This is a genomic window from Tenebrionibacter intestinalis (assembly GCF_016632365.1).
Taxonomy (GTDB): Bacteria; Pseudomonadota; Gammaproteobacteria; order Enterobacterales; family Enterobacteriaceae; genus Tenebrionibacter; species Tenebrionibacter intestinalis.
Map to the genome: position 1 here is coordinate 1 of NZ_JAEPBH010000001.1, position 57671 is coordinate 57671.

Here is a 57671-nt window from a genome sequence, read left to right on the forward strand (position 1 = left end):
TCCCTCAAAGTGATCTACTATTCCGCGCAGCTATTTAGAGATAAGACATACTGAGGTTCGTATAGCGTGGCTGCTAAATCGGTGCTTTTGCTGCTTTTTCTTCTGCGCGAATGGCGGCTATTTTTCCCAAAATATAATCTTCAATATCAGCAGCAATCCAAAAACAGGCGGCAGGGCGCTTAACGCTGTAATATCGGTTGCGTCTTTAATCAGCATTGCGTCGGATGCAAACAATAGCAGGAAAGCGATTATGTGAAATACCTTTACTGGAATACAGTAATAATAAACGCGCCCAGGCCAATCTTCATCATATGGTCGGGCATGTAAGCCTGGGCGTATAAACCAACGGGGATACCGGCAAAAGAAAACAGAATCATACCACCGCCGATTTCCAGTTCTTTTCTTTGCGTGACAGCCATGTAGCATAAATCGCCGTGGCCGTACCGACCATTACCGACATCGGCGCCGCTATTTTTAACGCCAGCTTAGCCCAGACAGGGAATAATCAACAGCAAATTGGCTATTCGGCGGCGCGCTATCTGATTGATACCGGCTGCGCTGAGGTGGCTTATTACCACAAAGAAGGAAAAACTCCGTTTTTTCCTTCTTTGTCAACAAACTGAACACCGCATTATTTTGGGGGTCATCCAGAGTGTGGCTGAAACGTTGCGCGTCTGCCTTTTTGCTGGCGTGAGCATGGTTTACAGGGCTGCTGGCAGACCGATATTCTCTGTTTTTTATATCGTATCAGGTGTGCGGTGTTCAGCACTTTTTACCAGACGGCCAGGGGACTTTCCTTATGGCAACGATATTTATTCTTCGCTTTACACGCCTTTTAATAACGCGCGGTGTGGTTTTACAAGGGGAGTTATCAGGAATGGCTATTTTTTGCACATTTAAGGTGTGTTAATATTGTACACTCTTTCATCCGATCCCTGAGGAATTATGGACACTGATTTAACCGCCACCCGCCTTGCTTTTGAATTTTTACGCCGTGAAAAAGAGTCGCTTACCCCTGCCCAGTTTCTCACCCGGGTGCGCCAGTTGCGTCTGGAATTTGAAGACCTGATGGAGCTGACTTCTTCTGAGTTGATAGAAGAGATCTCTTTCGCTTATCGCCTGGGTATTCATTAATTTCTGTTTTCGCTCTGCATGCCAGGCTTTTTGTTCGTTACCGCATCTCAGAAGATGTTTCATCAGACAGGGCGAAGACATTAGGCTTAGCAAAGCAGGCGCGCCCGGTTTTTTCGATTTATTTTTAATCGTTAAAGATGCGGCGTTTCGTGTATTTTTCATCGTGTCCGTTGGCACTTACACCATTTGATAAAAATCACAAAATGCCGCATAGTGCCGCCTTCGTTAACCTTACCGCCGTTTTCCATGACGCTTTATCAACATATGCTGGTTTTTTATGCGGCGATGGCCGCTATTTCTGCCGTCATCACCTTTTTTCTTGCCCGGGATCGGCTGAGCATAAAATTGTTAAGCGCGGCGTTGATTGGGGCAACCTGGCCTGTGAGTTTTCCCGTTGCTTTGTTGTTCGCTCTGTTTTAATGGGGCTGAACTCGTATGTGGCGTGGCTTTTTCATCGCTTCGGCTGCCGCGGCTATTTCATTTTGACCATTTAACATGCATCAACCTTCCCCCGCAGCGAATGCGGACTAAAGGCGTGCCGGCCTGCGCCGCTGCCTGCTTTGGCAGGGCAGATTACGCTTAACTGAAGCGAATAAAGCGCGCGGCAGGCGTTCGTTGCAAACGCCATACATCAAGAAATTGCCTCGGGTTTGATAGCCACAAAGCGCGTAAGTCTCCATGTTGCTCGGTATGGATACTTTCGCCGCGCCGCCTTGCGGTTGGTATCAGGGAAGCCTGGGCGCATGCGGAACGCTGTAAGTTTAACAATGTAAAAACATAAGAGGCTTAAATCCTGCTCCCAGGCGTGTTTATGCGCTACAGACTACAGGGCGGCGCGTTCTCTCACCGGTAAAACGATGGTAGAGTTTGGGCAAATTATTCCAGGGGAAGCGATAATGGAACAACCCGATTTCACATACGGGAGGCGGATACCTGCAGCACACCAGGCAGAAGAAGCGGTTGCGCAGGATAAAGAACGCGCGCTGGCTGAGCAGGTATTACAGATTTATGATGTAAAGACCGTCGTTGAAAAACTCAACGCCGCAGGCGGCGACTGGAGCCGTGAATCTTTTCGGCGCTGGTATGAAGGTAAATCGGCGCGCCGCAGTCTTATTGAGCGTGAGAAGGTTATTCTGCAGGCGCTCTTGCCGCCACCGCCTGCGCATCACGGCCGTTACGCCTTTCGTTTTATCGATCTTTTCGCTGGTATCGGCGGTATTCGCCACGGTTTTGAGGCTATCGGCGGGCAGTGCGTTTTTACCAGCGAATGGAATAAGCATGCGGTACGCACTTATAAAGCGAACTGGTACTGCGACCCCCGGGCGCACCGCTTTAATGAAGATATTCGCGACGTCACGCTCAGCCATCGCCCGGAAATTAACGACGAGCAGGCAAGTGAGCATATCCGGGCGCAGATACCGCAGCATGATGTGCTGCTGGCGGGCTTTCCATGCCAGCCTTTTTCTCTGGCGGGCGTTTCCAAAAAAAACGCGCTGGGCCGCGCTCACGGGTTCGCCTGTGAAACGCAGGGAACGCTCTTTTTCGATGTAGCGCGCATTATCTCCGCCCGGCGCCCGGCTATTTTTGTACTGGAGAATGTTAAGAACCTCAAAAGCCATGATAAGGGAAATACGTTTCGCATTATCATGCAGACGCTGGATGCGCTGGGTTATGACGTGGCCGATGCCGATATTAACGGGCCGGACGACCCAAAAATTATCGATGGACGTTATTTTCTGCCGCAGCATCGCGAGCGTATTGTGCTGGTAGGCTTTCGTCGTGATACGGGGCTTAGCCGAGGGTTTACGCTGCGTGAACTGCCCGCATATTATCCGGCGCGTCGCCCGACCTTCGGTGAACTGCTGGAAGACAGGGCGCCGGAAAAGTACATTCTGTCCCCGATGCTGTGGCGTTATCTTTATCAGTACGCCAAAAAGCATCAGCAGAAGGGCAACGGTTTTGGTTTTGGCATGGTCGATCCGACTAACCCGGGCAGCGTGGCGCGCACGCTTTCTGCTCGCTATTACAAAGATGGCGCGGAAATTTTGGTCGATCGCGGTTGGGATAAAGCGCTGGGCGAGCGCGATTTTGACAACGCAGCTAATCAACAGCATCGCCCGCGGCGTCTGACGCCGCGCGAGTGTGCCAGGCTTATGGGGTTTGAAGCGCCGGGAAGCGCTGATTTTCGTATCCCGGTATCAGATACCCAGGCCTACCGCCAGTTTGGCAACTCGGTAGTGGTGCCAGCGTTCGCGGCCGTGGCGCAACTGCTGCAAAGCCGGATTTTACAGGCCGTGGAGCAGCGTGGAGAAACCTGATGGCAGACGTTCACAGCAGGGCCGTGCGAAGTAAAAATATGCGAGCTATCGCCACGCGTGATACCGCCATTGAGCAGCGGCTGGCTGCGCTGCTGGCGGAACGGGAAATACCGTTTCGCACGCAGGATGCCTCGCTTGCCGGAAAGCCCGATTTTGTGCTGGATGACTGGCGCTGCATTATCTTCACGCACGGCTGTTTCTGGCATCATCATAACTGCTACCTTTTCAAAGCGCCCGCCACCCGCACGGCGTTCTGGATGGAAAAAATTGACGGCAATGTGGCGCGCGATCGCCGGGATATTACGCGTTTGCTGGCGGAAGGATGGCGTGTGATGGTGGTGTGGGAATGCGCCCTGCGCGGGCGCGAAAAGTTGAGTGACGACCGCCTTTTTGAGCGCCTGGAAGAGTGGATTTGCAGCGGTGGCGCGTGGGCGGAAATCGACGCGCGTGGTATTCACGTTTCCCGGGCGACGGAGCCGTAATTATTTCCTGTCTTTGCTGCGTTTACTTACCAAAGAGATGGCAAACCGAACTGCAAAAATAGCGATAGCGGCGCCAGCTATTTATTTGTGCCCGAACGCGCTGCGCGCGCTCGCCGCTCAGCCGTAAAATCATCCCGGCGCTCATCGTCTCAATCGCCTCCGCTTACCGTGCCGTCGCGATGTCGAAAAGACATACGTATGTTCTGCAACGGCGGCGAGCTTTCCCGGCCGGGATGGCGCAAACCAGGCAGAGCGTTGGATGCTATGCAGCGTAAACAGCGCGCCTGCGCCCGAAACGCATATACCTTACCGGGTAACAGGACACTGTAAACGCGTGTGGCGTATGAAGTCTGCGCCAGTAAAGCCGTTTATTTTCCATGCGCGCGTTGTTGGTTTCCGCTACCTTACTTTTGCTTCATACTTAGCGGGAATTTAACAAAATAGAAAGGAAGGTTATTTTGGCCGGAAGTAGTTTATTAACGCTGCTTGATGATATCGCCACGCTGCTGGACGATATCTCTGTTATGGGAAAACTGGCGGCGAAAAAGACGGCGGGCGTATTGGGAGACGACCTCTCGCTTAACGCGCAGCAGGTTAGCGGCGTACGTGCTAACCGTGAGCTGCCGGTTGTGTGGGGGGTGGCGAAAGGATCGTTTGTCAATAAACTGATCCTGGTGCCGCTGGCGCTTATTATCAGCGCGTTTGCGCCCTGGGCTATTACGCCGCTGTTGATGATTGGCGGCGCGTTTTTGTGCTTTGAAGGTGCAGAAAAAGTGTTGCACAGCTTTCAGGCGCGCGGCAAAAAACACGATCCCGAGGCGCGCCAACAGCGGCTGGAAGCGATTGCCACGCACGATCCGAAGACGTTTGAGCGAGATAAAATTAAAGGCGCTGTGCGTACCGACTTTATTTTGTCGGCGGAAATTGTGGCCATTACGCTGGGGATTGTGGCTGATGCGCCGCTGCTCAACCAGGTGCTTATTCTTTCCGGTATCGCCATTCTGGTTACGATAGGCGTCTATGGCCTGGTGGGGGTGATAGTCCGGCTGGATGATATGGGCTATTGGCTTGTCGAGCGTACCTCGTCGCTGTCGCGAGCGTTGGGTAAAGCGCTGCTGGCGACGGCGCCGTGGCTGATGAAAGCGCTGTCCGTGCTCGGTACCATTGCGATGTTTTTAGTCGGGGGCGGTATTGTGGTACACGGTATCGCGCCGCTTGGCCACGCCGTTGAAAACCTGGCAGCCCAGAGTGGCGCGTTGATGGCGCCGGTGTTGCTCGTGCTCATAAATCTTGCGTTGGGGTTAATTATAGGCGGTATAGTCGTATTGATTGTGAACGGCATTAACAGCCTGCGCGGTAAAGCGGCGCATTAAACGTTAGCGAAATACCTGCAATGGTCCGGGCAAACGCCGTTTTTCCTGGCTACTCTTAGAGGTTATTAACCTCTGAATAACAGGAGACGGCAAAATGCGTTTTACTATTGGTGATGAGGTCAGGCACACAAACGGCGCTCAGCGCATGATTGTTACCGGCGTTGCCAGCGGCATGGTTGAGTGCCGCTGGTACGACGGCTATACCGTGCAGCGCGAGGCGTTTCGTGAAGATGAATTATACCCTGCGGGTTGCGCAGCAGAGGTTCAGGCGTAACGCCTGGGGTTTTTTATCAAGTCGGCATGGATTTACATGCTGGTTTTTTGCATAAAGGTGGTGTTAATGATGGGTTGATGGTGGTTTTATGGTTTGTTACTCCTGATTTTATTAATAATAAAGCATTTTATTGGGGATGAAGCGTAAAAATCTGGCAGAATAGCAGCGTTACATAAGCGTTTCCTGCCACAGTAATAGCGTCTTCGCCAGAGTGTTCTTAAATATCAGGGAGGGGGGTCGTGTCTACGGACCGAAACCAGCAACAAACAGGTATTATCAAAAAACCGCGTAGAGTCGTTAATATTTGCTTTATTGTGGTATTTCTCTGCTCCACGCTTTTAACATGGCGCGAAATGGTCGTGCTGGAAAATGCGTACATAGCCTCACAGCGCAATGTGCTGGGGAATCTTGCCACATCGCTGGATCGTCACCTCCAGCACAGCATTGATAACCTTTTTTTTTACCGCAATACCATGCGTTATGCATTGCAGTATCCTATTTCAACCGATAAATCACGCCAGGCCATTACGGAATTTAACAATAAACGCGGGCTGACGCACTGGCAAATTCGCCTTGATACGGACCGCAGTATGCCGATAAACGGCGTATCTGACACAATGGTCGAGAGTGATTCGCTGCTAATACGCGACGAGGCTACTCTCTATAATGAGTTGAGCGCGGCGCTGGAGCTCAGCTACATTCTACAGTTGTCGGACACCCGCAAAACGCTTCAGTTTCGTACTTATTATGTATCGCGTGCGGGTTACTTCATTTCCAGTATGCTCTCCCCCAACAGTGACGCCCTGATTAGTCGATACTATCGCCATATTTCACGATCTTACTTTACGCACCATGACAAAAGGCAAAATCACGGGCGCGGCGTGCGCTGGGAACACAGTAGCGATCCGAGTCGAGGTGGTGAAGAGGTGATAACCGCCAGCGTGCCGCTGGATTATAATAACCGCTGGTATGGCGTGCTGGCGATGGACTTTACCATCGCGGCTATGAATAAATTCCTCGTGAGTGTGCTGCCGGAGGAGGAGGAAGGGGCCATTATTCTTTATGACAAAAAATTTAATGTCATTACCGCTACCCGGCCCGATGAGGATAAGCCCCTGTTCACGCCGGGCCAACTGGCGCAAATTGCGCAGGGAATGGAGAAAGGCAACACTGGCGAAATCAGATTTAACAGTAATTTCGTAACATGGAGCAAGCTTAACGCCTTTGACGGCGTATTGATAAAAACGCACACGCTGGATGAAACGGTTCGCGGTGAATTTGGGCGTATCAGTATTGTGCTGGCGCTGTTATGGCTGCTGTTTACCCTGATGCTGCTTGGTTCATGGATAGTTATTCACCGCCTGGTGAATAATATGATGTCGCTTCAGTCCCGCCTGGCCTGGCGTGCGAATTACGATACCCTGACCCGCCTGTATAATCGCGGCGCATTCTTTGAGCAGGCGCAGGCGCTGGCGGCGCGGTGTAAACTGCACGATCAGCCAATTTCCGTTATTCAGTTCGATCTGGATTATTTCAAAAGCATCAACGATCGCTTTGGTCATGACGCCGGCGACAGAGTACTAAGCCATGTGGCAGGCATTATCAGCCATGCCCTGCGCGGAGAAGATATAGCAGGCCGCGTTGGCGGTGAAGAGTTCTGCGTGGTGCTGCCTGGCGCCACGCTCGCTCAGGCTGGAGACGTTGCCGAGCGCGTGCGTGAGCGCTTTAATCATAAAGAGTTGCTTATCCGTAACGGCACCACGCTGCATATCAGCGCGTCATTCGGCGTTAGCGCATCCCGGGAAGACAACGGCTACGATTTTGAGTGTTTGCAAACTATTGCCGACAGACGTTTGTATAAAGCGAAGCAGAGCGGCCGTAACCGCGTCTGTACCCGCGGTTAATGCTTTCGCGTCTGCGTAGCGGCCTAATCCTTAGCGGAAATCGGGTAAGCTGCGTTATACCAACGCAGACCGAACTGAAGCTCTGACGCCAGGCTCGGGCAGTGGGAAGACTACGTAAAATCAACATGTCAGCAATACTTATTATATTCATAGTATGTATATATATAACTAAATGTATTTTTTTTATAAATATAAAGCTTGTTTTGTAAAACCTTTGCGGATATGTTTAACGTTCATCAGATTTCCCTGATGTAGCGAATCATTAAGTGCTTCTTGCTTCAGGCAAGCTTACATCCCGGCCTTGCGCCGGGATGCTTTTTGTGGCTGATACCTGAAAAAATCTATCGGTTGATCTCTGATACGCTGAAGTCGTGAATGTCCAGTTCAAATGCCTCTGCCAGCGCGTCCCAACTGCCAAACGTTCTTCCGTTCACCCTGACCTGATCGGGATTATCCACGTTATCCGGAAAGTACACTTCGTGTTCCGCGATTTCACTGATGGCCGCCAGCAGCGCATCCACATCTACGCCAACTTCGTGATGTACTGTTTCGCTGTGCGCTTTTCCTGTTGTCATCGTTGCCTCCACCCAGATTTGAGCCCGATAATAAGTATAGACGCTGCCGCCTGGCGCAATATGCGACGCTTGCGCGCTGGCAGGGATGAACAACTTAAGCCATACCTTTACAATGCAATGCTGTTGCTCCGGTCAGCGGGGCGGAGAAACAAAAGAGGTTGACGTATGAAGGTGAGCGATAAAGTAACGGTAAAAACGGATGGTGGCCCGCGTCGTTCTGGCGTGGTGCTGGCCGTGGAGCCATTCAGCGAGGGTACCATGTACCTGGTTTCCCTTGAGGATTATCCTCTGGGGATCTGGTTTTTTAATGAAACGGGCCATGCGGACGGGATATTCGTTGAGAAGGCGCAGTAGGGGCGTGACGCGCGTCTCAGGCCGGGGACGCGCCGGGTCGTTTTACTTATCGCTGGCGCGGCGCCCGCAGAGCAACCCCGCCCACGACACGTCGCAGAAGCGGGTAAACGCCTGTACCCGAGTCCCGGCCGGCCCCCGGGGTTAGCGACTGCAGGCAAAGCCCGGCGTTACCCGCGCATATTGACATAAATTCCGGCGGTGACGTTATCCTTAAGCCGTGCAACGTGGTAAATTACCTGTCTGTTATGCGTTTTTATTTTCTTTTTACTATTACCTTTATGGGATGATCCTGTTTAGGCTTTAATTTCCATCTGGGTATAAATTTGTACGGTATCCTGCCCCGACATCCTCAGTCTTAACTTTATCGATTCCGTTCGGCTTAACGATAGCGTGGATGAATTAGTGCATGAGCGCCGTTGCCCGGCCTGCGATAAAAAGTTTACGGAATATTATCAAGGTCTGCTGGTTTTAAATTTTTTGAACTGAACAACAGTTTTTTAATGACAAGTAAGGAATGTTGGTATTAGGCGTGGAAACAATGAATAAAGTTTTTTTGGGGGGGGGGAATTGCCTGTTTAATGTGCTGGCTTTGTTGAGCGACATAAATACATTAAACCGCATTAATAAACACCCCGTGTGGCGGCTCAATAACATAAGTATGTGGCAGTTAATTCTTTAATTTTATAGGATAATATGCCGCTTACGTACACCGCGCTAAGCAAGTAGACCGTTAACACGGGCCGGGTATAGCTGGCTACATAAGGCCATAATTATTATTAATATAGCTTGCCCTCACTAAAACTATAATCCGCTAAAAAATATGGAGAAAATATTTTAATGCGGCACCGGGGGTTATGCTTTCTCTGTTAATTTCAGAAGAAATATAATGATCCTGTGCTAAAAATTGTATTCAGGCGCTAAACGCTATCCCGTATTTCGCAGTATATTTTATCGGGAGTTTCTTAAGATGCCGTAAATATGTTATGGGTTTGCATGGATGATAAATTCTGCTGCTTATCAGATATAAATTGTCAGTGATAACTTTCTGTAATTAGAAAAAGCTTTGTCAGGGTAATAAAGAGAAGGAGGGGCAAAATAACCGGATAGTTATTCACGTTTAATAATTTGCAGGAGTATGTGTCAATAAAACAATTTAAAGCTTATCTGATTTTCTGTACGACTTGCTCTGAGAATGGGGGATAAGAAACGCGCCGGGTTACTGTTTGCCGTCCGGGGACGTACGGCAAACAGGCGTTATGGCTATGCTATCGCCTTTAACGTTGGATTAGGTAGCGAATCGTCGGGCCGTCCTGCTGGATATCCAGCACGGTATAGCCGTGGCTGCGGGCATCCAGTGGTATTGCATTGATTGACTGCGGACAGTCGCTAATTACTTCCAGTATTTCGCCTTTTTTCAGTTGCGGCATTGCCTCCAGCGTGGCGACGGCGGGGTAGGGACAAGGCTCGCCCGTCATGTTCAGGCGATAATCAGGAACAACGTCTTTCATGTGTTCTCCTCGGACGTTTGAGCGGCGGGGGCGGGGGCGCGGCGAAAAAAGCGTTTCTCCTGGACAATTATGAGCGCCAGGGCGAACAACAGCAGCAGGTACGTGACCAACAGACCGCCGAACGGGCCGAACGTATTCAGTAGGTTGATTTTATCCCAGCGGGTGGCAAGCGTCGGTGAGAGCGCATCCCAGTAATAGGCCAGAATGGTTGCCCCGATGATGTTACCCAGCCCGACCCACCAGTAATGTACCTGACCTTCCACGGCGCGGTACATCCAGCCGGTTTCACAGCCGCCCGCCAGCACAATGCCGAAGCCAAACAGCAGGCCGCCGATAACCGCATTCGGGCCTGCCCACATAATTTTAGGCTCTGCGCCAAGCTGTACGTAGCTGAAGATGCCGATAGCGCTTACCGCCATGCCAAAGAGGATGGCTTTAGCCATATGGGTGCGACCGGTTATCCACATATCGCGAAATGCCGAAGTAAAGCAGATCTGCGCGCGCTCAATCAGCAGACCAAAACCTATGCCGAAAAGCATCGCCAGGCCGAGTTTGGGCTGCTTCATTGCCGTGAGTACGCTCCAGCCGAGCATCCCCCAAAAAACCAGCATGCCAAGACGAAAACGGCGGCGGGCGCGATTAGGCTGCGCGCGAAGCGCAGTAGCTGTAAAGGTTTTTTGCAGTTTCACCGGAACGCGAAACAGAGGCAGCAGCGTAAATCGTGCGCCGGCCCAGGAGCCGATAGCGGTTGCGATGGCGAAAAACCAGGCGTGTAGTGAAAACTGCGGAATGCCGGTAAAAAACGCGGCCAGGTTACAGCCCATTGCCAGACGCGCGCCGAAACCGGCAATAATGCCGCCCAGTACGGCCTGAAAGATACGAATACGGTGCTGAGGCAGACGAATTTTAACGTTATTGGCCCACAGTGCGGCGGCGAAGCAGCCGCCGAACATACCGATGATCATCATGCCGTCAACGCGCGTCAGCGGCGAACCGTCGAGATGGATCAGCCTGAAATAGCCCCAGGTTTCGGTATGTACGCCGAAAAGTTGCAGCAACTGTCCGCCCCAGCGGGTAAATTCACCGGTAACGGCCCAGAATGTGCCGGTAATACCAAAGTAATAAGTAGAAAGGATCCCGGCGGCGATAACCGCGGGCAGCGGGGCCCAGAATTTAATCAGGAACTGCTGTTTAAAAGTTTGCCAGGTCATGGGGTAGCCTCTGAACTCAGAAGAACTATAAGTAGGGCGTGGATCATACGCTGACGCAGCGGGAAAAAAAGTGAAAATTAATTAAAAGCAGGTTGCGATCAATTTTTCCGCTCGGCGATGCGGGTTGGCAGGGGTTATGTTTTAGTGTCACAATTCTTTTTTCTTTGCGTCAGGACGAATCATGAAAAAAGTGCTTATGGTACTCGTGCTGCTTGGGCTGAGCGGCTGTGTGCAGGTTGATAAATATAGCGAAGTGGTGAAAATGCCTGCGCCGCCCGGGCTGGCGGGTTACTGGCAGACGCAGGGGCCGCAGAATAAACTGGTTAGCCCGCAGGCGATCGCCAGCTTGATCGTTACGCCGCAAGGCGACACGCTAGACTGTCGGCAGTGGCAGCGGGTGATTGCGCTGCCTGGTAAACTGATGGCGCGCGGCGCGCGCGAATACAACGTAACGGTAAAACGAGAAGTGTATGCGCTTGAGCGCGACGCAGACACATTAAAATACGCCGGCATGACGCTTGAGCGCGTGGCGCGCCCGACGGCAGAGTGCGCGGCATGGCTTGAGAAGCACCCGCTTCAGGCGGCGGCAACGAACAGTAGCGCAGCCGGCGGCGCGGCAGTGGTGGGAACGGATGGGCCGCCTGCGCAAAATAGCCCTGAGCGCAAACCAGTCGCCACTCAGGGGCCTTAACGACTATTGTTTACAGCGTTTCTTCAATCACCCACACGCTAACGCTACCTCCGTTACAGGTAAAGACGCCGCTGCCCCGATCGTCGGTTATCACGATATCTTCACGATGGCCGAGAAAATCCCGCCAGCGTTTGCTGGCGTAATTCTCCCCCAGTTCGAGCGTTTTTTCGCCGTCGTCGCCGTTTGAAAGCACGACCACACAGCCAGGCTCTTCTTCGGTGCCGCTGCGACTAAAAGCGATACAGTTGGAATGATCAAAGAATAATGTCTGTATACCGTGCGCATAGCGCTGGCGCGCCTGAAGCAGCAGCGGCAGCTCTTTAATTGGCGCTATTTCAACAGGCCAGACGTTGCCGTCGTCGCCGGTATCTTCATAGCGCGCGCCGTATAAATCCGGATAGAATATGGACGGTACGCCGTTTTCCCGCAGCAGGATGAGCGCATAGGCTAGCGGCTTAAACCACGCTTCGACCGGCGCCTCCAGCGCCTGCAGCGGCTGAGTGTCGTGGTTGGCGACCAGCGTTACCGCGTGGAATGGGTCGGCTTCGACCAGCGTGCCGTCAAAGATTTGGCGTAGATCGTAGTCGCGCCCCTGCTTTGATGCGTGATGGAAGTTATCCTGAAGCGGAGCATCAAACAGCATGGTTTTTCCTTCCACCTGTTCAATGTAATTCTGTAGCGCGTCCACCTCCGGGGACCAGTACTCAGCCACGATAAAAAGCGGCTTTGGCGCAACTTCCTGCACGTGATCAATCCACAGGCGGTAAAACCATGCCGGGATATGCTTGACTGCATCGAGTCGAAAGCCATCACAGTGGGTTTCATTGAGGATCCAGCGCGCCCAGTATTTCAATTCTTCGGTTACCGCCTGGTTGCGAAAATCAATATTACTGCCCATCAGGTAATCGAAATTGCCTTTCTCTTCGTCAACCTCGTCGTTCCAGCCTTCGCCGCTGTAATCGTTAATAATTTTGAATATACCGTTTTCTTCAGGATTTTCTATATGGTCAATCCCGCTAAAGCAGCGAAAATCCCAGATGAATTTTGAGTATTTTCCCTGACGCGCCGGGAAGGTATAGCGGGTCCATGCTTCGCATTCGAAGGCTGCTTCGTCTAGTTCGTTACGGTTTTCAGGATTGACGCGCATAACCTGCATGCTTTCTTTTTCATCTGCGCCCATTTTGTGGTTCATTACTACGTCCATCAAAACGGCGATGTCCTGCTGATGCAGCGCCTCTATCGCCGCCAGCAGTTGCGTTTTGTCGCCATATTTCGTTGCGACGGCGCCTTTCTGGTCAAATTCTCCCAAATCGAAGAGATCGTAGGTGTCATAGCCTACCGAAAAGCCGCCTGCGCTGCCTTTATAGGCTGGCGGCAACCAGACCATATTGATGCCCATTTCCCGTAGCGAAGGCGCGCGTTCAGCCACTTCCGGCCACAGCTTGCCATCGCCGGGATAATACCAGTGAAAATATTGCACTATAGTGGGATTCTTCATACTCCGTTTTCCTTATCTGCCCGTCGAATGACTTCAGGAGTATGGAAGAAAAATGGCGAAACGCCGTAGTTAACATAATCAGCATCATCTGTTATAGATTAAAAAGAATGAAGTTATGGTATGAGGTTGCGTCTTTTTTGTTCGTAACCGTCGCTAATATAAAATAAATAACGTATCTGAGGATAAATAATGAATTTAGCAAAATTTGGCCGCCGGTCGCTGCTGGCGGCGATGGCGGTAGCGGTGATGGCAGGCGCAAGCGTGAAGGCAATTGCCGCAGACTCACTGCTTAGCCAGATAAAAGATCGCGGTACGTTACGCGTTGGTGTGGAAGGCACCTATCCGCCATTTAGTTTCCAGGGGGATGACGGTAAGCTGACGGGGTTTGAGGTGGCGTTTGCAAACGACCTGGCAAAGCGTCTTGGCGTGAAAGCCGATTTCAAAACCACCAAGTGGGACGGTATTCTCGCTTCCCTGGATGCGAAACGTGTGGATGTCGTAATAAACCAGGTCACGATTTCTGACGAGCGCAAAAAGAAATATGATTTTTCTGCGCCTTATACTGTCTCTGGCATACAGGCCCTGGTAAAAAAAGGCAATGAGGCCAGCATTACGTCGCCTGATTCTCTGAAAGGTAAGAAAGTCGGCGTTGGTCTGGGGACTAACTATGAGCAGTGGCTGCGTGAAAATGTGCAGGGCGTTGATGTGCGCACCTATGATGATGATGCGACCAAATATCAGGATTTACGCGTTGGGCGTATTAACGCGATCCTGGTCGATCGTCTGGCGGCGCTCGATTTGATGAAAAAGACCCACAATACGCTGGTGACAGCGGGGGAGCCCTTCTCGCGTCTGGAGTCAGGCGTAGCGATGCGTAAAGGCAACCCGGAACTGCTGGCGGCGGTGAATAATGCCATCGACGAGATGAAGCGCGACGGCAGCCTTGAAAAGATTTCGCAAACATGGTTTGGTACAGACGTTACAAAATAACCCTGATGTGAGAAAAAAGGCGCAGGGAAACGCGCCTTTTTCAATTGTTTATGCAGCAGTCTGTTACCTCTTAACTGACCGTGGCGCACTGACATATGGCCAGCGCTGCTGCTTTACATGGAGAATTTATGTCTTTATCTCATCTTGCCCGCTTTCCCCGGCTGGAATTTATTGGCGCGCCAACGCCGTTAAGCTATTTGCCACGCCTGTCGGATTATCTTAAACGTGAAATTTATATTAAACGTGACGACGTCACTCCGTTGGCTATGGGCGGCAATAAGCTACGCAAACTGGAGTTTTTAGCGGCCGACGCGCTGCGCGAAGGCGCGGATACGCTGGTCACTGCAGGCGCGATACAGTCTAACCACGTACGTCAGACGGCAGCGGTCGCAGCAAAACTGGGGCTACACTGCGTGGCGCTGCTGGAAAACCCTATAGGGACACAGGCAGAGAATTACCTTACTAACGGTAATCGTCTGCTGCTGGATCTCTTCAATGTGCAGGTGGAAATGCTTGATGCGCTGGACGCGCCGGACGCTCAGTTGGCTGAAGCGGCAACGCGGCTGGAAGCGCAGGGCTTCAGGCCTTATGTGGTGCCGACAGGCGGATCGAACGCATTGGGCGCGCTGGGCTATGTGGAATGCGCGCAGGAAATTGCGCGGCAGTGCGAAGGCGCGCTGGCCCCGGCTGCGGTGTTGGTTGCATCCGGTAGCGCTGGTACGCACGCGGGTCTGGCTGTTGGGCTGGAACACCTGATGCCAGATGTGGAGCTGGTGGGGGTGACGGTTTCACGCAGCGTGGCGCAGCAGCAGCCGAAAGTGGCGGCGCTGCAACAGCAGGTTGCCGCTGCTCTTACGATAAAAGCGCAGGCGCCGGTTGTGTTGTGGGATGACTATTTTGCGCCAGGCTATGGTATGCCGAATGAGGCTGGTACGCAGGCTGTGAAGCTGCTGGCGGAGCTGGAAGGTATTTTGCTCGACCCAGTATACACTGGCAAAGCGATGGCTGGACTTATCGACGGCGCGATTAGCGGGCGGTTTCGCAGCGACGGGCCGCTTATCTTTGTACACACGGGTGGGGCGCCAGCCCTGTTTGCCTATCATCCATACGTTTAAAACTAAACGCTCTAACGGGAATATACATAACAATGCAAGAAAGCCTTCAACTGGTTATCGATTCGATGCCATTTTTGCTGCGGGGGGCGGTTTTTACCTTACAGCTTAGCCTGGGGGGAATGTTTTTTGGTCTGATACTGGGATTTGTGCTGGCGCTGATGCGCCTCTCATCCTTCTGGCCGCTATCCCTGCTGGCGCGCTTTTATATTTCAATTTTTCGCGGTACGCCGCTGATTGCACAGCTCTTTATGATCTACTACGGCCTGCCTCAGTTCGGTATTGAGCTTGATCCGGTGCCCGCTGCGATGATAGGTCTGTCACTTAACACGGCGGCCTACACTTCTGAAACGCTGCGTGCCGCTATCGCCTCTATTGATAAAGGACAGTGGGAAGCGGCGGCCAGCCTGGGCATGGGGCGGTGGCAGGCCCTGCGTCGCGCCATTTTGCCGCAGGCTGGACGCGTGGCGCTGCCGCCGCTGAGCAACAGTTTTATTGGCCTGGTGAAGGATACTTCGCTTGCAGCAACGATCCAGGTGCCGGAGCTGTTTCGACAGGCGCAGTTGATAACGTCACGCACGCTTGAGGTCTTTACCATGTACCTTGCCGCCTCGCTGATTTACTGGATCATGGCAACGGTACTTTCTGCGCTGCAAAACCACTTTGAAAACCAGCTCAACCGCCAGGAGCGTGAACCTAAATGAGTGCGATAGATGTCAGAAAACTGGTGAAAACATTTAACGGTCAGCGCGTGTTGCACGGTATTGATCTGTCGGTGGCGCCAGGAGAGGTCGTTGCTATTATCGGCCCAAGCGGTTCAGGAAAAACAACGTTGCTACGCAGCATTAATCTGCTGGAGCAGCCGGACAGCGGCACAATCCAGGTCGGCGACATCCTGATTGATGCCGGACAATCGCTGGGGCGGCAGAAGGCGCAGGTACGCGCGCTACGCCAGCACGTCGGATTTGTCTTTCAGAACTTTAATTTGTTTCCACACCGTACTGTACTGGAGAACATTATTGAAGGGCCGGTAGTGGTGAAGGGGGAGCCAAAAGCTGAAGCCATTGTCCGCGCCCGTGGGCTGCTGGAAAAAGTAGGGTTGCAGAACAGGGAAGAAAGTTATCCGCGCCGACTTTCCGGCGGCCAGCAGCAGCGTGTGGCCATTGCGCGCGCGCTGGCGATGCGCCCGGATGTTATTTTGTTCGATGAGCCGACATCTGCGCTGGACCCGGAGCTGGTCGGCGAGGTGCTGAGCACGATACGTCAGCTAGCGCAGGAAAAACGCACAATGGTGATTGTGACGCATGAGATGAGTTTTGCTCGCGATGTGGCCGATCGCGCTATTTTTATGGATCAGGGGCGTATCGTTGAACAGGGGCCAGCCAGGCAGCTTTTTTCTGAGCCTCAGCAGTTGCGTACACAACAATTTCTGGAAAAATTTCTTATGCAATAAAGCCGCGACGCCGTTCTGGCGGCATGAGACGGCTGTCAAAACCGGGCCAAACCGCCCCGGTCTGAAAGGCATGGGGTATAAACAGAGTAAAATCAATAGATTGATTTGCGTATAATCGCTAAAAGCCAGGCAATGCCGCGTTTTTTTTCTTTTATCAACAAGCTGATGCCGCCGTTCTGGCGGCTTTTTTCTGAACAATTTGCTGTACTTTTTAGAACATTATTCAGGGAATATGTAAAAGTACCCATGCGCAGAAAAGTAATTTTGTCGCACATTTACAAAGTGAAAAGTACTGATTTAATGTTGGCGACTGGAGGAGGATGTTAATGGGACTTATCGAAATTTTGTTGAATCATCCTATATAGATGTAATTGTAATTGCATCACCCTGCGTTATAAAAGTTGAATATAGAATTATCACTACCATAATTACTATGAATGAATTCAATTAATGAATAGTTATGCGAAATAATAATATTGAATGACAATACCCCGCCCGACGGAGGCGATGGACGAAAAGCCAGCTTAAATTACCGGATGGCGTTAGTAAAAATTGCTATTTGCGATTCGTTTTTTCTGTGAGCGAGTCCTTTTCCTGCCATCCATGACGACCTTACCGGCATCTGCCTGGCTCAACCGCTTAAGGCGCTGAAGCATCATTATTTTCACAGCGCTGACAATAACCCGCTGCCAGGCGCTGTTAACGCTGTAAAATCAGGCGGTTCACTGGGTTAGTGCTGGTCAGGGCATTCTGTGCATGTGTTGACGATCCAAACTTATGCGAAGTATAACAAACTACGAAGCGAGGCTATTTGCGTTCATTTTTACTGCAATTAGCGGTTAGCGTTACTGTGAATCATTAAGCACTAAGTTTAGTTTACAGCCAATATTTCGACTAATTTGTTGTTTCAATTTGGTTGAAAGTGCGTTACTTATTAGTGAGGGATGAAGGGTGAACGCGATAAAGAGTGTTAAATGTTGCCAGGGAAGACGGATAACTTAGTGATAGTCTTTGACAAAGAACTTTATTTTTGTTTCCGTAAGGGCGTATCCGGATGGCGTGCGGCTGTAAATTTTATTTGCCGTTAAAAACTGACATGGTATCAGCGGATGTTTTTACGTTTTAATTATGATTTGAAAAACGTTAATATATGGCAGACGAACTAGCAGTAGCGCTATCCCTTTTCTGGAGAAATATTCTTGATCAACGTTTTTCTTGTTGATGACCATGAACTGGTGCGCGCAGGGATACGCCGCATTCTTGAAGACATCAAAGGCATAAAAGTCATTGGCGAAGCCAGTTGTGGCGAAGACGCAGTGAAGTTTTGTCGCAGCACGCCTGTTGATGTCGTCCTGATGGATATGAACATGCCGGGCATCGGCGGGCTTGAAGCCACGCGTAAGATTGCTCGTGCATGCAGTGACACCAGGGTCATTATGCTTACGGTTCATACTGAAAACCCGCTGCCGGCTAAGGTGATGCAGGCTGGCGCGGCAGGCTATCTGAGTAAAGGCGCCGCCCCTCAGGAAGTTGTGAATGCGATTCGCTCTGTTCATGCCGGGCAGCGGTATATTGCTTCCGATATTGCCCAACAGATGGCGCTCAGCCAGATAGAACCCGCCAAAACCGCGTCACCGTTTGCCAGTTTGTCTGAACGTGAATTGCAGATTATGCTGATGATAACCAAAGGGCAGAAGGTGAATGAGATTTCCGAGCAGCTCAACCTTAGCCCGAAAACGGTGAACAGTTATCGTTATCGCATGTTCAGTAAACTGAATATCAGCGGCGACGTTGAGTTGACCCATCTGGCGATACGTCATGGGTTGTGCAGCGCGGAGACTCTGGCAAATCAGTGAGTGAAGTTTTTGAATCGAAGCTATTTCTGAAGACTGTGACCAGTAAACCCGGTGTCTACCGAATGTATGACGCTCAGGGGACAGTTATCTACGTAGGCAAAGCCAAAGATTTAAAAAAACGCCTGGCAAGCTATTTCCGCAGTAATCTCGCCAGCCGTAAAACGGAAGCGCTGGTGGCGCAAATCCAGCATATTGATGTTACGGTCACCCATACCGAAACGGAAGCGCTACTGCTTGAACATAACTATATCAAGCTCTATCAGCCGCGATACAACGTACTACTGCGTGATGACAAATCTTATCCTTATATCTTCCTGAGTGCCGATACACATCCGCGCCTGGCGATGCATCGCGGCGCGAAACATGCGAAAGGCGAATATTTCGGCCCCTTTCCGAACGGTTATGCCGTGCGTGAAACGCTTGCGCTGTTGCAAAAAATCTTTCCTGTGCGCCAGTGTGAAAATAGCGTTTATCGCAATCGTACGCGCCCCTGTCTGCAATATCAGATCGGTCGTTGCCTTGGGCCATGTGTGGCTGGGCTGGTTACGGAAGAGGAGTATGCGCAACAGGTTGAATACGTGCGTCTGTTTTTGTCAGGCAAAGACGATCAGGTGCTCAACCGTCTGGTAGAGCGTATGGAAATTGCCAGCCGCGAGCTGGCGTTTGAGGACGCAGCGCGTATACGCGATCAGATTCAGGCCGTGCGTCGCGTCACTGAAAAACAATTTGTTTCTAATAGCGGCGATGACCTTGATGTTATCGGCGTCGCCTTCGATGCGGGCCTGGCCTGCGTACACGTGCTGTTTATTCGCCAGGGTAAAGTCCTTGGCAGCCGCAGTTACTTTCCGAAAGTACCGGGCGGTACGGCGCTGCCGGAAGTAGTGGAAACCTTTGTCGGCCAGTTTTATTTGCAGGGCAGTCAGTTGCGTACGCTGCCGGGCGAAATCCTGCTCGACTTTGCGCTACAGGATAAGAGCGCGCTGGAGGAATCGCTCAGCGAACTGGCAGGGCGGCACGTTAACATTCAGACGCGTCCACGCGGCGATCGCGCCCGTTACCTGAAACTGGCGCGCACCAACGCTGCGACAGCGTTGGTGACAAAACTTTCGCAACACACCACTATCACACAGCGCTTGCAGGCGCTGGCTCAGGCGCTAAATCTCCCTGAGGTAAAGCGCATGGAATGCTTTGATATCAGCCACACTATGGGTGAACAGACGGTGGCGTCCTGCGTTGTGTTTGACCGCGATGGCCCGCTGCGCGCGGAGTACCGTCGCTATAATATTACCGGTATTACTCCCGGGGATGATTATGCCGCTATGCGTCAGGTGCTTAATCGCCGCTACGCAAAGGCGATGGATGCGAACAAGATCCCGGATGTAATACTTATCGATGGTGGCAAAGGGCAGCTTGCGCAGGCGAAAAAAGTTTTCAGCGAACTGGATGTATCATGGGATAAACAGCACCCGCTGTTATTGGGCGTAGCAAAAGGTTCGGATCGCAAAGCGGGGCTTGAAACACTGTTTCTGGAGCCGGAAGGCGAAGGGTTTGCTCTGCCGCCGGATTCTCCCGCGCTGCATGTTATACAGCACATTCGCGATGAGTCACACGATCATGCCATCACCGGGCACCGTAAAAAACGTGCTAAAGTCAAAAATACCAGTACGCTGGAAGAGATTGAAGGGATTGGGCCAAAGCGGCGGCAGATGTTGCTTAAATACATGGGGGGACTGCAGCCGCTAAAGAATGCCGGTATAGAAGAGATTGAAAAAGTGCCTGGTATTTCAAGGGCGCTGGCAGAAAAAATCTACTACTCGTTGAAACATTGAAGCCTATGTAGCAACATAGGGATAATTTCTACTGAGGACAGCTAGTTACCCGGCCATATGCAACTAAATATTCCGACATTGCTCACGCTTTTCCGCGTCGTCTTGATTCCCTTTTTTGTTGTGGCGTTTTATTTGCCATTTCCCTGGGCGCCGTTTCTTTGCGCGTTTATTTTTTGCTTCGCGGCCGTAACCGACTGGTTTGACGGATTTCTGGCGCGTCGCTGGAATCAGAGCACGCGATTTGGCGCGTTTCTCGATCCGGTTGCAGATAAAGTGATGGTCGCTATCGCACTGGTATTAGTGGCAGAGCACTACCATAGCTGGTGGGTAACGCTGCCGGCCGCTACGATGATCGCACGGGAAATTATTATCTCTGCATTGCGTGAATGGATGGCTGAAATCGGCAAACGTAGCAGCGTGGCGGTATCCTGGATCGGGAAGGTCAAAACAACCGCTCAGATGTTGGCGCTAATTGGTATGCTGTGGCGGCCCAATCTCTGGGTTGAGTATGCCGGCATTTCGCTATTTTTTATCGCTGCGCTGTTGACCTTCTGGTCAATGTTTCAATATTTAAGCGCTGCGCGCGGCGATTTGCTCGAACCCTGATTGAAGCGACGCAAAATTCAGCAAATGAGTTAAGGAGTGCGAAAATTTCGTTGACTCGGTGCGTCAGGTAAGTAGAATGCATCGCATCGAACGGCAGCATGGTTTGCCAGATGATAAAGAAATCAAGCAATTAAGCATTGCTGATAGCGCGGGAATAGCTCAGTTGGTAGAGCACAACCTTGCCAAGGTTGGGGTCGCGAGTTCGAGTCTCGTTTCCCGCTCCAGTTTATAGCATCAGCCGGCAACAGGCTGGCGCAGCCTGAAAAGGCCACCAATTTGGCGCGTTAACAAAGCGGTTATGTAGCGGATTGCAAATCCGCCTAGTCCGGTTCGACTCCGGAACGCGCCTCCACTTTATTCCCGAGCCCGGATGGTGAAATCGGTAGACACAAGGGATTTAAAATCCCTCGGCCTTTGGCTGTGTGGGTTCAAGTCCCACTCCGGGCACCATCAGGAAAAAGTAATAAAATCAATGAAAAGCAGTGTCGTGTAAACCGCCTTCGGGGCGGTTTTTTTGTGTCTGCCATTCAGCTTTTCCGGCTGCCTGCGGCTTGGGGAGAGCGGTATAATTTCCTGTCGGTTTTATCCGTTAATTTCTGCCTGCTTTGCGGGAAATCAGATTTGTACGCAGCCAGCAAGAACGTACCGTAGCGCATTACGTAAACATGATTCGTTATTGATGGGGCTGGAGCATGGGCGCGAAACTGGAACGTACAGAGGTAATGAAGCATTTGCAGTTTTCAAAAAGCTTCTCACGTACCGTGGCATGGACAATATCGTATTGTCTGTGCCGTTTTTGAATACTGAACGATAAAGCCGGAGACTGCTGACAACCCCCCATCCTGTCGCGGACAGGAAGGGATGAAATACAATAAAAAATAGGGGAAATCAAAGCATTGTTTTTCGCCTGCTTGTCACAAAGAAGGAAAAAAACCGCTTTTTCCTTCTTTGTCAATAATCTGTCCGCCTTCAGTGAAGGCGGTTATTTATTCCAGCGTTGCCAGCTCTTTATCGATGAAATATAAACCTTCACCGCTTTTCCCGACCATTGCGAGTTTATCCAGCACAGATTTAAATAGTTTTTCTTCTTCATGCTGTTCTGAGACGTACCATTGCAGGAAATTAAAGGTTGGATAGTCCTGGCTGGTCATTGCGAAATGCGCCAGTTCATTAATCTTACGCGTAATAAGCTGCTCGTGTTCCAGCGTTATTTTAAACAGCTCATCGAGAGAGGAATAGTCTGCAAAGGGCGACGCCAGCACCTCGATTCGCGGCAGATTGCCGGTATCGGTCAGATAATCAAACAGGCGCTGCATGTGGGCCATTTCTTCCTGGGCGTGGCGGCGCAGGAAGGCGGCTGCGCCTTCATAGCTGTGATAGCTGCACCAGGCGCTCATTTGCTGGTAAAGCAGCGATGAGTAAAGCTCCAGATTCATTTGCGCATTGAGTTTATCGATCATATCTGATTGCAACATATATTCTCTCCCGTGAATTTTAAAAAAGCAGGCTGAGCTACTTTACTGTTATGTTACAAAAAACAAAAGCGGAATTATCAAATAATAAAAGTATCACGGTATTTATTTCCGGGTTAAAAATAAAAGTGAAAATTATTCTTATTATTAATCAGAAGGCCAGCGAAAAAATAGTAATGCTGGCGGGATAATTAACGTGCCATATCCTGTATTTTCAGACCACATTGATATTCCAGCGTAACGGTTTCTTTCATGCACATGGGGCCACTGTAGAGCGAACAGGTATGTATGAGATCGCCATAACGTTGTGCTGAGGCGTACCCCCACTTGCCGCACTGGGATGCGGCGGTTTTTTTAGCATCGTTTTCATCAAACACGCCATACAGTAGCGGTACTGTGCTGTAACTCAGGCGTACTACGCCGCTGACGGCGTCGCTATCGGCAATTTGCGGTTCTTTTTTGAACGTACAGCCGGTCAGAATGATAATGGCCACAGCGAACAGGTGCTTTTTCATCGTGCTATCTCAGTTTGTGGTTTTTTACTGAGCCTAACACGCTTCTGGCCCGGTCTATCGGCGGAATAACGCTATGAAATACCGACGTCTGTAGGGATTACGTCAGGCATCCGGCGATAAGGCACAATCACAGCGATTATTTTATAAAACGGCTTTTCATTTTATTTGAATTCATTTCATCAGAAAGGTATGGTGGGAGCACAATGACACTATCTGCGGATGGTCCGCAAGCCGAGCTGGAGATGTAGAATGAAAATTGCGCTGATGATGGAAAACAGTCAGGCGGCAAAAAACGCCGTCGTCTTACGTGAATTACAGGCCGTAGCCGGTGAGAAAACATACCCGGTTTACAATGTAGGAATGTGCGACGAGCAGGATCATCACCTGACTTATATCCACCTGGGCATTATGGCAAGTATTTTGCTTAATGCAAAAGCGGTGGATTTTGTCGTGACCGGCTGCGGCACAGGGCAAGGAGCGTTGATGTCGCTGAATATACATCCCGGCGTAGTATGCGGCTACTGTATCGATCCGGCTGATGCGTATTTATTTTGCCAAATCAATAACGGTAACGCGCTGTCGCTGCCGTTTGCAAAAGGTTTTGGCTGGGGGGCCGAGCTGAATATACGCTTTATCTTTGAAAAAGCCTTCAGCGGCTGCCGGGGGGAGGGTTACCCACCGGAGCGAAAAGAGCCCCAGGTGCGCAACGCCGGGATTCTGAATCAGGTGAAGGCAGCGGTTGTGAAGGATAACTACCTGGATACGCTGCGTGCTATCGAGCCGTCGCTGGTGAAAACGGCGGTTTCTGGCGAGCGTTTCCAGCAGTGTTTCTTTGAGAATGCCCGGGATCCGGAAATTGTAGCGTTTGTTCGCAATATTCTGGCCTGATTGCGACGGGCCTGTTTCGGCGCGTTTGGCAACTGCAAAAAAGCGTATTTTGCCTTTCCCCGTAACGCATAAAGCGGCATCCTGCGCCTAATACCGGTCAGTTAAGCATGTTTGTGAATAACGATTTCCGTTAATGCAAAAAACCATGCCATATTGAGGTTTGGTATGGGCTGACCCCATAAAGCGGGGCAGTCATGTTTTCAGGGCCTGGGTTCGGCACTCTGGCGAACTCAGGCTATACGCTCATGGTTGTAATAGGGGCGGCTTCCGTCAGTGCCATCCTTTAACTTACTGTTATTTCTGGCCTTCACCCAATAAAAGCATGTCGATCTTAGCGTGCTAAAAAAGCTTTCAGCCATCGCATTATCCGGGCAATTACTTTTCCCCATATACGCTGGAGCGCGACCCCAGGCTTTTAACTTTCCCTGATAAGCTGCCATTTTGCTACTGTCTGCCCTGCGCTGAATGAAGCGCAGGCGTGCCGCCCGGATTTTTCATCAGGCCTTTGTGCAATGGCGTCACGCCTGAGGAGGTTGTGGCAACCGCACGATCCCGGTTTTTCCTGGCGCAGTACTTTTTTTACCCGGCCGCAGCATATAGTTTTGTGTTTAATCAGCTAACTACAACGTCTCTTTACCCGTTTAACGTTGCTGAATTTCCCTTTGCCAGCGGGCTTTAAGTGAACGGTAATCTTAAGAAACCGCTATTACACCTGTTCCCGGCGTTCTGCTTTTCATCCTCGCTGGTTTCGCTTTTTAAGCCAAATCCAGTGGGCAGGCGCTCTGTAATGCCAGACGGATAAGGCTGCAAACAACGCCGGTTGCTCACTGTACTGAAAAGAAGCAAAACCTTCTGCGTGACGGGCCGGAAAAAGAGGGCTGTATGCTTAAACGAATGAAATTTGTTGAGGGCTAAACGTTATAATACATGCCCGGTGTCTGCTTTGGGACGGTAAACGCCTTCGTGTTTACGCCGGACAGACGTACCGGCGCGCTTTGCCCACGTACTTTTTTACGTAGAGCGGAGCCGTATTCGTGTCCTTACTTATCACAGGAATTCTTGATGTCTCAGCAACTTACGCAAAATGAAGAAATTTTATCCGATGTGGTGGCTTGCCCGTTGGTGATTAAACAAATTCTGGATGTTATTGATGTTATCGCGCCTGTAGAGGTGCGCGAAAAAATGGCGGGTCAGCTAAAATCTATTGATCTTTCCGCCGGTGGCGTAGCCTCCGATCCCATCACGAATAGAGCAATACAAAAAGCGATTGCGCTTATTGAATTAAAATTTACGCGCAGTGAAGAGGCGCACTAAAATTTATATTCTTAAAAGAATTTATTTACTTAAAACCGGCGCGTCATGGAATATTTCAGCACTAACTGGCTGGAATAGTTATAGGCCGCCGGCTTTACGTGTCTTACTCATTTTTCTCTATCCGTTATTACAGGGTGTTGTACTTATTTCCGGCATAACAGGTTTGGTAAGTTGCAATAGAGATTTTTTCGTTAATTAAGCGAGCGTTCTGAATAGCAGGCGTACAGGGTAATATAAAATCTGAAAAATTCCGGACGTTGGTCGCCTGGATAAATTTTGGCTGCGGACTTAAGCCGTTTCATACACTGAGCTGCCCCGGGCGCGTCCTGAGGGCGATGGCAGGTTGATACCCGCTCTTTGTTGCTGCATTTCAAGCATACAGTCGCGTTCATGACGATATTGAGTGAACAACTGCTGTAAAAAAGCCATTGTGGAAAAATCGCCCATCTCCTGTGCCGTGCGCTTTAGTTGAGAAAGGTGCATCAGGCGTAAGCGTAAACCCTGAAGGGCTTGCTCGAAAAGCTCATCAAGGCAAAATTCGGAAAGGTGGGGCTGTTCGGCCTCGTCAGGGCAGGGGATTGCGCCAATATTCTTCATATAATGGAATAAGTGAGCCATTCGCGTTACGCCTTCCTGAGCCCGTGTTTGAAAAAAATTTGACAAATGGTCCATGTTGCGATTGAGACACCCCTTGCTCAAAAGTAAATATCGCTGAGAAGAAAGGTATTCAAGCTCTACCTGCGTACTCAATTCCTGCACGATTCTGGACGCCGACATGATGAATATCCTTATTGTAGTATAAACGGTTTTTTTAAAACTGCCTGCTGTTACTGAGAAAATATCCTAAATTTTGCCGCTCGCCAATTAATAACGAAGAGATTTTAACGAGAAATATATACTGAGGAAAGTCTCATTTTATAAGGATTTACAGTTTAAAATGCGCCTTCGTCTGAGTGTTATATAAATATATCCTTTCTAAACATAGTATTAATTTTCTTTTTAAACCGATATCGCAGTTATGTTATCAGTATATCCGAATTAATAATTCGGTATTTTCTAAAGGACAAACAGGTATAGACAGCACTAATTTTAGGGGAAACCTATTTCTTGACGCAAACGGCGTTAACTAAAGTTAACTAAATAAGCGCCGACCAGGATGCTTTAACTTATGTTAATGAATATTTAAATGCTGAAACCTTCAAATTATGCGCTGGATCAATTACCGGGGCTGTTAATTGATCCAGCTTTATTGATTTTACTTGTCTTTAAGCCGCAGCCGTTAGCAGAAGGTTTGCGTTATTTTTAATTTTAAAAAGAGCTATTTAGAATGGTTTTGCCGGCTATGCTGTGTTGAATATTAACTTCGGGTTTTGCCGGCGCGTCTGGTTTAGTTTTGCTCAATGGCCAAAGGGTAATCCCGATTAATTTGCATCGTGATATATGCATAACACCGCTAAAAATGGCGACCCGGGTCACGCTGACTATACTTATAGGGTTAACAGATGGGCGGCGCTCTGCTGCCCATCACCATTTATGAGGAAACAGCTGGTGACAGAAGCAACATCCTTACCGCCTCTGCGCCCGGGGTCTTACGCTTTTTTTTTCGATCTTGATGGCACACTGGCTGAAATCAAACCGCAACCGGAGCAGGTGGTTATTCCACAAACGGTGCGGCACAGGCTTGGTCAACTGGCTCGCTTATGTGACGGGGCTGTAGCATTGATTTCAGGGCGCTCAATGGCTGAACTGGACAGGTTAGCCGCCCCATTGCATTTGCCGCTGGCTGGCGTGCATGGCGCAGAGCGTCGCGATATCAGTGGAAAAGTCCTTCGCGTTAATCTGGCGCCGACGCTGGTAGAGCAGCTTAGCCGGTATCTGGTAGAAGAACTGAGCGTGTTCCCCGGCGCGCGGCTTGAAATAAAAGGCATGGCGTTTGCGCTGCATTACAGGCAAGCGCCGCAGCATGCGTCTGCGATTATCCAACTTGCCAACCGGCTGGTCGCGCAGCATGACGGCCTGTCGCTTCAGCCAGGCAAGAGTGTGGTGGAAATCAAGCCTGCGGGCATCAGTAAAGGCTCCGCTATCGCGGCTTTTATGCATGAAGCGCCGTTTGCCGGGCGCAGGCCCGTCTTTTTAGGGGATGATTTGACGGACGAAGCGGGGTTTGACATCGTCAATGAGCTTAATGGCGTGAGTATTAAAATTGGCGCAGGCGAGAGCCGCGCGCAGCAACGGCTGCAGGATGTCCAGGCCGTTTATCACTGGCTGGAGCAAACTACCTACCAACTCGAACAAGAATTAAATCGTTTACCTTTGAGGAGGGCAGGCAATGAGTCGTTTAATCGTGGTATCTAATCGTATTGCGCCGCCGGAGGAAAAGAAGAGCGGCGCAGGGGGGCTTGCTGTTGGGATACTGGGCGCGCTTAAGGCGGCAGGAGGCCTGTGGTTTGGCTGGAGCGGCGAAATTGGCGATGAGCAGGCCCCGCTAAAAAAGCATTCGCACGATAATATTACCTGGGCATCCTTTGATTTGAGCGAAGAGAATTACGAACGCTATTACTGCCAGTTCTCCAACGAAGTGCTATGGCCTGCGTTTCACTATCGACTTGATCTGGTGAAATACCAGCGCGAATCCTGGGAGGGCTACCAGCGCGTTAATGCCCTGTTGGCTGAAAAGCTCCGACCGTTGCTGAAACCCGATGATATTATCTGGGTTCACGATTATCACCTCTTACCGTTTGGCCATGAGTTGCGCAAACGTGGCGTCACGAACCGAATGGGTTTTTTCCTGCATATTCCGTTTCCAACACCGGAAATCTTCAACGCGTTACCCCCGTCTGACGCGCTGCTGGAGCAGCTTTGCGATTACGATCTGCTGGGCTTTCAGACAGAAACCGATCGCGTGGCGTTCCTTGAGTGCGTGGCTTCGCAAACTCGCCTGTCCACCGATAGCGAGGCATGCCACAGCGCCTGGGGAAAATATTTCCGCTCTGCTGTGTATCCTATCGGTATTGAACCCGATGAGATTGCCGAACAAGCCGCTGAAGCGCTGCCGCCAAAGTTGGCGGAATTGAAAAAAGAATTAGGCAGCATCCGCAATATTTTTTCCGTGGAACGGCTGGACTACTCGAAAGGGCTGCCGGAACGTTTTCTGGCGTTTGAATCCCTGCTGGAAAATTATCCTCAACACCGGGGAAAAATCCGCTACACCCAGATTGCGCCGACCTCACGGGGCGATGTACAGGCTTATCAGGATATCCGGCATCAGCTTGAAACCGAGGCAGGGCGGATTAATGGCAAATACGGTCAGCTTGGCTGGACGCCGCTTTACTATCTGAATCAACATTTTGATCGACGACTGTTGATGAAAATCTATCGTTACGCAGATGTCGGGCTGGTCACGCCATTACGCGATGGCATGAATCTGGTGGCGAAAGAATATGTCGCGGCGCAGAATCCGGAAAACCCGGGCGTGTTGGTGCTGTCGCAGTTTGCCGGAGCGGCCCAGGAGCTGACGTCGGCGCTGATCGTTAACCCCTACGATCGCGATGACGTGGCCAGTGCGCTACACAGAGCGTTGACAATGCCGCTTACTGAGCGTCTGTCGCGCCATAGCGAAATGCTGGATGTGGTGCGCCGTAACGATATTAACTGCTGGCAACAGACGTTTCTTCGCGACCTAAAGGCTATCGCGCCCCGCACTGAGGCAAGCCAGTTGCGCGACAAAGTGGCGACATTTCCAAAGCTTGCTTAAGAGAACCGGTACGCTGCCTGTCCTTTGACGCATTACGGCCAGCGATCCGGCTGGCCGAATCGCCGCCCGCAGGCAGCCTGTGGGAGATAACGCCTGTTCCCTTGTGCAGGCTTATTTGATCCCCAGCCTTTTGGCCAGCCGGTGCAGATTTGCGACATTGACCCCCAGTTCACGCGCAGCGGAGGTCCAGTTGCCGCCGCTGCGTTTTAACGCAGCGCGCAGCGTCTGGCGTTGAAAATCGTCCGTCGCTTCGCGCAGCGTAACGCCCGGGCTGGCAGGTTTTGACACAGAGAGCGGCTGAGCCGGTTGTATCGCCGCCTGCGGCCTGAGTGCGAAATTGCCAGGCTCAAGCAATACGTCATCGCCTGGACGTGCGGCGCGCGCAAGGACAATAGCGCGATAAATAGCGTGTTCAAGTTCGCGAATGTTGCCGGGCCAGTGGTACTGGCGCAGCAACGTTAGCGCCGGTTGGCTGATTGCTACGCCTGACAGCCCCAGTCGTATTCTGCTCTGCTCACAGAAAAAACCCGCCAGCAGAGCGATATCATCGCCGCGCTCGCGCAGTGGCGGTACCGATAGCGGGAAAACGCTCAGGCGATGAAACAGGTCAGCGCGGAAATTACCGTCCAGCACTTCCTGTTTAAGTTCCCGGTTGGTTGCGGCCAGTATCCGCACGTCGACGCGCAAGCTGCGGTCATCGCCCACGCGTTGCAGGTCGCCGTACTGTAAAACGCGCAGTAGCTTAGCCTGAAGCGGCAGCGACAGTTCGCCAATTTCATCAAGGAACAGCGTTCCCTGATCGGCCATCTCAAATTTGCCGCTGCGATTGCTGATAGCGCCGGTAAACGCCCCTTTTACGTGGCCGAACAGCTCGCTTTCCGCCACGCTCTCCGGCAGCGCGGCGCAGTTGAGGTAAACCAGCGGTTTATCGGCGCGCCCGGAGGCGCGGTGTATGGCGCGCGCCACCAGCTCTTTACCTGTACCGGTTTCGCCGCTTATCAATACGTTGAGATCCGACGGCGCCACAATATCTATCTCTTTTTTCAGTTGAATCATTCCGGCAGACAGGCCAATCATCTCGCTCTCAGAGGCGTCGCCGCTCACCTGACGCGGCGCAGGCAGGCCGTTATACCCTTCGAGCTGCTCAATGAGCAGCGCATTGTTGAGCGCCCCTGCCGCCAGCGCGGCAATCAGGCGAAGCTCGTCATCGCTGAAACTGTCAAACTGAGTAGGGTTCATGCCATCCAGCGTCAGCGCGCCTATCAGCGTCTGGCTGGCAAATAGCGGCAGCCCGACGCAGGCGTGTACTTTGAGCGCCTCCTGGCCGGGGATAAGGCCATCGTAAGGATCGGGCAATGAGCTGTCAGCCGGGAAGCGCACTACGTCGCCTGCGCGGGCGATAGCCTCAAGCCGTGGATGCGCGGAAAGCGCAAAGCGTCGGCCGAGGACGTCTGTTGACAGTCCGTCAATAGCCAGTGGGCGAAACTGATGTTGTTCATAGCGCAGTAGCGCGGAGGCGTCGCAGGCCAGCATAGTGCGCAACGTGCCGATCAGGCGCTGGAAACGGTCCTCGTGCGTTATGCCGCTTTGTAGCTCAATGGCAATTCTGGCAAGCAGGTCGATAGACAGGCTCATGGTGGCGCTCCTCATAGTCATTAAGACAATTACAGTGTCTTAATGACACCGATTAACTTAGTCATTAAGACTATGGCAAACGGCGGGTAAATAAAAAAACATATAAAAATCAGTTAAATAAAAAGTTGGCACGTAACTTGATATCTAACCGGTAAGCATTCATAAAATAGCGACCGAGGTTAAAGATGTCTATTCACGTTAAGAACAATATTCACTGGGTTGGTCAGCGCGACTGGGAAGTCCGTGATTTTCATGGCACCGAGTATAAAACGCTTAAGGGCAGCAGCTATAACAGCTACCTGATCCGCGAAGGCAAGAACGTGCTGATTGATACCGTGGATCATAAATTCTCACGTGATTTTGTGCAGAACCTGCGTGCCGAAATCGACCTGAACGATATCGACTATATCATTATCAACCATGCTGAAGAAGACCATGCGGGCGCGCTGTCTGAACTGATGGCCTGCATTCCGAATACGCCGATTTACTGCACCGCAAATGGTATTGACTCCATTAACGGCCATCACCATCATCCGGAATGGAACTTCAATGTGGTTAAAACCGGCGATACGCTGGATATCGGCAATGGCAAGCAGTTGATTTTCGTAGAGACGCCAATGCTGCACTGGCCGGACAGCATGATGACCTATATGACCGGTGACGCCGTGCTGTTCAGTAATGACGCATTCGGTCAGCACTACTGTGATGAGCATCTGTTTAATGATGAAGTAGACCAGGCGGAACTGTTCGAGCAGTGCCAGCGCTATTACGCCAATATCCTGACGCCGTTTAGCCGCCTGGTGACGCCGAAGATCACTGAAATTCTGGGCTTCAACCTGCCGGTAGATATGATTGCCACTTCGCACGGCGTGGTATGGCGCGACAACCCGACACAGATTGTTGAGCTGTATCTGAAGTGGGCCGCCGACTACCAGGAAGATCGCATTACTATCTTCTACGATACCATGTCCAACAACACGCGTATGATGGCGGACGCTATCGCTCAGGGCATCAACGAAGTTGACCCACGCGTGGCGGTAAAAATCTTTAACGTAGCGCGCCACGATAAAAATGAAATTCTGACGAATGTTTTTCGTTCCAAAGGCGTGCTGGTAGGCACTTCCACCATGAACAACGTCATGATGCCGAAAGTCGCCGGGCTGGTGGAGGAGATGACGGGCCTGCGTTTTCGCAACAAGCGCGCCAGCGCATTTGGTTCTCACGGCTGGAGCGGCGGTGCGGTTGACCGGCTTTCCACACGCCTGCAGGATGCCGGCTTTGAAATGTCATTGAGCCTGAAGGCGAAATGGCGTCCGGATAGCGATGCGCTGGCGCTGTGTCGCCAGCATGGCCGTGATATCGCACGCCAGTGGGCGCTCGCGCCGTTGCCGCAGGCATCGTGTGCAACCGCAGCCGTAGCAGCGCCTGCCGCCGCCGACGCCGGGCAGCCTGCTGGCGCCGATTTGGGCCCGAAAATGCAGTGCAGCGTTTGCCAGTGGATCTACGATCCGCAGCAGGGGGAACCACAGCAGGGCGTGGCGCCTGGCACCCCGTGGAGTGAAGTGCCGGACGCCTTCCTGTGTCCGGAATGTTCGCTGGGTAAAGATGTGTTCGACGTACTGGCATCGGAGGCGAAATGAGCGACGGTATCGTCATTATCGGTTCGGGCTTTGCCGCCCGTCAGTTGGTGAAAAATATCCGCAAGTTCGACGTTGAAATGCCGTTGACGATGATCGCCGCCGACAGCATTGATGAGTACAACAAGCCCGATCTCAGCCATGTAATGAGCAACAACCAGCGCGCCGACGACATGACTCGCCAGCGGGCCGGCGAGTTTGCCGAGCAGTTTAACGTGCGGTTATTTCCCAAAATTTGGGTTACCGACATCGATCCGGTTCAGCGCATAGTGAAGAGTCGCGATCGCCAATGGCGCTACGACAGCCTGGTGCTGGCCACCGGATCCAGCGCGCTGCTGCCGCCAGTGCCGGGGCATGAACTGATGTTGACGCTCAATAGCCAGGATGAATATCGTGCGGCGGAAAGCCGCCTGCGCAAAGCGCAGCGGGTGCTTATCCTTGGCGGCGGCCTGATTGGCTGCGAGCTGGCGATGGACTTCTGCCGCGCCGGTAAGCAGGTCACCCTGGTGGACAATAGCGCTTCGCTGCTGTCTTCGCTGATGCCGCCGGAAGTGAGCGCGCGCCTTCAGCGTCGTCTGAGTGAAATGGGCGTGGAGATTATACTCAGCCAGCAGTTAGCCGCGCTGCAACGCGACGGTGACGTGCTGACGGCAGTACTGGCAAACGGCCGCCGTATTGAAGCGGACGAAGCGATAGCGGCTATCGGCCTGCGCGCCGGCACGGCCCTGGCGCAACACGCCGGGTTGACGGTGAATCGCGGCATCGTGGTTGATGGCGCGCTCGGCACATCACACGAACACATTTATGCGCTGGGCGACTGCGCGGAAATTAACGGCCAGTTGATGCCATTCCTGCAACCCATTCAACTGAGCGCCATGACGCTGGCAAAAAATTTGACCGGCCAGCAGGCGCGCCTGACGCTGCCGCCAATGCTGGTAAAAATCAAAACGCCAGAGCTGCCGTTACAGTTGGCGGGGGAGACTCGCCGCGCCGATCTTAACTGGCAGATCCTCGCCGGCTCGCAAGGGCTGGTGGCAAAAGGCTATGATAGCGAGCAACAGCTTCGCGCTTTTGTCGTGAGTGAAGAGCAGATGCCCCAGGCGTTCACGCTGCTGCGCGAGCTTGTGCAGTAACGGTCTTAACCTCAGCGCGCAGAGATGCGCGTAGTACCTTGCCGGTCGAACGGCTTTTGTTGTTTTGCCCCGTTTTACGGGGCTTTTTTTCTCGGGTTTCCTGTTTCGACGTTTGGTTTACTGCGTTTCGCCGTTTTATCACCCGCTGGTTTCGGACCAATAAACGGGAAGCGATTTTATATCCGTTACAGCCACGTCCTGCCTCATCTGCTGGAGATGAGCATGCCCACGCTCCCCTGTGGTAAGAGCGCCGTCAGCGAATGAGGCTGCCGCTTCTTACCGTGTCATAATAGTTGAAATAATAATTTCTATAATTTCAAACCACTGTTTTATAAATAAGTGAATTCGGTATCTTCACCTTTTGTATTTTTGCCAAAAAATTGCATGCGTGGCAAAAACGCAAAGGTTTCTGCGCCGCTGTGCTTTTACTTTAGCTGTGAGGCATTCCCACGGTTGAAATTCAGCAAGGGTGGTGGCAATGAAAACACGCAAAATTGGCCTGGTAAATTACCTGGCTTACGGGTCGGGAGATTTTCTCGGCGCAGGTACAACGGCGCTGACGGCGGCCTGGCTACTTTATTTTTATACAACGTTCTGCGGGCTGTCGCCCGTTGAGGCGACGTTTATTTTTGCAGCGGCGCGGGTGTTGGATGCCGTTGTAAGCCCTCTGATGGGTTTTTTGACCGATAACTTCGGCTCAACGCGTCTGGGGCGGCGTTTTGGTCGCCGTAAGTTCTTTATCCTGCTCGGCATTCCGCTGGTTTTCAGCTACAGCCTGATGTGGGTTGGCGATATGGGGTTTATCTATTACCTCTTAACGTATCTGGTCTTTGATGTGGTCTATACCATGATTCTGGTGCCTTACGAGACGCTGGCGCCAGAAATGACTGACGATTTCAAACAGAAAACGCGCTTTTCCGGCGCGCGCATTGCGCTGGCCCAGCTCTCCGCTATTCTTGCCGCTTTTCTGCCAGGTATTTTGCTCAATATCTTCGGCAAGGAAAATGCGATCTCTTTCTTTTATGCAAGCCTGGTATTTTCATCGCTGTGCGCGGTGGTGCTGACGCTGGTGTGGTTTTTCACCTGGGAGCGCCCGCGTGAAGCCTGGACGGCTGAACAACTGCGCGCCGAGGAAGAAAAGAAATCGCTGACGCTGCGCCAGAGTCTGCAACGCCTGAACACAGAGCTTACGTCAACGTTGCGCATTCGCATTTTCCGCCAGCATCTCGGTATGTATCTTGGCGGTTATATCGCACAGGATGTCTTTAATGCCGTCTTTACCTATTACGTTGTCTTTGTGCTGATGCAAAGCGCCTCCGTCGCGTCCAGCCTGCTCGGTACGATGGCGATACTTCAGTTTGTAGCGGTTATTGCAATGATTCCGCTGTGTATCCGCTTCGGCCCGGCGCCGTCTTATCGCATGGTGGTGGTGCTGTTCGGCCTTAGCTCGCTGGCCTACGCCGGACTGTGGTATGCCGGTATGAGCGACAGCATGTCTCTGCTGGTATTGATCTCGGCCTTCGCCGGCCTGGGACGCGGCGGTATCAATTATGTGCCCTGGAACACTTACACCTACATCGCTGATGTCGATGAAGCGATAACCGGCCAGCGTCGCGAGGGCATTTTCGCCGGGATCATGACGCTGACGCGCAAAGCATCGCAGGCGGGGGCGGTTATGCTGGTGGGCATTGTTATGCAGTTGTCCGGATTTACCTCCGGCCAGAGCAGCCAGCCGCCTGCGGTTAGCCACACCATCCTGCTGATTCTTAGCGTTGGCACCGTGGCGGTGCTCTGTATCGGCTTTCTGATTTCCCTGCGTTTTAAACTCAATCTGCATACGCATGGCGTACTGCGCCAGGAAACGGAAAAAATGCGCGTCGCCGGCCGTATCACGCCGGAAAATATTACGCCCGCAGCGCGCGCTACGGTAGAGCAACTGGCGGGTATGCCATATGAGTCGCTGTGGGGCAATAACAACATTGGCTATCTGAACCGCCACAAGCCCGCCGCGCCGCGCCTGAATGCCGCGCCTGTCCTGAATTCGTCCTTAGATAGAGGTTAAGTTGATGAAGATCTATCCCGTAAAACACAGCCCGCTGCTGCGCCAACCAGAGCGCTTTATTACCCGCGATGCGCTAAAAGCGCTGATTAACCGAGTGACCGATAATCTGGTTGCTATCCGCGATGAAACGGGAGAGTTTTTGCTGCGCCTGGATGACGGGCGGGTGATTGATACCAAAGGCTGGGCGGGCTGGGAGTGGACTCACGGCGTCGGACTATACGGCATCTGGCAGTATTATCACCAGACCGGCGATACGAAAATGCGCGATATTATCGACAACTGGTTTAAAGAACGCTTTGCTGAAGGCGCGACGACGAAAAACGTCAATACAATGGCGCCGTTTCTGACGCTGGCTTACCGCTATGAAGAAACGCGCGATCCGAAACTGCTGGTGTGGCTTGAAAGCTGGGCTGAGTGGGCGATGCATCAAATGCCGCGCACGCAGGCGGGCGGTATGCAGCACGTAACGCTGGCTGAGGAAAATAACCAGCAGTTGTGGGATGACACGCTGATGATGACGGTGTTGCCGCTGACGAAAATCGGCAAACTGCTTAACCGGCCTGATTATGTGGAAGAGGCGGCTTACCAGTTTATGGTACACGTACAGTACCTGATGGACAGAGAAACCGGCCTGTGGTTCCACGGCTGGAGCTTTGATGGCAACCACAATTTTGCCAGGGCGCGCTGGGCGCGCGGCAATAGCTGGCTGACAATGGTTATTCCGGATTTTCTTGAGCTGGTGGATTTGCCTGAGAATAATGCCGTGCGGCGCTGGCTGATTCAGGTGCTGGAAAGCCAGGCGGCGGCGCTGGCGCGCTGCCAGGATGATAGCGGCCTGTGGCACACGCTGCTTGACGATCCGCAGGCGTATACCGAGGCCTCCGCCAGCGCTGGATTCGCCTATGGCCTGATGAAAGCGGTGCGCAAGCGCTATATCAGTGAGGAGTATGCGGCAGTCGCGCAAAAAGCGGTGCGCGGCGTTGTGGAGAATATTTCTGACGACGGCGAACTGTTACAGGTATCGTTTGGCACCGGTATGGGGAGCGATTTAGATTTCTATCGCAATATTCCCCGCACCTCTATGCCCTATGGCCAGGCGATGGCGATTTTGTGCCTGGCGGAGTACTTAAGAGGCTATTACTGAGCGTTTATGCCCATCCATACGGATGGGCAAACATAGCGCGCCGCTGCTTTCAGTCAAGCGTCGTTGCCAGTTCGCAGAGATCGAAATATTTATGCAGCGACATCCTGTCACGATTGATTTTTTTATGGACAAGTAAATCCAGCGCCAGCGGCGTCTGATAGCGTGAGGTGCCGGACAGGCCTGCAAAGCCTGAATCAGGATCATCGCTCGTCAGTTTTTGCATCACCACTCTCATAAACTCTGTGTAATACTCCTCAGCGCTATCATATCGTTTAAGCTGCTTTAAATAGTAGTCGCAATAAAGATGGAGGCTAATATTATACTGCCTTGTCCGATTTAACCTGTCAGCATAATGATTGAGGTTATCTCCGGTATAGTCAAAGCGATATTTCCAGACGATGTTCAAATTATAGTTTGTTAACTTTCCGATAAGGTTGGGCTTGTTTTTGGCATCGTACAGGTCATAATCTTTTCTTAACTGTTTATACGTGACAGGGGCAAAGCTATAAAGCGCCAGAAGATAGGCGATAAAAATAATATCAACAGTAGCTTTACTCAGTAATACAGCATCAATACGGTCAAGCCATTTTTTTATCGCCCGCGGCGTGGCTTCAAGCTCATCGGCAATGTAGGAAAAAATATGCGTATAGTATATTAACTCATCAGTGCTTTTATATTTTAAACCGAGCGCGTCCGCGTGTTGATAAAGTTTTTCATAGTCGAAAGTCTGGCTGACGATATTGCGTATAAAGTCGATTGTAGTTGGACGATGCAGCGTGACCGAGCGCTGAAAGAAGCGCTCCAGATAGCGCTGTGAATCAAACTCAGCGCCATAAATGGCCCGCACTGCGTGCTGGAGCTGTTCTCTGTCTGTGGCGACAACAAAGTCAACGCCTTTCATATCAAAGATATGCTTTATTGTCTCCAGCATTTCTATGGCATAGGTTGGGCGGCAGCGGTCAAGTTCATCAATAAAAATAAACAGCGGATAACGCCGTGCGTTTTGCACGACTGCGGCTTCAAGCCACTGACTAATGGCGGTTTTAAATTCTTCAACGGATCTCTCTGCCGCCTGGTGGGATGAGATAAGCGTCTCAACAAGTTTTTCAGTGATATCGCCTGCGGCGTCGGGATCTATCACTCCTTCACCCAGCGCTTCAATATCGACGCCGGCTTTATTCTTAATTATTGATTTGAACAGCGTCGGCGCCACCGACTTCATTAACATCCAGGAGTGTTTGAAACCGGCGCTCTGAATGAAATGTTTGTCCGTCCCGGAAATAAGCTGATTTTTTATTTCCGAGACGACTGCGAGAAAAGTATCTTTAGCGTGATCGGTCTTCCAGGCATTAATGTAGACAGTTGGGAAAGTATGCCTGATTTCATTCATCCAGCGCTGGAGAAACCAGGTTTTACCTGTGCCCCATGCGGCGTTGAGGTTAAGGACATAACTTTGGTCTTTACCCTTTTGCGATAAATATTGCGTCAGGAAACAGGCGTGCCTGGCCCTGTCAAGAGTATCTCCGGGATATTCGCCAAATGCTTCAGACCAGTTAAATGCTAAGTTTTCCATCACTTTCACCAGGTTTATTATTATCCGAGGGAAGATTAACATGCTGCGCTGAAGCAGAGCGACACGCCACTGGAAAATTTGCGCGCTCGCAGCAGCAAAGCGCTGGCTTGTCCGGATATGGCCCGAAGCCGTATGGTTGAGCTGCTGTGGCGTTATATTCTGTATAAACAAAACGACGTTTTCGGCCCGAAAAGCCGGACAAATTATTAACGGCGATCAAAGCAGCGCCCTGGCGGTGTTATTAAAAGAGGGCAAAACTCTGTTTTGCCCTCTTCAGATTGTTGACAAAGAAGGAAAAAACGGGGTTTTTCCTTCTTTGTGGTAAGCAGGCGAAAATCAATGCGTTGATTTTCATTATTTTTTAATGAATTTCATTCATCCTGTCTGCGACAGGATAGGGTTTGTCAGCAGTCTGAGGGCAAAACTCTGTTTTGCCCTCTTTCGTCCCCCTTTAACGCCGCCCTCGCAGCGGCGTTTGTTTTATGTTTACAGGGTTACGCGCCCACTGGCACCGCGTGTGCGGTATTTTCCAGCGCAGGCCCCTGATATTTTTCAATCTCCAGTTGCGCCATATGGCCGCAGTTGCCCTGGGCGAGGCTGGAAGAGCCGATATCAAAGGTCAGGCAGTTAACATTACCGTTTTTGCACAGGGAACCTGGTTCTGCCGGGTTCGCCGGGTCAAACCACGCGCCTTCGCTGATGCGTACTACGCCGGGGCGTACATCGGGAGTGACCTTTGCGCCTACCAGAATTTGCCCGCGGTCGTTAAACGCGCGCACCAAATCACCGTCGGCGATGCCGCGTAGGCTGGCGTCGTCAGGGTTAATCCAGATAGCTTCGCGATCCGCTACGGCGTATTTCTTGCGCAGCGGCGTATTGTCAAGCTGCGAATGCAGACGATTAACCGGGTGAGCGGTGTTCAGCGAGAGCGGATATTTTTGCGCCTGCGGTCCCTGATACCACTCATGCGGCGGCATCCATCCCGGTATACCGCGACAGTCGTCATAGCCCATTTTTTCTACGGTGTCGGAATAGATTTCTATCTTGCCGGATGGCGTGCCGAGCGGGTTAAGCAGCGGGTTTTCGCGGAAATCTGCGAAGCGCACCCACTGTTTATTCTGCTCCGGTACCGGGAAGCGAATATAGTTATTGGATGCCCAGAACATATCAAACGGCGGCAGCGCCACGCGCGCGTCGCGCGCCTGCGCTTTCATGTCGTCGTACATGCCCTTAAGCCACTGCATTTCATTTTTGCCGTTGCTGTAGGCCTCAAGGACGCCCAGTTTTTCCGCCAGCCCGGCAAAGATATCAAAATCATTGCGCGACTCATGCTGCGGCGGCACGCACTGATGCATCGGGAAAACGTAAAGCTGAGAATAATCGCCGCCCATTTCCATATCGTTGCGTTCGTAGCTGGTGGTTGCAGGCAGCACAATATCGGCATGCTTTGCGGTGGCCGTCCAGTAGGGTTCGTTAACAACGATAGTCTGCGGACGCTGCCAGGCTTTTACCAGGTTATTCGTATCCTGATGCTGATGGAAAGTGTTTCCGCCAGCCACGTAGACCATTTTTACGTCGGGGTAGGTGACTCTCGCCCCGTTAAAATTAATGGTTTTGCCGGGGTTTGCCAGGCAATCGGCAATACGCGCGACGGGGATAGAGGCCGGGGCGTTCTTCGGCGCTTTACCGGCTGAAATACCGGCCAGTATGCCGCCACGCGCGGTGGGGCTACCCCCGGAGGAGTAGTGATAGCTGAAACCAAAACCGCCGCCCGGCAGGCCAATCTGGCCGAGCATCGCAGCCAGCGTGACCAGCAGCCAGTGCGGCTGTTCGCCGCGGTGCTGGCGCTGGATGCCCCAGCCCGCCATAATCATGGTGCGCTGCTTCGCCATCTCACGCGCCAGTTCGCGCAGCGTATTGGCATCAATGCCGCAAATTGCCGCTGCCCAGTCAGCGTCTTTCACCACGCCGTCTTCCTTACCGGTGAGATAGGCTTCAAATTTGTCAAAGCCGACCGTATACGTCTTCAGGAAGTCGGCGTCATGCAGTTTTTCCGCCAGCAGGGTGTGGGCAATACCGATAATCATTGCGCTATCGGTGTACGGGCGCGGCGCGATCCAGTGGGCTTTCAGATCGCGTGCGGATTCGTTGTAGATTGGGTCAATGCTGATGATGCGGGTGCCTTTTTTCTTCAGTGCCTCAAAGCCCGCCAGCCCTTCGTGATCGGGCATATTCCAGCTATTTTTCAGCGTAATGAGCGGATTGCAACCCCACAGCACAACCAGTTTGCTGTTTTCGATAACGTTAGGCCAGGCGGTCTGTTGTTCATAAACTTCCATTGAACCGACAACGTGCGCCATGATGACCTGCGCTGCCCCGGTGGAGTAGTCGCCAGAGTAGTCGCCAAAGCCGCCGGTAAGGTTTAATAGCCGGTGGAGCAGGGTACGGCTGTTGTGCAGCATACCGACGCTTTTCCAGCCATAAGAGCCCGCGTAGATAGCCTGTGGGCCGTGCTCTTTTTGCAGGCGGGTGATTTGTTCGCTTACAAGCGTCAGAGCTTTATCCCAGCTTACGCGTACCCATTCATCACGCCCGCGCAGCTCCGGCTTGCAATTCAGCGGGCCGCCTTCAAGCCAGCTTTTGCGCACCATCGGGTATTTCACGCGGTTCGGCGCGTGAACCTGATGCGGCGCCATCGTGATAAGCTCATTCGGCGCCGGATCGTCCTGGATGGGTTTCACATCCACCATTCGGCCATCCTGAACAAGGGCTTCAAACGCGCCCCAGTGTGCGCCGGTAAGGATGCCTTGCTGCGCCTGGCGCAGGGCGACAAACTGCGGCAGCGCCTGGCTGATTGCCTGTGCCAGCGCGGATTTCGGCCACAGGCCGCAGAGCAGCGGCACGCTCATCAGCGCGGCAGCGCCGGTCAGAAAACGGCGGCGACTAAGCGGTATGGCCTCGTTGGTCATGGTTTTATTTTTCATTGTGTTGACTCCTTACGGGTTCGCCTTATTTTGCGTTTTCATATCGCTGGCGTGCTGCTGCGCATACTGAGTGAGTACGCGTAGCTGCTCCTGAGTCAGCGAGGTTCGCGGCGCCATGCCTTTTACGACGCCGATCCACTGGTTGGCGTTAAATCTGTCAAGTGCGGTCAGGCCGTGGCAACCGGTGCAGTTGGTGGACATCATGTCGGCGGCGTAATGCCAGATTTTTTCTTTATCATCAATAAGCTGTGCTTTTGGTACCCACACGCGCAGCGCCACGCTGTGCCAGATAAGTCCGGTATCGGCGTCGGTAACGGTGCTTAGCGTTTTAATCTGCGCACGGGCCTGTTCATCGAGCAGAAGGCTGAGGATGCGTTTACCCTGTGCGGCGTAAAACACTTCGCTAACGCCATCCTGCTGCCAGCCTTGAATATCCGCTTCCACCATGTCGCCTTCGCGATTTACTACTTTTAGTTCGGTAGACGGCATCAGGCTGCCGGCGTTGTGTTGCTTGACGTCAGCGCTAAGCCAGAACGGCTGGGTGGAAATGGCGTACAGGGTAGTGGCATTACCCGGAGTCAGCGCGGCGGCGCGGGTGAGTTCGCCGGCGCCGGCTGCGGCAAGGCTGCTCATATCCGGAAGCATGTGTGCAACGCCTTTATGGCAGTCGATGCAGGTTTCGCCGTTTTTAATCGCGACCGGATGCTGTTGACGCGCTTCGGGGCGCTGCGCCAGTACGTCCATCGCTTCAAAACTATGGCAGGAGCGACAGGTTGCGGAATCGCTGTCTTTGAGGGTTTTCCATACGCTCTGGGCCATCTCCAGTTTGTGGGCTTCATATTTCTCCGGCGTGTCGATTTTGCCGGTCATTTCTCCCCAGACATCCTTAAGCGCCATGACTTTGGTCTTCAGGTAGCTCACGGGCTGGTGAGGTACGTGACAATCAGCGCATTCGGCGCGTATGCCTTTGGTGTTCTGGAAGTGAATGCTGCCCTGATATTCGGCGAGCGGTTGTTGCATGGAGTGGCAGGAAACGCAGAATTCGGTGTCACTGGTTTTGTGCATAACGGTGGCGGTGCCAGCAAGCAGTGCTGCGCCCAGCAGTAGCCCGGCAAGTAACACCCACAACCATCCCCAGCGACGCGCTCTAAAGGGGGTTTGTTTGCTCATAATTGTCCTTAAAAACGTAAAACGCCGACGAATGCGCTATTACCGTCGTAGCACGGCGCAGAGTCGGTATAACCTGGAAGGGGTAATCATAAAGAGTAATAAAAAACGCAGGTGAAAAATTTGGTTTTTTCTAAGGTTTCTTTGATTTAAACGGGGAAAAACGTTGTATTAAGAATAATATAGCGGTAAGGAGACAGGGGCGAAGCCCCTGTTAATAGTAAACGGCAGCGCTTTACATGCGCTCAACGGTTTCGATGCCCAGGGTATCCAGCCCCAGCTTCAGCGTCTTAGCCGTCAACAGCGCCAGCTTAAGGCGGCTTTGGCGTACCGCATCGCTTTCGGCGCTGAGGATAGGGCAATGTTCATAGAATCCGGAGAACAGGCCCGCCAGATCGTAAAGGTAGGCGCACATCACATGCGGCGTGCCATCGCGGGCGACGACGTTCAGCGTTTCTTCAAACTGCAACAGGCGCGCAGCCAGCGCCGCTTCGCGATCTTCGTTGATAATGACCGGCGACGTCAGCGCGCTTTCTTCAATGCCTGCTTTACGAAAGACCGACAGTACACGCGTATAGGCATATTGCATATACGGCGCCGTATTGCCTTCGAATGCCAGCATATTATCCCAGTCGAAAACGTAGTCAGTGGTGCGGCTCTTTGATAAATCCGCATATTTCACCGCGCCGATGCCTACCGCATGGGCAAGGTTTTCCAGCTCGGCGGCGTTCATCTCCGGGTTTTTCTGCGCGACCAGCCTGCGGGCGCGCTCCATCGCTTCGTCCAGCAGTTCGGAGAGTTTGATGGTGCCGCCCGCGCGAGTTTTGAACGGCTTGCCGTCTTTGCCCAGCATCATGCCGAACATATGGTGCTCCAGCGGCACGGATTGCGGCACGTAGCCTGCCTTGCGAACAATAGTCCACGCCTGCATCAGGTGCTGGTGCTGGCGTGAGTCAATATAGTAAAGCACGCGGTCGGCGTGCAGTGTTTCATAACGGTATTTAGCGCACGCGATATCGGTAGTGGTATACAGGTAGCCGCCATCCTTTTTCTGGATGATGACCCCCATCGGCTCGCCGTCTTTATTTTTGTATTCGTCAAGGAACACGACGGTCGCGCCCTCGCTTTCAACCGCCAGCCCCTTTGCTTTAAGATCGGCCACAATGCCGGGCAGCATCGGGTTATACAGGCTTTCGCCCATTACATCGTCGCGGGTTAGCGTGACGTTGAGGCGCTGGTAGGTGAGCTGGTTTTGCGTCATGGTGATATCGACCAGCTTACGCCACATCTGGCGGCAGTACTCATCGCCGCTCTGCAGTTTGACTACGTAGCCGCGCGCGCGCGCGGCGAAGGCTTCGTCTTCATCGTAGTTTTTCTTGGCCTCACGGTAAAAGGCCTCAAGATCCGCCAGCGCCATTTCACCGGCGTTTTCATTTTGCTGCTTTTCCAGATAGGCGATCAGCATGCCGAACTGAGTGCCCCAGTCGCCTACGTGGTTCGCGCGAATAACGTTATGGCCCAGGAAGCTCAGAGTACGCACGGTGGCATCGCCGATGATAGTGGAACGCACGTGGCCGACGTGCATCTCTTTTGCCACATTTGGCGCGGAATAGTCCACCACAATGGTCTGTGGACGGGAGACTTTCGCTATGCCGACGCGTTCGCAGGCGACGGCGGCGTTAACCTGGTTTGCCAGGAAGACCGGATCGAGGAATATATTAATAAAACCGGGGCCGGCAATTTCCACACGCGCGGCAATGTCGGTGAGATCCAGCAGCGCCACTACCTGCTCAGCTAGCTGTCGCGGGGCCATGCCCATTTTTTTTGCGATCGCCATGACGCCGTTGGCCTGATAGTCGCCGAACTGCGGCTTTGCTGACTGACGAACCTGAGGTTCGCAATCGGCGCTCGCGCCTGCGGCAATTAACGCCTGACTGACTTTATCTGAGAGAAGAGCCTGAATATTCACCGGGATACCTTACGTGTGCTGCGCCTGAATGGGGCGTACAGAGTAAAAAAATAAGAGCGGAAGTATACTGCATTTCAGCCCAGGCGTCAGCATACGCACGCTGTGGCGCGCGCCCGGTAAGGCGTATTAGGCGCGTTGATACGGCCCGGCGCTGGCGGCGCGTTGCCAGTAGAGGTAGATTAGCGGGGGTTTATCGCCGCAGGAGTAATAATAGTGAACTGGCAAGACGTTGAAGAACTACAGGATTTGGTTGCGGATCTACCGCGCTTTGCCCGGGCGCTGGCACAGCTTGCCGGCCGCGTAGGGCTGGATATGTCTGCGCTGAATGCCGATCATATTTCGCTGCGTTGTCATCAGAACGCGACAGCCGAACGCTGGCGGCGCGGTTTTTTACGCTGCGGCGATCTGTTCAGTGAGAGCACGATAGGCGGTCGCCCCATCTGCCTGTTTCGTTTGCCGGAGCCAGTATGCGTGGCGCACTGGCGTTTTACGTTAATTGAACTGCCCTGGCCGGGAGAGAAGCTCTATCCCCACGAAGGTTGGGAGCATATCGAAATTGTGTTGCCGGGGACGCCGCAGACGCTTAATGCCCGGGCGCTTGCGCTACTTAGCGACGAAGGGCTGAGCCAGCCGGGGCTGTCAGTAAAAACCCGCTCGCCGAAAGGCGAAAAAGAGCGGTTGCCGAACCCGACGCTTGCCGTGACTGACGGCAGCGTTACGATTAAATTTCATCCGTATGCGCTGGAAGAGGTGGTCGCCAGTGAACGGGCGTCGCTGTAGCGTAAGGCTGGTCGCTTACGGTTAAGTGAGGGGTTTGTACACGTAAAGCACGTTGCCAAAGGGGGCATCAACGGCAAACGGGCAAACCGGGCCTGCGCGGCGCACTTTGCAAACGCCGGCGAAAGCGCAAAGTCATCATTGCTTCGCGGTATGCGCCTTTCGGTCATCTGCCCGCAGCCGGCCTGTTCCGATGCTCTGTCTTGTTTCGCCTTAGCCCGCCATCCTGGGGCGTCTTACCCTGTTTTCGCCTGCGGTTCGCCGGTTTCAGCGCGCGTCAGTTCATTATTCGGGCCTTAACGTTTGTATTAACAGGAATCGTTATGCCCGGGCGTGCTTAACTGAGCGGCATTACGTCGCGCTAGCAGGGGAGGAAGTTATGCCTGCGGGCGTGGCGCAATGCTTTTGTCGCGGCCGGGGATTGTTTAGCGGGATGCGGCGAGCGTTCGCAGGCGCGCTAGCGCTTCGTTAAGCGTGGCGCGGGTGCAGCCGAAGTTAAAGCGTACAAACTGCGGTTCGCCAAATTCTGCGCCCGCAGACACGCCCAGCCCGGCGCGGTGAAAAAGCGCCGCCGGATTGTCCGAACCCAGGCCGCTGGCGTCTATCCAGCCAGGATAGCTGGCCTGCGGCACGGTCATTTTTAACCCCGGAATCGTTTCTACTGCGGCGCACAGCCTGTCACGATTACCGCGTAAATAAATGAGTAGTTCTTTGAGCCAGGGCTTACCGTCCTGCCATGCCGCGGCGGCGGCGGTGAGCGCCAGGATGTCTGTGCCAGGAACAATCCCTGCCCGGGCGGCGCGAAAACGCGCGCGTAGGTCGGGGTCAGGAATGATGGCCACAGACGCGCCGAGGCCGGCGATATTGTAGGTTTTTGACGGCGACATCAGCGTAATGCTGCGCCGGGCGGCCTCTTCGCCCAGCATGGCAAAAGGCAAATGCCGGGCGTTTTCATCCAGCGCCAGATCGCAGTGAATTTCATCGGAGTAAACAATCAGGTTATAGCGCTGCGCAAACGCCAACTGTTCTTCCAGCTCTTCACGCGTATAGACCGTGCCGGCGGGGTTCTGCGGGTGGCAGAGCATCAGCAGTTTTTTCATTTCCGCGCAACTGCGGCGTCAGTGCGGCATAATCTACAACCCAGCGGCCGCTGCGTAAAACAAGCGGCGCATTAAGCTGCCCGCGTCCGGCCAGTGCGGCCGCCTGGCGAAACGGCGGATAAATCGGCGCTGGGGCGATAGTGACCTCATTTTGCGCCGTGAAAGCGCGCACGCACAGATTAAGCCTCGTCACGACGCCTGGCAGGAAAACCAGCCACTGTGGCAGGATGTGCCAGCCGTATTGCCGTTCACAATGCGCAATGGCGGCATCGGCAAAGGCCGATGGCGATGCGCCATAGCCGAAAACGCCATGCTCAATGCGTTTTTGCAGCGCAGCGATAATGCACGGCGGTGAACGGTAATCCATATCCGCAACCCACAGCGCCAGCACGTCTGGCGCAAATTTATTCCATTTTATGCTGTCGCTGTGGCGGCGATCGACAGGTTCGTCAAAGTTGAAGGCCATATTACATTGTCCTGGCGGAAGTGTTGTATCAGACTAGCACCAGGCCACGGTCACACAACCGACAAAAAGTATGTTTTGAGGAGTATTGAATGGCTTTGCTGGAAATTTGCTGTTACGGCATGGACTGTGCGATAGCCGCCGCGCAAGCGGGCGCGGATCGTATTGAGCTATGCGCGGCGCCAAATGAAGGCGGGATTACGCCCTCGGCAGGCGTGTTGCGCGGCGTTCGCCGGCGCGTGTCGATTCCCGTTCATCCGATTATTCGCCCGCGCGGGGGCGATTTTTGTTATAGCGCCGGTGAGTTCAGCGTCATGCTGGACGATATTGCTCTGGTGCGTGAGTTGGGTTTTCCAGGGCTGGTAACCGGCGTGTTGGATGAGGATGGCAATATTGATTTGCCGCGCATGGCGCAGATTATGTCCGCGGCGCACGGGATGGCGGTAACGTTTCATCGCGCCTTTGATATGTGTCGCGATCCGTTTACCGCCGCAGCGCAACTGGCGAGGCTGGGCGTGGCGCGTATTTTGACATCAGGCCAGGCAAAGAGCGCCGAAGCAGGACTTTCATTAATCAGGGAACTTAAACAGCAGTCCGCTACTCCAATCATTATGGCCGGCGCTGGAGTGCGCCTGAATAACCTGGCGGTGTTTGTGGATGCGGGTATCGAAGAGCTTCACAGCTCGGCCGGAATGTTTCAGCCATCGCCAATGCGCTTTCGCCAGGCGGCTGTTTCCATGTCGTCCGGTGAGCCGGGCGATGAGTTTAGCCGTTATGCCGTGGATGTCGCGGCGGTGGCGGCGATGAAGGCAGCGCTGGCGGCGAAGTAGCCGTCGCCGGACAACCAATTTTACCGCACATCATGTCGCCCAATATGATGTTTGCATGTACCAGGCCCCGGTCAGTTTTCCCGGGGCTTTTTTTATTCATGCTTGTATGCGCCATGCGCCAGGCGTCATCGCCTCCAGCAAAAGGATAATGCTGAATTCGCTTTTTCGTATAAATATTGTGCGTTTCAGGCCCGGCGGTTTATTATTCAGACTATTTATAGAGCAAGTTATAAAATTAACCTACTTAACAAAAAATTCTCTTTTTAAATATCCTCTCCGGATTCAACGTCACGCCAGTCGAGCGTAATGACCAGCCCGTTATGGCGTGGTTCAATATTGACCAGATAGCCTGCGTCTTCAAAATCTTTTCTTACGGAAAAAATATGTTCGGGAAACGCGCCACGCGTTAATAGCGGAAAATCATTTATATCGAAAAACTGGGAGAGCGCGCCAGCTTTGTGGGTTTGCGGGTTACGTAATATATTTGTGAGGATACTTCTTATCAGAATAGCCTCAATGCGTGCTTTCTTATCAATATTCGTTTTATTTTTTAGATAAGATTGTTTTAAGAACCTGGCCTTAGGTATATTCATTATCAATGTTGCACTATCCATTTGCACATTTGGCGATGTTATATTTTTCAGCCTGAAGTGGTCAACAAAAAACGGCCCTGCCAGCGGCCTGCCGCCGGACAATGTGGTTTATCGATCAATACTTACCGGCGCGAATTTCTGTCTTTATACGCTCTGCCTTAAATTATCCCGCAGCGTGGCTGCGGGATAAGTTTACGGTTTGCGGGCGATAAATACGGCACGCCGCGGCGCAGGATAACCTTCGCGAGTTTTTGTGGCGTCATGCGGGTCGAGGAAATCGGCCAGGGATTCAGTGGTCATCCACGCGGTGCGGCGCTGTTCCTCTGACGTAGTGATACAACTGTCGACCGTGCGTACATCCGTAAATCCACACTTTTTAAGCCACTGTTTTAACGCTTGCGCCGAGGGAATAAAGTAGACATTACGCATCGCAGCATAGCGTTCGCCGGGTACCAGTACGGTATTTTCATCACCTTCGACAACCAGCGTTTCCAGTACCAGCTCACCGTCGCGCACGAGCTGATTTTTGAGTTGCCAGAGATGATCGAGCGGCGAACGGCGATGGTACAGCACCCCCATAGAGAATACGGTGTCGAACGCGTTTAAGGGCGGAAGTTGTTCGATGCCCAGCGGCAGCAGGTGCGCGCGAGTATCGTTGCCGAGCAGCTTGCGCACGGCTTCAAACTGGCACAGGAAAAGTTGCGTTGGGTCGATGCCCACCACCAGGCGCGCGCCTGCGCCGACCATGCGCCACATGTGATAGCCGCTGCCGCAGCCGACATCAAGCACTGTACGCCCGGCCAGCGGCGACAGGTGGGGCAGCACACGATCCCACTTCATATCTGAGCGCCATTCGCAATCAATATCAATGCCATAAAGAGAATAGGGGCCTTTTCGCCACGGCATCAGGTTGCGCAACAATTGCTCAATGCCTGCTCTTTGCCCCTCGCTGAGCGGCGTTTCGCTGTACGCGCTCACGCTGTGCAACAAATCGAGGCGATAAGGCGTGATTTCCGGCAGGGCGGCTACTGCGTTTCGCCACTGCTTTAATAGCCCATGCTGCTGCTCTTTTTGCCAGGCAGCAATTTGCGCGGGCAGCGTTTCCAGCCAGCGGGCCAGCGGGCCTGTGGCGATAAGACGATAGAAAGGCCCGAAATCCGTCATGGTCTCTCTCCGGCTTTAAGCGCCACCAGCGAGCCGAAGTTAAAGCACTGAAACCACAGCTCCGCGTGGGCGAAACCGGCTTTCATCAGACGCGCTTTGTGGGTCTGCACCGAATCGGTGAGCATGACATTTTCCAGCATGCTGCGCTTCTGGCCGATTTCCAGTTCGCTGTAGCCGTTAGCGCGCTTGAAGTCGTGGTGCATATCAAACAGTAATTCGCCGACGGCGGCGTCCCCGAAGCTGAACTTTTCAGATAATACCAGCGCGCCTGCGGGACGCAGCCCCTGAAAAACCTTGTCCAACAGCGTCTGGCGGCACTCCGGCGCCAGAAACTGTAAAGTGAAATTCAGCACGACCAGCGAAGCGTCTTCAATCACGATATCGCGAATATCGGCTTCAATGACGTCTACCGGCGTGGCGGCGCGAAAAGCGTCTATATGGCGACGACAGCGTTCCACCATTGCTGCGGAGTTATCCACGGCAATGATGCGACAGCCGTCGTGATGGATGTTGCGGCGCACTGAAAGCGTGGCGGCGCCCAGCGAACAGCCCAGATCGTAAATACGGCTGTTCGGCTGTACGAAGCGTTCAGCCAGCATGCCGATCATGGCGATAATATTGGAATAACCGGGAACCGAACGCTGAATCATATCGGGAAAAACTTCAGCAACGCGTTCATCGAATGTCCAGTCCCCAAGTTTCTCTATTGGGGCGGAAAACAGCGTATCGCGGTGTGACATAATATAATTCCGGAAAAACAAGGGCGCGTATTGTGCGTCAATGCAGTGAGAAAACCAACTCCCACGGGAGATACCACAGGTTGCCTGCCACCATGAGCGCCAGCGAAAGCCAGGTGGCAAGTATGCCGGCGCGTCGCCAGCGTACCAGACGATGATGAAAGCCATAATAGTGCATCAGGCGGCCCAGTATGATTATCAGCCCGCACAGATGCACCATCCAGGTCTCAGCGCCGTCCATTTCGAGAAACAGCAGGAGCAGCAGTGCAATGGGAATGTATTCCACCGCGTTGCCGTGCGCGCGAATGGCGCTCTGTAATTCAGTAAAGCCGCCGTCGCCGTAGGATACGCGGTACATCGAGCGCAGGCGCACAACATCCCAGGAAAGCTTTATCAATAATAACGCACCCAGAACCGCATACAGCGCGCTTACCATAGTTACTCCATTCAATCCCGAACGAGGGCGGTCGTATAATAGCCTGCCCTGCTTCGGCTGTCGCTATCAACATTGTTAACCTGCCGCCGAAAGCGTGCAAACCGCTGCGCCGACGCTCAGAACAGGCTGTCCTGACAGGGAAACGCCGGGGCGCTGCCGAGCGTTGGAAAATGCTCGCGTAGCTTCGGCCACAGGCGATGCGCCAGCTCCGGCGCCTGTGCGATGTCTGGCGTGTGCAAAAATAACCAGGGCGTGCCGTTCAGCGCCCACTGGGGCAATTTTTTCAGCCAGGGGGCGAAAAGCGCCATGTTCTGCGCTATATCGTCGCTGCCGATATAGCGCACCAGCGGGTCGGCGGCAGTTTGCAGCGCATGCACCGGCAGCCTGGGCTTTTTACGCTGGGCGACCCGTACGGCTTCGCTGTGCGGCGCAGCGCTGTGTATCGGCCGGCTATCGAGTATAACGCGATTAACGCCGCGCGCATGCAGGCCGCTGTTCAGCGCCAGTTCTGCGTCGCCTTTAGCAAAAAATTGCGGATGGCGTACTTCCACGCCGTAACGGAACTCGCCGGGCAGGACATCGAGAAATGACCACAGCGCGGGCAGATCGCGCGGCCCGAAGGCGCAAGGAAGCTGTAGCCAGTACTGGCCAATGCGGCCGGCCAGCGGCGCCATCCGGCTAAAAAACGCTTCGCAGAGATCGCCGCAGTTGCGTAGAGCCGCCTGGTGACTGATGGTGGCCGGAAATTTAAAACAGAAGCGAAAACGGTCGCTGGTCATTGCCTGCCAGCGCGCAACGATGCTCGCCGCCGGCAGCGCGTAGAGCGTGGTGTTGCCTTCCACGCAGTCAAAATAGCGCGCGTAGTCTTCCAGGCTGCTGATGCCAAGGCGCGCCCATTTAGGGTGCGACCACTGCGGCAGGCCGATGCGAATCATGACAGCGCGGCAAGGACTTCTTCGGTGCGGCGCACGCGCCCGATGCGTGGGAATATGTGGGCAAAACTGCCATTGTGCTGTTCGTCGTCGGCGGCGCTACAGGCGTCTTCGACAATGACCAGGTTAAAGCCCAGCTCCCACGCGTTACGCGCGGTAGACTCAACGCCGATATTGGTGGAAATACCGCACAAAATGAGGGTGTCAATGCTACGACGGCGTAGCTGTAGCTCAAGGTCAGTGCCGTAAAATGCGCCCCACTGGCGTTTAGTGACTTCAATGTCGCTGTCACGTTTGCCGAGCGCAAGGGGGTATGTCCACCACTCCGGCGGCAGCGCGTCGCTGCCGGGCGCGGCGTCCACCGGCTGTTTTAGCGCGTCGGCAAAATCCGGCGACCAGCCCACGCGCACCAGTACAACCGGCGCGCCCACGGCGCGGCACTTTTCAGCCAGGCGCGCTGCACGTGCGACAACATCCCCGGCCGTGTGCGGCCCGCGGGCAAAAGGCAGAATGCCTTCCTGTAAATCGATAACCACCAGCGCGGTTTTTTTGGCGTTTAGTTCAGACATGCTGTCTCGTCTCCGTTAATAGCGCTTGTTTGCAGCGCTACATTAAATCGCAATGCGTAAGAAAGTGGGGCGTTTTTTGTCAGATTTTGAGAGTATATAACCTGCCTGTATAGCGTAAAGTTAACCGAAGCGCACAGCAAACGCGCGGGCAGGCGGCGTCGGGCTTATCGTCAGGCCGAATATCCAGTATAATAGCCGCCTTTTTTATTCCGTTGTGACAGATGACAACAGCCGCATTGTGGCGCCAGTGGCCGCCAGCCCCTGCGGCAAGTAAAAGGATATCTCATGCGTACAGAATATTGCGGGCAGCTACGCGCGCCCCACGTGGGGCAGCAGGTAACGCTTTGCGGTTGGGTAAACCGCCGTCGCGATCTCGGCAGTCTCATCTTTATTGATATGCGCGACCGTGAAGGTATCGTGCAGGTGTTCTTTGACCCGGATCGCGAAGAAGCGTTCAAGCTGGCCTCTGAACTGCGTAATGAGTTCTGCATCCAGATAACCGGCACCGTGCGCGCGCGCGAAGGGCGTAATGTTAACCGCGATATGGCGACCGGGGAGGTGGAAGTTTTCGCCACTGATCTGACGATTATCAACCGCGCCGAACCGCTGCCGCTCGATTTCAATCAGGTCAACACGGAAGAGGCGCGTCTTAAATACCGTTATCTCGACCTGCGCCGCCCGGAAATGGCGCAGCGTCTGAAAACCCGCGCCCGCATTACCAGCTTTGTTCGTCGCTTTATGGACGACCACGGCTTCCTTGATATCGAAACCCCGATGCTGACCAAAGCCACGCCGGAAGGCGCGCGTGATTATCTGGTGCCAAGCCGTGTGCATAAAGGCAAATTCTATGCGTTGCCGCAGTCGCCGCAGTTGTTTAAGCAGTTGCTGATGATGTCAGGCTTTGACCGCTACTACCAGATTGTGAAGTGTTTTCGCGATGAGGACCTGCGTGCCGACCGTCAGCCGGAGTTTACCCAGATTGATGTGGAAACCTCTTTCATGACGGCGCCGCAGGTGCGTGACGTGATGGAGAAAATGGTGCGTCAACTGTGGCTGGACGTGAAAGGCGTGGAGCTGGGCGATTTCCCGATAATGACCTTTGCCGAGGCCGATCGTCGCTACGGCTCTGACAAGCCGGATCTGCGCAACCCGATGGAGCTGGTGGATGTGGCCGATCTGCTCAGGGCAGTGGAATTTAACGTCTTCTCCGGCCCGGCCAATGACGCTAAAGGTCGCGTGGCTGCGCTGCGCGTACCGGGCGGGGCGCAACTGACCCGCAAACAAATAGACGAGTGCGGTAAGTTCGTTGAAATTTATGGCGCGAAAGGGCTGGCATACATCAAGGTCAACCAGCGTGACGGCGGTATGGAAGGCATCAACAGCCCGGTAGCGAAGTTCCTGAATGCGGACATCGTGGAAGCGATTCTGGCACGTACCGGCGCGCAGGATGGCGACATTATCTTCTTCGGCGCCGATAACGCGCGCGTGGTGTCCGATGCGCTCGGCGCGCTGCGCCTGAAGCTTGGCAAAGACCTGGGCCTTACTGACGAAAACGCCTGGGCGCCGCTATGGGTTATTGATTTTCCGATGTTTGAAGATAACGGCGAAGGCGGTCTGAGCGCGATGCATCATCCGTTCACCGCGCCGCGTGATATGACGGCAGCACAACTGAAATCAGAGCCGGAAACCGCCATTGCCAACGCCTATGATATGGTTATTAACGGTTATGAGGTAGGCGGCGGCTCTGTGCGTATCCACAACGGCGAAATGCAGCAGACCGTGTTTGGCATTCTTGGCATTAACGAGCAGGAGCAACGTGAGAAATTCGGCTTCCTGCTCGATGCGCTGAAGTATGGTACGCCGCCGCACGCAGGCCTGGCTTTTGGCCTTGACCGCCTGGTAATGCTGCTAACCGGCACTGACAATATCCGCGATGTCATCGCATTTCCGAAAACCACGGCCGCCGCCTGTCTGATGACCGAAGCGCCAGGCGTTGCAAACCCGGCGGCGCTTGAAGAATTGGGTATCGCGGTGGTGAAAAAGGGCGAGAGCAACTGACATGGCCTGGAAGCGTCCTGTCTCGGTGCTGGTGGTTATTTACGCCCAGGATACCGGGCGGGTGCTGATGTTACAGCGGCGCGACGATCCTGGCTTCTGGCAGTCGGTCACCGGCAGCCTGGAGGCGCACGAAAGCGCACGCCACGCGGCTTTGCGTGAAGTGATGGAAGAAGTGGCCATTGATATTGACGGCGAGCGCCTGGCGCTAATTGATCGCCAGCGCGCCGTGGAGTTTGAAATCTTTGCGCATCTGCGCCATCGCTATGCGCCAGGCACGCTGCGTAATACGGAACACTGGTTTTCGCTGGCGCTGCCTGCTGAACGACCGGTAGTCATCAGCGAGCACCTGGCCTGGCAGTGGCTGAACGCGCGTGACGCGGCGGCGTTAACCCTGTCGTGGAGCAACCGGCAGGCGATAGAAGCATTTTGTTATTAATTTAGCCCGAAAATACTCAGCGTAGTGCGGCGCGTATCCCGTTCACGCGCCGGTTCGCCTCGCGCTGTAGACTGAGTTCAGGGCCATTCTGGAGAACGTTATGGCAGGTCATAGTAAATGGGCCAACACCAAACATCGTAAGGCGGCGCAGGACGCCAAGCGCGGTAAGATTTTCACCAAGATCATTCGCGAACTGGTAACGGCGGCGAAGTTAGGCGGCGGCGATGCGGCCTCTAACCCGCGTCTGCGTGCGGCAATTGATAAGGCGTTGTCCAATAATATGACGCGCGACACTCTCAACCGCGCCATCCAGCGCGGCGTGGGCGGCGACGACGACGCGAATATGGAAACCATTATTTATGAAGGCTACGGGCCGGGCGGCACTGCCGTAATGGTGGAATGCCTGAGTGATAACCGTAACCGTACCGTAGGCGAAGTTCGCCACGCGTTTAGCAAATGCGGCGGCAACCTGGGTACCGATGGCTCGGTATCCTATCTGTTTAGCAAAAAAGGCGTCATTTCCTTCGCTGAAGGAACTGATGAAGATGCTGTGATGGAAGCGGCGCTGGAAGCCGGCGCGGAAGATGTTGTCGGCTATGACGATGGCGCCATTGACGTTTATACCGCCTGGGAAGAACTGGGGCAGGTGAAAGATGCGCTGGAAGGGGCGGGCTTTAAGGCCGAGAGCGCCGAGGTTTCCATGATTCCGTCGACGAAAGCCGACCTGGATGCCGATACCGCGCCCAAAATGCTGCGCCTTATCGATATGCTGGAAGACTGCGACGATGTGCAGGAAGTTTACCATAACGGTGAAATCTCCGACGAAGTCGCCGCGACGCTCTGACTGATGAACCGGGCGCACGCGTTGCGTGCGCCCGGGCCGTTTCAGGTATGCCCCCACGATTATCAAAAGAGGCGTGATGGCCATTATTCTTGGCATCGATCCGGGATCGCGCATTACCGGTTACGGCGTTATTCGCCAGTCCGGCAGGCAGCTTGCTTACCTTGGCAGCGGCTGCATTCGCACAAAGGTGGACGATTTACCTTCGCGACTCAGGCTGATTTATGCCGGGATCTGCGAATTGATTGCTCAGTTTCAACCGGATGTGTTTGCCATTGAGCAGGTTTTTATGGCGAAAAATGCCGACTCGGCGCTAAAGCTTGGCCAGGCGCGTGGTGCTGCGATTGTCGCTGCGGTTAACGGCGGGCTGCCGGTATTTGAGTACGCGGCGCGCCAGGTAAAACAGACGGTAGTGGGCAACGGCGGAGCGGATAAAAGCCAGGTGCAGCACATGGTGCGCAATCTGTTGAAGCTCCCGGCCAATCCTCAGGCCGACGCCGCCGATGCGCTGGCGATTGCCATCACCCACTGTCACGTTAGCCAGAATGCGTTACAGATTAGCAGTACGCGCCTTAATCTGGTTCGCGGCAGGTTACGCTAAACGATAAAAAGGCTGGATACCTATCCAGCCTTTTTTATATGATGTGCGCCATTAATACCGGTATGTTAGCAGCAGGAGCAAAATGTGATAGGTCGACTCAGAGGCATCATCCTGGAAAAACAGCCGCCGCTGGTGTTACTGGAAGCCGCAGGCGTGGGGTATGAAGTACATATGCCGATGACCTGCTTTTATGAGCTGCCGGAAACTGGTCAGGAAGCGGTGATCTTCACCCATTTTGTGGTGCGTGAAGACGCGCAGCTACTGTTTGGCTTCAATAATAAGCAGGCGCGCACGCTGTTTCGCGAACTGATAAAAGTGAACGGCGTTGGGCCAAAACTGGCGCTGGCTATTCTGTCCGGGATGTCCGCGCAGCAGTTCGTTAATGCCGTTGAGCGTGAAGAGCCTGCCTCGCTGGTGAAGTTGCCCGGTATCGGTAAAAAGACGGCTGAGCGCCTTGTGGTAGAGATGAAAGACCGTTTCAAAGGTATGCATGGCGATCTCTTTACGCCGGCGGCAGACCTGACGCTGGCCGCGCCGGCCGGGCCGACGGCCGACGACGCCGAAGCTGAAGCGGTTGCCGCGCTGGTGGCGCTGGGTTATAAACCGCAGGAGGCCAGCCGTATGATTGCAAAAATCGCCCGAAGCGGCGCCGACAGTGAAACTCTGATTCGAGACGCGCTGCGCGCAGCGCTGTGAGGTAAAGATGATAGAAGCCGATCGCCTGGTTGCGCCTGGCGCAAGCCCGGTGGAAGAAGCCGCAGACCGCGCTATTCGCCCGAAGCTGCTGGCGGAGTACGTTGGGCAGCCTCAGGTGCGTTCCCAGATGGAAATCTTTATTCAGGCGGCCAGGCTGCGCGGCGACGCGCTGGATCATCTGTTGATTTTTGGTCCGCCGGGGTTGGGTAAAACCACGCTGGCAAACATTGTCGCCAATGAGATGGGGGTTAACCTGCGCACCACGTCCGGCCCGGTGCTGGAGAAGGCAGGCGATCTGGCGGCCATGCTGACTAACCTTGAGCCGCATGACGTGCTGTTTATTGACGAAATCCATCGTCTTTCGCCGGTAGTGGAAGAGGTGCTCTATCCGGCAATGGAAGACTACCAGCTTGATATTATGATTGGCGAGGGGCCGGCTGCACGTTCGATTAAGATTGATTTGCCGCCGTTTACGCTCATTGGCGCGACTACGCGCGCCGGTTCGCTAACCTCGCCGCTGCGCGATCGCTTCGGTATTGTGCAACGGCTGGAGTTTTACCAGGTGGCGGATTTACAGCATATCGTTAGCCGTAGCGCCGCCTGCCTTGGGCTGGAGATAAATAACGACGGCGCGCTGGAAGTGGCGCGCCGCGCGAGGGGAACGCCGCGTATCGCCAATCGCCTGCTGCGCCGTGTGCGCGATTTCGCTGAAGTGCGCCACAATGGCGTTATCGATCATGAGATTGCCGCTCAGGCGCTGGATATGCTTAACGTGGATGCTGAGGGGTTTGACTATATGGATCGCAAGCTGCTGTTGGCCGTGCTGGATAAATTCCTCGGCGGGCCGGTGGGGCTTGATAATCTTGCAGCGGCCATCGGCGAAGAGCGGGAAACGATAGAAGATGTGCTGGAGCCTTATCTGATTCAGCAGGGTTTTTTACAGCGCACGCCGCGCGGACGTATCGCGACGCCGCGCGCCTGGACGCACTTTGGTATTGCGCCGCCGGATAAGCTTTAGCCCGT

General features: G+C 53.3%; 51 protein-coding genes, 3 tRNA genes and 3 pseudogenes. 36 read left to right on the forward strand and 21 right to left on the reverse strand.

Annotation, left to right across the window (positions count from 1 at the left end; all coding sequences use genetic code 11):
• Positions 1-278: 278 nt before the first annotated feature.
• Positions 279-484 (reverse strand): annotated as a pseudogene (locus JJB97_RS18675) (sulfite exporter TauE/SafE family protein); the annotation flags it as partial.
• Here JJB97_RS18675 and JJB97_RS00010 point away from each other — a divergent pair.
• The 8 genes from JJB97_RS00010 to dgcQ all read left to right on the forward strand — a co-directional run bounded on the left by JJB97_RS00010 (position 435) and on the right by dgcQ (position 7485).
• Complete coding sequence (locus JJB97_RS00010) at positions 435-623, forward strand: hypothetical protein (RefSeq protein ID WP_238711731.1); 189 nt, start codon at positions 435-437, stop codon at positions 621-623. The pseudogene JJB97_RS18675 and the gene JJB97_RS00010 sit on opposite strands and share 50 nt — an antisense overlap.
• A gap of 322 nt (positions 624-945) precedes the next feature.
• Complete coding sequence (locus JJB97_RS00015) at positions 946-1134, forward strand: YdiH family protein (RefSeq protein ID WP_238711732.1); 189 nt, start codon at positions 946-948, stop codon at positions 1132-1134.
• Between the two features lie 246 nt (positions 1135-1380).
• Positions 1381-1554, forward strand: a complete 174-nt coding sequence (locus JJB97_RS00020; protein WP_238711733.1) for a GhoT/OrtT family toxin — start codon at positions 1381-1383, stop codon at positions 1552-1554.
• A 476-nt stretch (positions 1555-2030) separates the two neighbouring features.
• Entirely contained in the window at positions 2031-3452 is a 1422-nt protein-coding gene (locus JJB97_RS00025; protein ID WP_238711734.1) for a DNA cytosine methyltransferase, read from the forward strand.
• Complete coding sequence (locus JJB97_RS00030; RefSeq protein ID WP_238711735.1) at positions 3452-3934, forward strand: very short patch repair endonuclease; 483 nt, start codon at positions 3452-3454, stop codon at positions 3932-3934. Before JJB97_RS00025 ends, JJB97_RS00030 begins: the two co-directional genes overlap by 1 nt.
• A gap of 440 nt (positions 3935-4374) precedes the next feature.
• Positions 4375-5307 carry a DUF808 family protein gene (locus JJB97_RS00035; RefSeq protein WP_238711927.1) on the forward strand — a complete coding sequence of 311 codons (933 nt, stop codon included), beginning with the start codon at positions 4375-4377 and terminating at the stop codon, positions 5305-5307.
• A 94-nt stretch (positions 5308-5401) separates the two neighbouring features.
• Positions 5402-5581 (forward strand): YodC family protein, encoded by a 180-nt coding sequence (locus JJB97_RS00040; RefSeq protein WP_238711736.1) that lies wholly within the window; start codon positions 5402-5404, stop codon positions 5579-5581.
• 239 nt (positions 5582-5820) lie between these two features.
• Positions 5821-7485, forward strand: a complete 1665-nt coding sequence (dgcQ, locus tag JJB97_RS00045; RefSeq protein ID WP_238711737.1) for a cellulose biosynthesis regulator diguanylate cyclase DgcQ — start codon at positions 5821-5823, stop codon at positions 7483-7485.
• 341 nt (positions 7486-7826) lie between these two features.
• Here dgcQ and yodD read toward each other — a convergent pair whose 3' ends face one another.
• A complete protein-coding gene (gene yodD, locus JJB97_RS00050) occupies positions 7827-8060 on the reverse strand; it encodes a YodD family peroxide/acid resistance protein (RefSeq protein WP_238711738.1) in 234 nt (77 codons plus the stop codon).
• Between the two features lie 165 nt (positions 8061-8225).
• Between yodD and dsrB the strand changes: the two genes are divergently transcribed.
• Positions 8226-8414 carry a protein DsrB gene (gene dsrB, locus JJB97_RS00055; protein ID WP_238711739.1) on the forward strand — a complete coding sequence of 63 codons (189 nt, stop codon included), beginning with the start codon at positions 8226-8228 and terminating at the stop codon, positions 8412-8414.
• Positions 8415-8581: 167 nt separating this feature from the next.
• Here the strand turns inward: dsrB and JJB97_RS18680 are convergent.
• The 3 genes and pseudogenes from JJB97_RS18680 to yedE form a co-directional block, all read right to left on the reverse strand.
• Positions 8582-8937 (reverse strand): annotated as a pseudogene (locus tag JJB97_RS18680) (LuxR C-terminal-related transcriptional regulator); the annotation flags it as partial.
• Positions 8938-9688: 751 nt separating this feature from the next.
• Complete coding sequence (yedF, locus tag JJB97_RS00060) at positions 9689-9922, reverse strand: sulfurtransferase-like selenium metabolism protein YedF (RefSeq protein ID WP_238711740.1); 234 nt, start codon at positions 9920-9922, stop codon at positions 9689-9691.
• Positions 9919-11133 (reverse strand): selenium metabolism membrane protein YedE/FdhT, encoded by a 1215-nt coding sequence (yedE, locus tag JJB97_RS00065; RefSeq protein WP_238711741.1) that lies wholly within the window; start codon positions 11131-11133, stop codon positions 9919-9921. Before yedE ends, yedF begins: the two co-directional genes overlap by 4 nt.
• Positions 11134-11314: 181 nt before the next feature.
• On the opposite strand from yedE, the gene yedD reads away from it, so the two are divergent.
• The gene (gene yedD, locus JJB97_RS00070; protein ID WP_238711742.1) at positions 11315-11824 is read left to right on the forward strand and encodes a lipoprotein YedD; all 510 of its coding nucleotides are present in this window, start codon (positions 11315-11317) and stop codon (positions 11822-11824) included.
• Between the two features lie 10 nt (positions 11825-11834).
• On the opposite strand, the gene amyA is transcribed toward yedD, so the two are convergent.
• Positions 11835-13322, reverse strand: a complete 1488-nt coding sequence (amyA, locus tag JJB97_RS00075; RefSeq protein ID WP_238711743.1) for an alpha-amylase — start codon at positions 13320-13322, stop codon at positions 11835-11837.
• 189 nt (positions 13323-13511) lie between these two features.
• On the opposite strand from amyA, the gene tcyJ reads away from it, so the two are divergent.
• From tcyJ to JJB97_RS00125, 10 genes are all read left to right on the forward strand, one after another.
• Positions 13512-14312: a cystine ABC transporter substrate-binding protein gene (gene tcyJ, locus JJB97_RS00080; protein ID WP_238711744.1), complete on the forward strand. Its 801-nt coding sequence runs from the start codon at positions 13512-13514 to the stop codon at positions 14310-14312.
• Positions 14313-14440: 128 nt separating this feature from the next.
• Entirely contained in the window at positions 14441-15427 is a 987-nt protein-coding gene (dcyD, locus tag JJB97_RS00085; RefSeq protein WP_238711745.1) for a D-cysteine desulfhydrase, read from the forward strand.
• Positions 15428-15459: 32 nt separating this feature from the next.
• A complete protein-coding gene (gene tcyL, locus JJB97_RS00090) occupies positions 15460-16128 on the forward strand; it encodes a cystine ABC transporter permease (protein ID WP_238711746.1) in 669 nt (222 codons plus the stop codon).
• The gene (tcyN, locus tag JJB97_RS00095; protein ID WP_238711747.1) at positions 16125-16877 is read left to right on the forward strand and encodes an L-cystine ABC transporter ATP-binding protein TcyN; all 753 of its coding nucleotides are present in this window, start codon (positions 16125-16127) and stop codon (positions 16875-16877) included. The genes tcyL and tcyN overlap by 4 nt, the downstream gene beginning before the upstream one ends.
• 1199 nt (positions 16878-18076) lie before the next feature.
• Positions 18077-18733: a UvrY/SirA/GacA family response regulator transcription factor gene (uvrY, locus tag JJB97_RS00100; protein ID WP_238711748.1), complete on the forward strand. Its 657-nt coding sequence runs from the start codon at positions 18077-18079 to the stop codon at positions 18731-18733.
• Entirely contained in the window at positions 18730-20562 is a 1833-nt protein-coding gene (uvrC, locus tag JJB97_RS00105; protein WP_238711749.1) for an excinuclease ABC subunit UvrC, read from the forward strand. Before uvrY ends, uvrC begins: the two co-directional genes overlap by 4 nt.
• Positions 20563-20619: 57 nt before the next feature.
• On the forward strand, positions 20620-21168 hold the full coding sequence (gene pgsA / locus JJB97_RS00110) for a CDP-diacylglycerol--glycerol-3-phosphate 3-phosphatidyltransferase (RefSeq protein ID WP_238711750.1): 549 nt from the start codon (positions 20620-20622) through the stop codon (positions 21166-21168).
• Positions 21169-21316: 148 nt separating this feature from the next.
• Positions 21317-21392: transfer RNA gene (locus JJB97_RS00115), tRNA-Gly, on the forward strand.
• A gap of 54 nt (positions 21393-21446) precedes the next feature.
• Positions 21447-21520 (forward strand) — tRNA-Cys (locus JJB97_RS00120).
• A 12-nt stretch (positions 21521-21532) separates the two neighbouring features.
• Positions 21533-21618, forward strand: a tRNA-Leu gene (locus JJB97_RS00125).
• Between the two features lie 536 nt (positions 21619-22154).
• On the opposite strand, the gene ftnA is transcribed toward JJB97_RS00125, so the two are convergent.
• On the reverse strand, positions 22155-22643 hold the full coding sequence (ftnA, locus tag JJB97_RS00130; RefSeq protein ID WP_238711751.1) for a non-heme ferritin: 489 nt from the start codon (positions 22641-22643) through the stop codon (positions 22155-22157).
• 188 nt (positions 22644-22831) lie between these two features.
• Entirely contained in the window at positions 22832-23155 is a 324-nt protein-coding gene (gene yecR, locus JJB97_RS00135) for a YecR family lipoprotein (protein ID WP_238711752.1), read from the reverse strand.
• A 249-nt stretch (positions 23156-23404) separates the two neighbouring features.
• Between yecR and JJB97_RS00140 the strand changes: the two genes are divergently transcribed.
• Positions 23405-24043, forward strand: a complete 639-nt coding sequence (locus tag JJB97_RS00140) for an RpiB/LacA/LacB family sugar-phosphate isomerase (protein ID WP_238711753.1) — start codon at positions 23405-23407, stop codon at positions 24041-24043.
• A gap of 1062 nt (positions 24044-25105) precedes the next feature.
• Entirely contained in the window at positions 25106-25357 is a 252-nt protein-coding gene (locus JJB97_RS00145) for a DUF2766 family protein (protein ID WP_238711754.1), read from the forward strand.
• Between the two features lie 288 nt (positions 25358-25645).
• Here the strand turns inward: JJB97_RS00145 and JJB97_RS00150 are convergent, their stop codons facing one another.
• Positions 25646-26134: a ferritin-like domain-containing protein gene (locus JJB97_RS00150; RefSeq protein ID WP_238711755.1), complete on the reverse strand. Its 489-nt coding sequence runs from the start codon at positions 26132-26134 to the stop codon at positions 25646-25648.
• Between the two features lie 771 nt (positions 26135-26905).
• Here JJB97_RS00150 and otsB point away from each other — a divergent pair.
• A complete protein-coding gene (gene otsB / locus JJB97_RS00155; RefSeq protein WP_399197816.1) occupies positions 26906-27712 on the forward strand; it encodes a trehalose-phosphatase in 807 nt (268 codons plus the stop codon).
• On the forward strand, positions 27687-29111 hold the full coding sequence (gene otsA / locus JJB97_RS00160) for an alpha,alpha-trehalose-phosphate synthase (RefSeq protein WP_238711757.1): 1425 nt from the start codon (positions 27687-27689) through the stop codon (positions 29109-29111). The genes otsB and otsA overlap by 26 nt, the downstream gene beginning before the upstream one ends.
• A gap of 111 nt (positions 29112-29222) precedes the next feature.
• Here otsA and norR read toward each other — a convergent pair whose 3' ends face one another.
• Positions 29223-30746, reverse strand: coding sequence for a nitric oxide reductase transcriptional regulator NorR (gene norR, locus JJB97_RS00165; protein WP_238711758.1), 1524 nt, complete (start codon positions 30744-30746; stop codon positions 29223-29225).
• A gap of 185 nt (positions 30747-30931) precedes the next feature.
• Between norR and norV the strand changes: the two genes are divergently transcribed.
• The 4 genes from norV (at position 30932) to bglB (ending at position 36722) form a co-directional block, all read left to right on the forward strand.
• The gene (norV, locus tag JJB97_RS00170; protein ID WP_238711759.1) at positions 30932-32386 is read left to right on the forward strand and encodes an anaerobic nitric oxide reductase flavorubredoxin; all 1455 of its coding nucleotides are present in this window, start codon (positions 30932-30934) and stop codon (positions 32384-32386) included.
• Positions 32383-33516, forward strand: coding sequence for an NADH:flavorubredoxin reductase NorW (gene norW, locus JJB97_RS00175; protein WP_238711760.1), 1134 nt, complete (start codon positions 32383-32385; stop codon positions 33514-33516). Before norV ends, norW begins: the two co-directional genes overlap by 4 nt.
• A gap of 478 nt (positions 33517-33994) precedes the next feature.
• Entirely contained in the window at positions 33995-35578 is a 1584-nt protein-coding gene (locus tag JJB97_RS00180; RefSeq protein ID WP_238711761.1) for an MFS transporter, read from the forward strand.
• A 4-nt stretch (positions 35579-35582) separates the two neighbouring features.
• The gene (gene bglB, locus JJB97_RS00185) at positions 35583-36722 is read left to right on the forward strand and encodes a beta-galactosidase BglB (RefSeq protein WP_238711762.1); all 1140 of its coding nucleotides are present in this window, start codon (positions 35583-35585) and stop codon (positions 36720-36722) included.
• A gap of 49 nt (positions 36723-36771) precedes the next feature.
• On the opposite strand, the gene JJB97_RS00190 is transcribed toward bglB, so the two are convergent.
• From JJB97_RS00190 to argS, 4 genes are all read right to left on the reverse strand, one after another.
• Positions 36772-38295 (reverse strand): KAP family P-loop NTPase fold protein, encoded by a 1524-nt coding sequence (locus tag JJB97_RS00190; protein WP_238711763.1) that lies wholly within the window; start codon positions 38293-38295, stop codon positions 36772-36774.
• Positions 38296-38789: 494 nt separating this feature from the next.
• On the reverse strand, positions 38790-41279 hold the full coding sequence (gene torA, locus JJB97_RS00195; protein ID WP_399197820.1) for a trimethylamine-N-oxide reductase TorA: 2490 nt from the start codon (positions 41277-41279) through the stop codon (positions 38790-38792).
• A gap of 12 nt (positions 41280-41291) precedes the next feature.
• Positions 41292-42449 (reverse strand): NapC/NirT family cytochrome c, encoded by a 1158-nt coding sequence (locus JJB97_RS00200; protein WP_238711764.1) that lies wholly within the window; start codon positions 42447-42449, stop codon positions 41292-41294.
• Positions 42450-42681: 232 nt separating this feature from the next.
• On the reverse strand, positions 42682-44415 hold the full coding sequence (gene argS / locus JJB97_RS00205; RefSeq protein ID WP_238711765.1) for an arginine--tRNA ligase: 1734 nt from the start codon (positions 44413-44415) through the stop codon (positions 42682-42684).
• Positions 44416-44625: 210 nt separating this feature from the next.
• Between argS and JJB97_RS00210 the strand changes: the two genes are divergently transcribed.
• The gene (locus JJB97_RS00210; RefSeq protein ID WP_238711929.1) at positions 44626-45195 is read left to right on the forward strand and encodes a VOC family protein; all 570 of its coding nucleotides are present in this window, start codon (positions 44626-44628) and stop codon (positions 45193-45195) included.
• A gap of 422 nt (positions 45196-45617) precedes the next feature.
• Here the strand turns inward: JJB97_RS00210 and JJB97_RS00215 are convergent.
• Positions 45618-46758 (reverse strand): annotated as a pseudogene (locus JJB97_RS00215) (MalY/PatB family protein).
• Between the two features lie 89 nt (positions 46759-46847).
• Between JJB97_RS00215 and cutC the strand changes: the two are divergent.
• Entirely contained in the window at positions 46848-47585 is a 738-nt protein-coding gene (cutC, locus tag JJB97_RS00220) for a copper homeostasis protein CutC (protein ID WP_238711766.1), read from the forward strand.
• A 263-nt stretch (positions 47586-47848) separates the two neighbouring features.
• On the opposite strand, the gene JJB97_RS00225 is transcribed toward cutC, so the two are convergent.
• From JJB97_RS00225 to JJB97_RS00250, 6 genes are all read right to left on the reverse strand, one after another.
• Positions 47849-48178, reverse strand: coding sequence for a hypothetical protein (locus JJB97_RS00225; protein WP_238711767.1), 330 nt, complete (start codon positions 48176-48178; stop codon positions 47849-47851).
• 192 nt (positions 48179-48370) lie between these two features.
• Positions 48371-49342: a tRNA 5-methoxyuridine(34)/uridine 5-oxyacetic acid(34) synthase CmoB gene (gene cmoB, locus JJB97_RS00230; RefSeq protein ID WP_238711768.1), complete on the reverse strand. Its 972-nt coding sequence runs from the start codon at positions 49340-49342 to the stop codon at positions 48371-48373.
• A complete protein-coding gene (gene cmoA / locus JJB97_RS00235) occupies positions 49339-50082 on the reverse strand; it encodes a carboxy-S-adenosyl-L-methionine synthase CmoA (RefSeq protein WP_238711769.1) in 744 nt (247 codons plus the stop codon). The genes cmoB and cmoA overlap by 4 nt, the downstream gene beginning before the upstream one ends.
• A 37-nt stretch (positions 50083-50119) precedes the next feature.
• Entirely contained in the window at positions 50120-50515 is a 396-nt protein-coding gene (locus JJB97_RS00240; RefSeq protein WP_238711770.1) for an MAPEG family protein, read from the reverse strand.
• Between the two features lie 116 nt (positions 50516-50631).
• On the reverse strand, positions 50632-51450 hold the full coding sequence (locus JJB97_RS00245) for a DUF72 domain-containing protein (RefSeq protein WP_238711771.1): 819 nt from the start codon (positions 51448-51450) through the stop codon (positions 50632-50634).
• Positions 51447-52016 carry a hydrolase gene (locus JJB97_RS00250; RefSeq protein ID WP_238711772.1) on the reverse strand — a complete coding sequence of 190 codons (570 nt, stop codon included), beginning with the start codon at positions 52014-52016 and terminating at the stop codon, positions 51447-51449. Before JJB97_RS00250 ends, JJB97_RS00245 begins: the two co-directional genes overlap by 4 nt.
• 285 nt (positions 52017-52301) lie before the next feature.
• Between JJB97_RS00250 and aspS the strand changes: the two genes are divergently transcribed.
• From aspS to ruvB, 6 genes are all read left to right on the forward strand, one after another.
• Positions 52302-54074: an aspartate--tRNA ligase gene (aspS, locus tag JJB97_RS00255; RefSeq protein ID WP_238711773.1), complete on the forward strand. Its 1773-nt coding sequence runs from the start codon at positions 52302-52304 to the stop codon at positions 54072-54074.
• 1 nt (position 54075) lies between these two features.
• Complete coding sequence (nudB, locus tag JJB97_RS00260) at positions 54076-54510, forward strand: dihydroneopterin triphosphate diphosphatase (protein ID WP_238711774.1); 435 nt, start codon at positions 54076-54078, stop codon at positions 54508-54510.
• Between the two features lie 100 nt (positions 54511-54610).
• Positions 54611-55354 (forward strand): YebC/PmpR family DNA-binding transcriptional regulator, encoded by a 744-nt coding sequence (locus JJB97_RS00265; RefSeq protein ID WP_238711775.1) that lies wholly within the window; start codon positions 54611-54613, stop codon positions 55352-55354.
• Positions 55355-55430: 76 nt separating this feature from the next.
• Positions 55431-55952: a crossover junction endodeoxyribonuclease RuvC gene (gene ruvC, locus JJB97_RS00270; RefSeq protein WP_238711776.1), complete on the forward strand. Its 522-nt coding sequence runs from the start codon at positions 55431-55433 to the stop codon at positions 55950-55952.
• A gap of 84 nt (positions 55953-56036) precedes the next feature.
• Positions 56037-56648 carry a Holliday junction branch migration protein RuvA gene (gene ruvA / locus JJB97_RS00275; RefSeq protein ID WP_238711777.1) on the forward strand — a complete coding sequence of 204 codons (612 nt, stop codon included), beginning with the start codon at positions 56037-56039 and terminating at the stop codon, positions 56646-56648.
• A gap of 7 nt (positions 56649-56655) precedes the next feature.
• Entirely contained in the window at positions 56656-57666 is a 1011-nt protein-coding gene (gene ruvB / locus JJB97_RS00280) for a Holliday junction branch migration DNA helicase RuvB (RefSeq protein ID WP_238711778.1), read from the forward strand.
• Positions 57667-57671: the final 5 nt, after the last annotated feature.

Excerpts from the sequence above, each read along its gene's own strand:
- JJB97_RS00245 (WP_238711771.1), bottom strand. The coding sequence starts at position 51,450 with ATGATTCGCATCGGCCTGCCGCAGTGGTCGCACCCTAAATGGGCGCGC.
- cmoB (WP_238711768.1), bottom strand. The coding sequence starts at position 49,342 with ATGACGGATTTCGGGCCTTTCTATCGTCTTATCGCCACAGGCCCGCTG.
- JJB97_RS00225 (WP_238711767.1), bottom strand. The coding sequence starts at position 48,178 with ATGAATATACCTAAGGCCAGGTTCTTAAAACAATCTTATCTAAAAAAT.
- tcyL (WP_238711746.1), top strand. The coding sequence starts at position 15,460 with ATGCAAGAAAGCCTTCAACTGGTTATCGATTCGATGCCATTTTTGCTG.
- JJB97_RS00180 (WP_238711761.1), top strand. The coding sequence starts at position 33,995 with ATGAAAACACGCAAAATTGGCCTGGTAAATTACCTGGCTTACGGGTCG.
- yedE (WP_238711741.1), bottom strand. The coding sequence starts at position 11,133 with ATGACCTGGCAAACTTTTAAACAGCAGTTCCTGATTAAATTCTGGGCC.
- JJB97_RS00145 (WP_238711754.1), top strand. The coding sequence starts at position 25,106 with ATGTCTCAGCAACTTACGCAAAATGAAGAAATTTTATCCGATGTGGTG.
- dsrB (WP_238711739.1), top strand. The coding sequence starts at position 8,226 with ATGAAGGTGAGCGATAAAGTAACGGTAAAAACGGATGGTGGCCCGCGT.
- JJB97_RS00240 (WP_238711770.1), bottom strand. The coding sequence starts at position 50,515 with ATGGTAAGCGCGCTGTATGCGGTTCTGGGTGCGTTATTATTGATAAAG.
- JJB97_RS00015 (WP_238711732.1), top strand. The coding sequence starts at position 946 with ATGGACACTGATTTAACCGCCACCCGCCTTGCTTTTGAATTTTTACGC.
- dcyD (WP_238711745.1), top strand. The coding sequence starts at position 14,441 with ATGTCTTTATCTCATCTTGCCCGCTTTCCCCGGCTGGAATTTATTGGC.
- cmoA (WP_238711769.1), bottom strand. The coding sequence starts at position 50,082 with ATGTCACACCGCGATACGCTGTTTTCCGCCCCAATAGAGAAACTTGGG.
- nudB (WP_238711774.1), top strand. The coding sequence starts at position 54,076 with ATGGCCTGGAAGCGTCCTGTCTCGGTGCTGGTGGTTATTTACGCCCAG.
- JJB97_RS00150 (WP_238711755.1), bottom strand. The coding sequence starts at position 26,134 with ATGTCGGCGTCCAGAATCGTGCAGGAATTGAGTACGCAGGTAGAGCTT.
- norW (WP_238711760.1), top strand. The coding sequence starts at position 32,383 with ATGAGCGACGGTATCGTCATTATCGGTTCGGGCTTTGCCGCCCGTCAG.
- amyA (WP_238711743.1), bottom strand. The coding sequence starts at position 13,322 with ATGAAGAATCCCACTATAGTGCAATATTTTCACTGGTATTATCCCGGC.
- torA (WP_399197820.1), bottom strand. The coding sequence starts at position 41,279 with ATGAAAAATAAAACCATGACCAACGAGGCCATACCGCTTAGTCGCCGC.
- JJB97_RS00190 (WP_238711763.1), bottom strand. The coding sequence starts at position 38,295 with ATGGAAAACTTAGCATTTAACTGGTCTGAAGCATTTGGCGAATATCCC.
- tcyJ (WP_238711744.1), top strand. The coding sequence starts at position 13,512 with ATGAATTTAGCAAAATTTGGCCGCCGGTCGCTGCTGGCGGCGATGGCG.
- otsA (WP_238711757.1), top strand. The coding sequence starts at position 27,687 with ATGAGTCGTTTAATCGTGGTATCTAATCGTATTGCGCCGCCGGAGGAA.
- ruvB (WP_238711778.1), top strand. The coding sequence starts at position 56,656 with ATGATAGAAGCCGATCGCCTGGTTGCGCCTGGCGCAAGCCCGGTGGAA.
- JJB97_RS00030 (WP_238711735.1), top strand. The coding sequence starts at position 3,452 with ATGGCAGACGTTCACAGCAGGGCCGTGCGAAGTAAAAATATGCGAGCT.
- JJB97_RS00250 (WP_238711772.1), bottom strand. The coding sequence starts at position 52,016 with ATGTCTGAACTAAACGCCAAAAAAACCGCGCTGGTGGTTATCGATTTA.
- JJB97_RS00020 (WP_238711733.1), top strand. The coding sequence starts at position 1,381 with ATGACGCTTTATCAACATATGCTGGTTTTTTATGCGGCGATGGCCGCT.
- JJB97_RS00140 (WP_238711753.1), top strand. The coding sequence starts at position 23,405 with ATGAAAATTGCGCTGATGATGGAAAACAGTCAGGCGGCAAAAAACGCC.
- aspS (WP_238711773.1), top strand. The coding sequence starts at position 52,302 with ATGCGTACAGAATATTGCGGGCAGCTACGCGCGCCCCACGTGGGGCAG.
- yedF (WP_238711740.1), bottom strand. The coding sequence starts at position 9,922 with ATGAAAGACGTTGTTCCTGATTATCGCCTGAACATGACGGGCGAGCCT.
- JJB97_RS00025 (WP_238711734.1), top strand. The coding sequence starts at position 2,031 with ATGGAACAACCCGATTTCACATACGGGAGGCGGATACCTGCAGCACAC.
- ftnA (WP_238711751.1), bottom strand. The coding sequence starts at position 22,643 with ATGTTGCAATCAGATATGATCGATAAACTCAATGCGCAAATGAATCTG.
- yodD (WP_238711738.1), bottom strand. The coding sequence starts at position 8,060 with ATGACAACAGGAAAAGCGCACAGCGAAACAGTACATCACGAAGTTGGC.
- tcyN (WP_238711747.1), top strand. The coding sequence starts at position 16,125 with ATGAGTGCGATAGATGTCAGAAAACTGGTGAAAACATTTAACGGTCAG.
- yecR (WP_238711752.1), bottom strand. The coding sequence starts at position 23,155 with ATGAAAAAGCACCTGTTCGCTGTGGCCATTATCATTCTGACCGGCTGT.
- JJB97_RS00265 (WP_238711775.1), top strand. The coding sequence starts at position 54,611 with ATGGCAGGTCATAGTAAATGGGCCAACACCAAACATCGTAAGGCGGCG.
- JJB97_RS00040 (WP_238711736.1), top strand. The coding sequence starts at position 5,402 with ATGCGTTTTACTATTGGTGATGAGGTCAGGCACACAAACGGCGCTCAG.
- bglB (WP_238711762.1), top strand. The coding sequence starts at position 35,583 with ATGAAGATCTATCCCGTAAAACACAGCCCGCTGCTGCGCCAACCAGAG.
- norV (WP_238711759.1), top strand. The coding sequence starts at position 30,932 with ATGTCTATTCACGTTAAGAACAATATTCACTGGGTTGGTCAGCGCGAC.
- cutC (WP_238711766.1), top strand. The coding sequence starts at position 46,848 with ATGGCTTTGCTGGAAATTTGCTGTTACGGCATGGACTGTGCGATAGCC.
- ruvC (WP_238711776.1), top strand. The coding sequence starts at position 55,431 with ATGGCCATTATTCTTGGCATCGATCCGGGATCGCGCATTACCGGTTAC.
- pgsA (WP_238711750.1), top strand. The coding sequence starts at position 20,620 with ATGCAACTAAATATTCCGACATTGCTCACGCTTTTCCGCGTCGTCTTG.
- yedD (WP_238711742.1), top strand. The coding sequence starts at position 11,315 with ATGAAAAAAGTGCTTATGGTACTCGTGCTGCTTGGGCTGAGCGGCTGT.
- norR (WP_238711758.1), bottom strand. The coding sequence starts at position 30,746 with ATGAGCCTGTCTATCGACCTGCTTGCCAGAATTGCCATTGAGCTACAA.
- JJB97_RS00200 (WP_238711764.1), bottom strand. The coding sequence starts at position 42,449 with ATGAGCAAACAAACCCCCTTTAGAGCGCGTCGCTGGGGATGGTTGTGG.